This window comes from Micromonospora trifolii, from assembly GCF_022229005.1.
Classification (GTDB): domain Bacteria; phylum Actinomycetota; class Actinomycetes; order Mycobacteriales; family Micromonosporaceae; genus Micromonospora; species Micromonospora trifolii.
This window is the reverse complement of the sequence record NZ_JAKKFD010000053.1, coordinates 1-57,671: the sequence shown is the minus strand read 5'-3', so window position 1 is coordinate 57,671 and position 57,671 is coordinate 1. Positions and strand designations below refer to the sequence as shown.

47 protein-coding genes and 1 pseudogene (1 of these 48 running past the window's edge) are annotated in these 57,671 nt (G+C 71.2%); 29 read left to right on the top strand and 19 right to left on the bottom strand.

The window, feature by feature from the left end:
* From NIE79_RS28230 to NIE79_RS28195, 8 genes are all read left to right on the top strand, one after another.
* Nucleotides 1–639, top strand: the 3' portion of a protein-coding gene (locus tag NIE79_RS28230) for a class I SAM-dependent methyltransferase (protein ID WP_238681466.1). Its footprint begins 213 nt before the window's first position; 639 of the gene's 852 nt are visible here — the last part of the coding sequence; the start codon falls outside the window, past its left edge; the stop codon is at nucleotides 637–639.
* Nucleotides 639–1,946: a glycosyltransferase family 2 protein gene (locus NIE79_RS28225; protein WP_238681465.1), complete on the top strand. Its 1,308-nt coding sequence runs from the start codon at nucleotides 639–641 to the stop codon at nucleotides 1,944–1,946. The genes NIE79_RS28230 and NIE79_RS28225 overlap by 1 nt, the downstream gene beginning before the upstream one ends.
* Nucleotides 1,939–3,102, top strand: a complete 1,164-nt coding sequence (locus tag NIE79_RS34125; protein WP_238681464.1) for a glycosyltransferase — start codon at nucleotides 1,939–1,941, stop codon at nucleotides 3,100–3,102. The genes NIE79_RS28225 and NIE79_RS34125 overlap by 8 nt, the downstream gene beginning before the upstream one ends.
* Nucleotides 3,099–4,415, top strand: coding sequence for an O-antigen ligase family protein (locus NIE79_RS28215; protein WP_238681463.1), 1,317 nt, complete (start codon nucleotides 3,099–3,101; stop codon nucleotides 4,413–4,415). Before NIE79_RS34125 ends, NIE79_RS28215 begins: the two co-directional genes overlap by 4 nt.
* Nucleotides 4,412–5,359 carry a glycosyltransferase family 2 protein gene (locus NIE79_RS28210; RefSeq protein WP_238681462.1) on the top strand — a complete coding sequence of 316 codons (948 nt, stop codon included), beginning with the start codon at nucleotides 4,412–4,414 and terminating at the stop codon, nucleotides 5,357–5,359. Before NIE79_RS28215 ends, NIE79_RS28210 begins: the two co-directional genes overlap by 4 nt.
* The gene (locus NIE79_RS28205; RefSeq protein WP_238681461.1) at nucleotides 5,359–6,558 is read left to right on the top strand and encodes a glycosyltransferase family 4 protein; all 1,200 of its coding nucleotides are present in this window, start codon (nucleotides 5,359–5,361) and stop codon (nucleotides 6,556–6,558) included. The genes NIE79_RS28210 and NIE79_RS28205 overlap by 1 nt, the downstream gene beginning before the upstream one ends.
* A complete protein-coding gene (locus NIE79_RS28200; protein ID WP_238681460.1) occupies nucleotides 6,558–8,603 on the top strand; it encodes a hypothetical protein in 2,046 nt (681 codons plus the stop codon). The genes NIE79_RS28205 and NIE79_RS28200 overlap by 1 nt, the downstream gene beginning before the upstream one ends.
* A gap of 87 nt (nucleotides 8,604–8,690) precedes the next feature.
* Complete coding sequence (locus NIE79_RS28195; protein ID WP_238681459.1) at nucleotides 8,691–9,554, top strand: TylF/MycF/NovP-related O-methyltransferase; 864 nt, start codon at nucleotides 8,691–8,693, stop codon at nucleotides 9,552–9,554.
* Nucleotides 9,555–9,631: 77 nt separating this feature from the next.
* Here NIE79_RS28195 and NIE79_RS28190 read toward each other — a convergent pair whose 3' ends face one another.
* Nucleotides 9,632–10,678 (bottom strand): LCP family protein, encoded by a 1,047-nt coding sequence (locus tag NIE79_RS28190; protein ID WP_238681458.1) that lies wholly within the window; start codon nucleotides 10,676–10,678, stop codon nucleotides 9,632–9,634.
* Nucleotides 10,679–10,865: 187 nt separating this feature from the next.
* Between NIE79_RS28190 and NIE79_RS28185 the strand changes: the two genes are divergently transcribed.
* From NIE79_RS28185 to NIE79_RS28160, 6 genes are all read left to right on the top strand, one after another.
* The gene (locus NIE79_RS28185) at nucleotides 10,866–11,015 is read left to right on the top strand and encodes a peptidase (RefSeq protein ID WP_088989215.1); all 150 of its coding nucleotides are present in this window, start codon (nucleotides 10,866–10,868) and stop codon (nucleotides 11,013–11,015) included.
* The gene (locus NIE79_RS28180; RefSeq protein ID WP_238681457.1) at nucleotides 11,012–11,554 is read left to right on the top strand and encodes a hypothetical protein; all 543 of its coding nucleotides are present in this window, start codon (nucleotides 11,012–11,014) and stop codon (nucleotides 11,552–11,554) included. The genes NIE79_RS28185 and NIE79_RS28180 overlap by 4 nt, the downstream gene beginning before the upstream one ends.
* Nucleotides 11,544–13,100: a glycosyltransferase gene (locus NIE79_RS28175; RefSeq protein ID WP_238681456.1), complete on the top strand. Its 1,557-nt coding sequence runs from the start codon at nucleotides 11,544–11,546 to the stop codon at nucleotides 13,098–13,100. Before NIE79_RS28180 ends, NIE79_RS28175 begins: the two co-directional genes overlap by 11 nt.
* 6 nt (nucleotides 13,101–13,106) lie before the next feature.
* Nucleotides 13,107–13,970 carry a choice-of-anchor P family protein gene (locus NIE79_RS28170; protein WP_238681455.1) on the top strand — a complete coding sequence of 288 codons (864 nt, stop codon included), beginning with the start codon at nucleotides 13,107–13,109 and terminating at the stop codon, nucleotides 13,968–13,970.
* Between the two features lie 6 nt (nucleotides 13,971–13,976).
* On the top strand, nucleotides 13,977–15,137 hold the full coding sequence (wecB, locus tag NIE79_RS28165) for a non-hydrolyzing UDP-N-acetylglucosamine 2-epimerase (RefSeq protein WP_238681454.1): 1,161 nt from the start codon (nucleotides 13,977–13,979) through the stop codon (nucleotides 15,135–15,137).
* A 128-nt stretch (nucleotides 15,138–15,265) separates the two neighbouring features.
* Complete coding sequence (locus tag NIE79_RS28160) at nucleotides 15,266–16,738, top strand: acyltransferase family protein (protein ID WP_238681453.1); 1,473 nt, start codon at nucleotides 15,266–15,268, stop codon at nucleotides 16,736–16,738.
* Nucleotides 16,739–16,805: 67 nt separating this feature from the next.
* Here the strand turns inward: NIE79_RS28160 and NIE79_RS28155 are convergent, their stop codons facing one another.
* The 3 genes from NIE79_RS28155 to NIE79_RS28145 form a co-directional block, all read right to left on the bottom strand.
* Nucleotides 16,806–18,014, bottom strand: coding sequence for a YeiH family protein (locus tag NIE79_RS28155; RefSeq protein WP_238681452.1), 1,209 nt, complete (start codon nucleotides 18,012–18,014; stop codon nucleotides 16,806–16,808).
* On the bottom strand, nucleotides 18,014–18,160 hold the full coding sequence (locus NIE79_RS28150) for a hypothetical protein (protein ID WP_238681451.1): 147 nt from the start codon (nucleotides 18,158–18,160) through the stop codon (nucleotides 18,014–18,016). Before NIE79_RS28150 ends, NIE79_RS28155 begins: the two co-directional genes overlap by 1 nt.
* A 376-nt stretch (nucleotides 18,161–18,536) precedes the next feature.
* Nucleotides 18,537–20,411, bottom strand: a complete 1,875-nt coding sequence (locus tag NIE79_RS28145) for a pectate lyase-like domain-containing protein (protein ID WP_238681450.1) — start codon at nucleotides 20,409–20,411, stop codon at nucleotides 18,537–18,539.
* Nucleotides 20,412–20,738: 327 nt separating this feature from the next.
* Here NIE79_RS28145 and NIE79_RS33865 point away from each other — a divergent pair, with 327 nt between their 5' ends.
* Nucleotides 20,739–23,771 (top strand): AfsR/SARP family transcriptional regulator, encoded by a 3,033-nt coding sequence (locus tag NIE79_RS33865; protein WP_308193242.1) that lies wholly within the window; start codon nucleotides 20,739–20,741, stop codon nucleotides 23,769–23,771.
* A 7-nt stretch (nucleotides 23,772–23,778) separates the two neighbouring features.
* On the opposite strand, the gene NIE79_RS28135 is transcribed toward NIE79_RS33865, so the two are convergent.
* The 6 genes from NIE79_RS28135 to NIE79_RS28110 form a co-directional block, all read right to left on the bottom strand.
* The gene (locus tag NIE79_RS28135) at nucleotides 23,779–24,333 is read right to left on the bottom strand and encodes a dihydrofolate reductase family protein (RefSeq protein ID WP_238681449.1); all 555 of its coding nucleotides are present in this window, start codon (nucleotides 24,331–24,333) and stop codon (nucleotides 23,779–23,781) included.
* 73 nt (nucleotides 24,334–24,406) lie between these two features.
* Nucleotides 24,407–24,973 (bottom strand): hypothetical protein, encoded by a 567-nt coding sequence (locus NIE79_RS28130; protein WP_238681448.1) that lies wholly within the window; start codon nucleotides 24,971–24,973, stop codon nucleotides 24,407–24,409.
* A 17-nt stretch (nucleotides 24,974–24,990) separates the two neighbouring features.
* Nucleotides 24,991–26,838, bottom strand: a complete 1,848-nt coding sequence (locus NIE79_RS28125; protein WP_238681447.1) for a S9 family peptidase — start codon at nucleotides 26,836–26,838, stop codon at nucleotides 24,991–24,993.
* Entirely contained in the window at nucleotides 26,839–28,617 is a 1,779-nt protein-coding gene (locus NIE79_RS28120; RefSeq protein ID WP_238681446.1) for an N-acetylglutaminylglutamine amidotransferase, read from the bottom strand.
* 99 nt (nucleotides 28,618–28,716) lie between these two features.
* Nucleotides 28,717–31,386 (bottom strand): carboxylate--amine ligase/circularly permuted type 2 ATP-grasp protein, encoded by a 2,670-nt coding sequence (locus NIE79_RS28115; protein WP_238681445.1) that lies wholly within the window; start codon nucleotides 31,384–31,386, stop codon nucleotides 28,717–28,719.
* 113 nt (nucleotides 31,387–31,499) lie between these two features.
* Entirely contained in the window at nucleotides 31,500–32,066 is a 567-nt protein-coding gene (locus NIE79_RS28110; RefSeq protein ID WP_238681444.1) for a DJ-1/PfpI family protein, read from the bottom strand.
* 53 nt (nucleotides 32,067–32,119) lie between these two features.
* Between NIE79_RS28110 and NIE79_RS28105 the strand changes: the two genes are divergently transcribed.
* Entirely contained in the window at nucleotides 32,120–33,064 is a 945-nt protein-coding gene (locus NIE79_RS28105) for a GlxA family transcriptional regulator (RefSeq protein WP_238681443.1), read from the top strand.
* 122 nt (nucleotides 33,065–33,186) lie between these two features.
* On the opposite strand, the gene NIE79_RS28100 is transcribed toward NIE79_RS28105, so the two are convergent.
* Entirely contained in the window at nucleotides 33,187–34,539 is a 1,353-nt protein-coding gene (locus NIE79_RS28100) for a cellulase family glycosylhydrolase (RefSeq protein ID WP_238681442.1), read from the bottom strand.
* Between the two features lie 257 nt (nucleotides 34,540–34,796).
* Between NIE79_RS28100 and NIE79_RS28095 the strand changes: the two genes are divergently transcribed.
* From NIE79_RS28095 to NIE79_RS28080, 4 genes are all read left to right on the top strand, one after another.
* Complete coding sequence (locus NIE79_RS28095; RefSeq protein WP_238681441.1) at nucleotides 34,797–36,002, top strand: hypothetical protein; 1,206 nt, start codon at nucleotides 34,797–34,799, stop codon at nucleotides 36,000–36,002.
* Nucleotides 36,003–36,030: 28 nt separating this feature from the next.
* Complete coding sequence (locus tag NIE79_RS28090; protein WP_238681440.1) at nucleotides 36,031–37,767, top strand: phosphoribosyltransferase; 1,737 nt, start codon at nucleotides 36,031–36,033, stop codon at nucleotides 37,765–37,767.
* 70 nt (nucleotides 37,768–37,837) lie between these two features.
* Nucleotides 37,838–38,776 (top strand): NUDIX hydrolase, encoded by a 939-nt coding sequence (locus NIE79_RS34120; RefSeq protein ID WP_238681439.1) that lies wholly within the window; start codon nucleotides 37,838–37,840, stop codon nucleotides 38,774–38,776.
* Between the two features lie 24 nt (nucleotides 38,777–38,800).
* Nucleotides 38,801–41,086, top strand: coding sequence for a hypothetical protein (locus NIE79_RS28080; protein ID WP_238681438.1), 2,286 nt, complete (start codon nucleotides 38,801–38,803; stop codon nucleotides 41,084–41,086).
* 89 nt (nucleotides 41,087–41,175) lie between these two features.
* Here the strand turns inward: NIE79_RS28080 and NIE79_RS28075 are convergent, their stop codons facing one another.
* On the bottom strand, nucleotides 41,176–41,796 hold the full coding sequence (locus NIE79_RS28075; RefSeq protein WP_238681437.1) for a dihydrofolate reductase family protein: 621 nt from the start codon (nucleotides 41,794–41,796) through the stop codon (nucleotides 41,176–41,178).
* Between the two features lie 113 nt (nucleotides 41,797–41,909).
* Here NIE79_RS28075 and NIE79_RS28070 point away from each other — a divergent pair, with 113 nt between their 5' ends.
* Nucleotides 41,910–42,887: an aldo/keto reductase gene (locus tag NIE79_RS28070; protein ID WP_238681436.1), complete on the top strand. Its 978-nt coding sequence runs from the start codon at nucleotides 41,910–41,912 to the stop codon at nucleotides 42,885–42,887.
* Here the strand turns inward: NIE79_RS28070 and NIE79_RS28065 are convergent.
* On the bottom strand, nucleotides 42,881–43,645 hold the full coding sequence (locus NIE79_RS28065) for a YqjF family protein (protein WP_238681435.1): 765 nt from the start codon (nucleotides 43,643–43,645) through the stop codon (nucleotides 42,881–42,883). The two genes, NIE79_RS28070 and NIE79_RS28065, sit on opposite strands and share 7 nt — an antisense overlap.
* A gap of 37 nt (nucleotides 43,646–43,682) precedes the next feature.
* Complete coding sequence (locus tag NIE79_RS28060) at nucleotides 43,683–44,840, bottom strand: winged helix DNA-binding domain-containing protein (protein WP_238681434.1); 1,158 nt, start codon at nucleotides 44,838–44,840, stop codon at nucleotides 43,683–43,685.
* Between the two features lie 270 nt (nucleotides 44,841–45,110).
* On the opposite strand from NIE79_RS28060, the gene NIE79_RS28055 reads away from it, so the two are divergent.
* The 3 genes from NIE79_RS28055 (at nucleotide 45,111) to NIE79_RS28045 (ending at nucleotide 47,616) form a co-directional block, all read left to right on the top strand.
* Nucleotides 45,111–46,034, top strand: a complete 924-nt coding sequence (locus tag NIE79_RS28055; protein WP_238681433.1) for an RNA polymerase sigma factor — start codon at nucleotides 45,111–45,113, stop codon at nucleotides 46,032–46,034.
* Nucleotides 46,035–46,148: 114 nt separating this feature from the next.
* The gene (locus tag NIE79_RS28050) at nucleotides 46,149–47,033 is read left to right on the top strand and encodes an alpha/beta fold hydrolase (RefSeq protein ID WP_238681432.1); all 885 of its coding nucleotides are present in this window, start codon (nucleotides 46,149–46,151) and stop codon (nucleotides 47,031–47,033) included.
* 121 nt (nucleotides 47,034–47,154) lie between these two features.
* Nucleotides 47,155–47,616 (top strand): DUF5709 domain-containing protein, encoded by a 462-nt coding sequence (locus NIE79_RS28045; protein ID WP_238681431.1) that lies wholly within the window; start codon nucleotides 47,155–47,157, stop codon nucleotides 47,614–47,616.
* A gap of 54 nt (nucleotides 47,617–47,670) precedes the next feature.
* On the opposite strand, the gene NIE79_RS28040 is transcribed toward NIE79_RS28045, so the two are convergent.
* The 5 genes from NIE79_RS28040 to NIE79_RS28020 form a co-directional block, all read right to left on the bottom strand.
* A complete protein-coding gene (locus tag NIE79_RS28040; RefSeq protein WP_238681430.1) occupies nucleotides 47,671–49,251 on the bottom strand; it encodes a DHA2 family efflux MFS transporter permease subunit in 1,581 nt (526 codons plus the stop codon).
* A gap of 566 nt (nucleotides 49,252–49,817) precedes the next feature.
* Entirely contained in the window at nucleotides 49,818–51,065 is a 1,248-nt protein-coding gene (locus NIE79_RS28035) for an HNH endonuclease signature motif containing protein (RefSeq protein ID WP_238681429.1), read from the bottom strand.
* A 55-nt stretch (nucleotides 51,066–51,120) separates the two neighbouring features.
* Nucleotides 51,121–51,696: a DinB family protein gene (locus NIE79_RS28030; RefSeq protein WP_238681428.1), complete on the bottom strand. Its 576-nt coding sequence runs from the start codon at nucleotides 51,694–51,696 to the stop codon at nucleotides 51,121–51,123.
* 76 nt (nucleotides 51,697–51,772) lie between these two features.
* A complete protein-coding gene (locus NIE79_RS28025) occupies nucleotides 51,773–52,576 on the bottom strand; it encodes an IclR family transcriptional regulator domain-containing protein (protein WP_238681427.1) in 804 nt (267 codons plus the stop codon).
* A gap of 4 nt (nucleotides 52,577–52,580) precedes the next feature.
* Nucleotides 52,581–54,017 carry an amidohydrolase family protein gene (locus tag NIE79_RS28020; protein ID WP_238681426.1) on the bottom strand — a complete coding sequence of 479 codons (1,437 nt, stop codon included), beginning with the start codon at nucleotides 54,015–54,017 and terminating at the stop codon, nucleotides 52,581–52,583.
* A 198-nt stretch (nucleotides 54,018–54,215) separates the two neighbouring features.
* Here NIE79_RS28020 and NIE79_RS28015 point away from each other — a divergent pair, with 198 nt between their 5' ends.
* The 5 genes and pseudogenes from NIE79_RS28015 to NIE79_RS27995 form a co-directional block, all read left to right on the top strand.
* Nucleotides 54,216–55,352, top strand: coding sequence for a CaiB/BaiF CoA transferase family protein (locus NIE79_RS28015; protein ID WP_238681425.1), 1,137 nt, complete (start codon nucleotides 54,216–54,218; stop codon nucleotides 55,350–55,352).
* Nucleotides 55,337–56,107 (top strand): citryl-CoA lyase, encoded by a 771-nt coding sequence (locus NIE79_RS28010; RefSeq protein ID WP_112672888.1) that lies wholly within the window; start codon nucleotides 55,337–55,339, stop codon nucleotides 56,105–56,107. The genes NIE79_RS28015 and NIE79_RS28010 overlap by 16 nt, the downstream gene beginning before the upstream one ends.
* Before the next feature lie 30 nt (nucleotides 56,108–56,137).
* Nucleotides 56,138–57,001 carry a DODA-type extradiol aromatic ring-opening family dioxygenase gene (locus NIE79_RS28005; protein ID WP_238681424.1) on the top strand — a complete coding sequence of 288 codons (864 nt, stop codon included), beginning with the start codon at nucleotides 56,138–56,140 and terminating at the stop codon, nucleotides 56,999–57,001.
* On the top strand, nucleotides 56,998–57,360 hold the full coding sequence (locus NIE79_RS28000) for a hypothetical protein (RefSeq protein ID WP_238681423.1): 363 nt from the start codon (nucleotides 56,998–57,000) through the stop codon (nucleotides 57,358–57,360). The genes NIE79_RS28005 and NIE79_RS28000 overlap by 4 nt, the downstream gene beginning before the upstream one ends.
* Nucleotides 57,357–57,671, top strand: a pseudogene (locus NIE79_RS27995) (quinone oxidoreductase family protein); the annotation flags it as partial. The gene NIE79_RS28000 and the pseudogene NIE79_RS27995, both read left to right, overlap by 4 nt.

Here is a 57,671-nt window from a genome sequence, read left to right as displayed (position 1 = left end):
TTCGAGGCGAGCCGACGCCTGCGCTGGCTGCTGTCCGGCGTCCACCCCACAGTCCTGCTCGAAGCCGGCTGCGCCGGGGGCTACTTCCTCGAAGCCGCCCACCGCGCCGGGATCACCGCCAGCGGCATCGAGGTCAGCCACGCCGCCGCCAGCTTCGCCCGCGACCACCTCCACATGCCCGTACGCCAGGGCTACTTCGAAACCATCGCACCCACAGTCACCGCCGACGTCGTCTGCGCCTTCCACGTCCTCGAACACGTCGAAGACCCCCGCGCCTTCCTCCGCGCCGCCCACACCGCCCTCACCCCCGGCGGCTGGCTCGCCCTCGAAGTACCCAACATCGCCTCCGCCGCCGCCAACCGACTCGGCACCGACTGGCCCGCTATCGCTCCCGCGTACCACCGCTGGCACTTCACCCCGGACACGCTGAGCCGGATGCTTGTGGAGTCCGGGTTCCGGGTGATCTCCCACGACACGATCTTCTCCCGGTTCTACTGGCAACCGGCGGCGCGGCTGCGCAACGCCCGCGATCTGCTGGTCGCCGACGTCGCCGCCAGCCGCTCGCCCCGGGTGACGCACCCACAACTCGGCGACCTGCTGCGGATCTTCGCCCGCCGCGACGACCGGGCGGTGTCGTGATGGGCGCCCCGCTGCTGTCGGTGCTGCTGGTCAGCTGGAACACCCGCGAGCAGACCCGGCAGTGCCTGGAGTCGCTGGCGTCGACCGCCGACCCCGACCTGGACTACGAGGTGGTGGCCGTCGACAACGGCTCGTCCGACGGCTCGGCCGACCTGCTCGCCGACCAACCCCGGGTCCGGCTGATCCGCAACAACCACAACACCGGGTTCGCCGCCGCCGTGAACCAGGCGTACCGCCGGGCCAACGGGCAGCTGATCCTGCTGCTCAACAGCGACATCAGGTTCCACCCGGGCGCGCTGTCGCGAATGGTCGACCACCTGCGGGAGCGGCCGGACGTGGCCGGGGTCAGCCCGCTGTACCTCAACCCGGACGGCACCTTCCAGCAGCACTACGTCCAACAGCCCAGCTTCACCGCCACCATCGCGCTGGTGACCGCGCTGCGCCGACTGCCCGGGTTCCGCCAGGCGCTGCACCGGTTCCAGATGCGCGGCGAGGACTTCAGCCGTCCCCGGCAACTCGCCTCGGGCAGTTGCATGCTGCTGCGCCGCGCGGTGCTCGGACAGCAGACCATCTTCGACGAGACGTTCCCCGTCTACTGGAACGACGCGGTTCTCGCCCGGCAACTCGACCAGGCCGGACACCAGTTGTGGATGCTCCCGGACGCCGTGGTGACGCACAGCCGGGGCGCGTCCTGCCGCCTGCTCGGGCCGACCATCCGCTTCCGACACCTGCTGGGCAGCCTGGTCGGATATCTGCGGCTGACCCAGCCCCGGCACCGGTTGCCGGTGTTCCGGGCCGCGCTGCTCGCCGACCACCTGGTCAAGCGGCTCTTCGGTCGATCCGTACAGCTGGGCCTGGGCGACCTGCTCGCCGCGCTGCGCGGCGACGTCGGCCCGCTGCCCGACGGTGACACCCGCGACTGGGTGGTGGTGTTCAGCCGGACCCGATGGTCCGTCGACGGGCATTCGACGGTGCTGGGGCAGTTGGCGCCCGGGCAACGGTTGCTCTTCGTCGACCCGCCGGGACGACGGCCGCGCTGGCGGTGCGAGGTGACCCCGATCGGTTCGGCGGCCTGGCACGCCGTCGCACCGACAGCGCTGCCGCTGGGTGACTCGGTGCCGCTGGTCAACTGGATCAACCGGCGGATCGCGGCCGGCGCGCTGCGTGGCTGGCTGGACCGGCACGCCGGTGCCCGCCTGCTGCGACTCGACGACGAGCGCGCCCGCCCGGTGCTCGGCCGCCTCGGCGAGGACGAGTTGCTGCCCGCCGCAGCGCCACGGCCGATGGAGCGGTCGGGCCGTGGCTGAGCACACCACCACCGGGCAGCCGGTGGCCGCAGCGGTCGTGCCGCCCGCCGACGACCGCGACTGGGTGGTCATCTTCAGCGGCACGCCGTGGGCGAACGGCGCCCACCGGCAGCACGCGCTGGCCCGCGAGCTGACCGTCGATCACGCGGTGCTCTTCGTCGACCCGGCCGGGCACCTCCCGCGCTGGCGGGTGCAGGTCCGGCAGGTGACCGACGGCCTGTGGCAGTGCGCCGCGCCGGCGCTGCTGCCGTTCGGCCGGCACCTGCCCCCGGTCAACCGGGTCAACCGCTGGCTCGCCGCGCGCGTGCTGCGCCGCTGGTTCCGGCGGCGGGAGGCATCCGTACGACTGCTCTGGCTGGACGAGGACCTGGCAGCGCCGGTCGCCGCCCGGCTGGGCGCGTCCGCCGTCGTCTACGACGCCACCGACCTGGACTGGACGTTCACCCGCCCCTGGAACCGTCCGCACCTGCGCCGCGCGCTGCGCAGTGCCGTCGGCGCCGCCGACCTCGTCCTCGCCTCCTCCACCGCGCTACCCGACCGGATGCCCGCCTCCGACCCGGCACCTGTGGTGCTGGCCAACGGATGCGACCCGGACCGCTTCTCGCCGGACGGCCCGGTCGCGCCCTGGCTGCTCAGCCTGCGCCGGCCACTGATCGGCTACAGCGGGGCGGTCGACACACGGGCCTTCGACGCGGACCTGGTCGCCGCGGTGGCGCGCGCCCACCCGGAGTGGACGTTCGTGCTGATCGGCCCGTCCACCCGGGCCGGTCGTGCCCCGCTCGCCGGGCTGTCCAACGTGGTGCTGGTCGACGCCGTCGGCTTCGCGGACGTCCCGGGCATCCTGCGGGCCTGCGACGTCACCATCATTCCCTACCGGGTCGGCGGGCTGATCGACTACGTGCACCCGAAGAAGTGCTACGAGTACCTGGCGCTGGGCAAGCCCGTCGTCGCGACGCCGCTGCCGGCGCTGCGGGCACTGGGCGACACCATCGCCCTCGCCGCCGACCCGCCGAGCTTCGCCTCGGCCCTGGCCGACGCGCTGGACCGCGCCGGCGCGCCCGACGACGCCGCCCGACGCCGGGAGGTCGCCACCCGCAACAGCTGGTCGGCACGGGGCGTCCAGTTGCGTTCCCTGTTGGCGGGGTTGCCGCGATGAGAGTGCCGATCGTCGCGCCCAGTGTGGTGCTCGCCGGCGCCGCGCTGGGCGGAGTGGTGACAGTGGTCACCCTGCTGCCCGGGCCGGTCGGCCTGGCCGCGGCCATCGGCGTGCTGTGTTTCGGCGCGTTCCTGCTCTGGCCCTGGGCCGTGCTGCCGGTCGGCATCATCGGCGGCGCCGTGGTCGGCGCACTGCTCAGCGGCGGCGACGTGCGCGGCTACATCGCGGTGAAGGTCCTGCTGCTGGCCGCCGGCGGCGCCGCGCTGGCCGCCCGCCACTGGCTCGGAGCGGAGCGCGGCACCCGACGCACCGCCGCCGACATGGGGATGCTGGTCCTGGTCGGCTTGACAGTCGTGGCGGCCACCTACGGTCTGGCCGTCGGCAACCTCCCGGCGGAGGTGCTGGTCGCCGCGTACCAGGTGGCCACGATCCCGGTGTACTTCTTCGTCGCCACCCACACCCTCACCACGCCCCGTCGGATCCTGGCCGCCGGCGTCCTCTACGTGGTGCTGGCGGGGGTCTTCACCGCCATCTCGGTGTCGGCACCGGGGCGGCACGGCGGGCTCATCACCCTCATGGCCATCCCGGCGCTGATCTGGATCGCCGGCCGGGTGCGGGGTTGGCGTCGGGCCGGTGCCCTCCTGCTCGGTGGGTTCTTCGCCGTCGACGTGCTCCTCGCGTCGTACCGGGGGATCTGGCTCGCCGCGGCGCTGACCGGGCTGATCATGCTGGTTCGCGGCGGGCGAACGGTCCGGACCGGCCTGGCCGCGACCGCCGCGGCGGCGGTCGCGGTGGCCGCGATCCTCGCCCTGCAACCAGGGGTACGGGAGCGGGCCACGGAGATCACCAAGGGTTTCGGGCAGTCCGCCGGTTACCGGGGGGTGGAGTCCGAGGTGGGCCTGGGCGTCTTCGCCGACCAGCCGCTGGTCGGGGCCGGCCTCGGACAGACCACGCCGGACATCTACCTGTCCGGCTTCACCTTCACCGACGTCGGGCCGGTCTACCACGCCTTCTACGTCACAGTGCTTGCCAACCTCGGGCTGGTCGGGCTCCTGCTGGTCCTCTGGCCGATCGTGCGCAGCATCCGCGTCGGCCTGGGCAGTCGGGACGGGATCGCGCTGCCGTTCGCGGCGCTGTCCTGCGGTTTCCTGGCCGCGGCCCTCTTCGCGGCGCCGACCGACGGGCACTGGGAGCTGGGCCTGCTGCCGGCGTTGACCCTCCTCACGGCACACCACGAGGGGGCGCGACTGCGGCGACCCGCCCGGCCTTCACTGCTGCGCGGTGCCCTGACCCGAACGGGTGTGGCGGCATGAGCGCGGCCGACGCCACCGCCGTGGTGGTCACCCACAACTCGGCGGGACAGATCGTCGCCGCCCTGACCGCGCTGCGGCAGGCGCAGGTGCCGGTGCGATTGGTGGACAACGCCTCCACCGACGGCACCGTCGACCTCGTCCGACGCCGCTTCCCTGAGGTGACGGTCCTCGCCAGCGCCACCAACACCGGATTCGCCACCGCCGTGAACCGTGCCGCAGCCGGGGTCGACACCGACGTCGTGCTCCTGGTCAACCCGGACTGCGTGGTCACCCCCGGCACTGTGACGGAACTGGTCCGGGTGCTGCGCGACCGACCGTCGGTGGGCATCGCGGGGCCACGGCTCACCGACGCGCACGGCCGGGTCGCGATCAGCGCCCACCGTTTCGAATCCCTCGCCACGGTGCTGGCCAGCCGGTTCGGAGGGTCGCTGGTGCCGGTCTCGCTACGGCGGCTGCTCAGCGGCCGGCAGCGCCGGGCCGCGTACGACGCCTGTGTGCGCGGGGCGCAGCCGGTGGCGGTGGACTGGCTCTCCGGCGCCTGCCTGGCGGTGCGCCGCGAGCTGTTCGTGGCGATCGGCGGCCTCGACGAGGGCTACTTCCTGTACTACGAGGACGAGGAGCTGTGCCTCCAGGCGGCCCGGCACGGCGCCGAGGTGCTGTACGTGCCCTCGGTGACCGCCGTGCACACCGGCGGGGCGAGCAGCTCCGACCCGGCCTGGATCTGGCCCCACCTGTACCGCAGCATGCTGCGGTTCTTCGCCCGCCACCGCGCCGGCACCCTGCGCGCGGTACGCGGCGTGGTGCTGCTGCGCGCACTGATCGGTATCGGACTGGCCGGGGCGCGGATGCCACTGCAACCCCGAGCCGGGACGGCCCGGCTACGGGCCTGGACCCGCGTCGGCCGAATCGCTGTCACCCGACCTGAGACGAGAGGAGGAGCGTGATGCACGTCCTGACAACTGTCGTTGGCAAGCGCACCGAACACTGGACGGACCTGTTCGACGTGCTGTGCGAGCAGCCTGACGTCACCCTGACCGTGCTCGCCGCGGACGTGTCCCCGGCGACCCGACGCGAACTGGCCCGGCTGGCCCGCCGACACCACCGGCTGCGGTACTACGTCGTTCCGCACCTGCTCGGTGAGTCGTTGACCGGGCACATGGCCTCGGTGCTGTTCCGGCTGCCCGGCCAGCACGACGTGACCACCGCCCGCCCGGACATCCTGCACGTCATCGGCGAGGCCGCGTACCTCACCACCTGGCAGGCTCTGCGCCTGCGTCAACGCTGCTGGGCCGGGGTGCCCACCACGTTGTACGCCGCGCAGAACGTGGTCACCCGGTTTCCGGTGCCGTTCCCCCGGATCGAGCGACAGTCCTACCTGTCCGTGGACCACGCATTCCCGATCACGCCCGCGGCGCTGAACGTGCTGCGGATCAAGGGCTACCGGGGCCCGGCCACGATCGTGCCGCTGGGCGTGGACACCCGGATGTTCCGGCCACTGCCCACCGATCCGGCCGCCCGCCCGTTCACTGTCGGGTTCGTCGGGCGGTTCGAGCCGCACAAGGGGGTGGTCGACCTGCTGCGCGCCGCCGAGCTGATCGACTGCGACGTGTCGCTGGTCGGGGACGGCAGCCTCGGCGACGACATCGCGCGGGCCGCCGCGCGCCGACCGGGCCGGGTGCACCGGCACGGCTGGGCCGGGCACGCCGAGCTGCCCACGCTGCTGAACGACATGGACGTGTTGGCGATGCCGTCGGTCGAGGTGGTGCAGCGCAACACCCTGCCGTGGATCGGCATTCCGCTACGCGAGCAGTTCGGCCGGGTGCTGGTCGAGGCGATGGCGTGTGGCGTACCCGTCGTGGGCAGCGACGTCGGCGAGATCCCCTACGTGGTGGGCGACGCCGGTCTGGTCTTTCCGGCCGGCGACGTCTCCGCCCTCGCGGCCCGCCTCGCGCGGCTGCGCGACGACCCGGCGCTCGCCGGGCAGTTGGCCAACCGTGGGTTGGCCCGCGCCGGCGCCGAGTTCGGCTGGGACCGGATCGCCGAGACCCTCTGCACGACCTGGCGCGGACTGCGGTCCCCGGCCCGGTCCCTCCGCACATCGCCCGCCGAGGCCGGGCACCCAACCAGAGAGGCGATCGCCTGATGAGCGCGTCGATAGATGTCAAAGGTCTGCTCGGTGCCTCCTGGCGCCGGGTGGGCGTACCGCTGCTCGGCCTGTGCGCGGGCCTGGCCGCCGCCCAGGGAGTGACCCAGCTCCTCCCGGCGCGCTACGAGGCGGAGGCTTCGGTGCTGGTCAGCGCCGAGCAGACCGACGAGGACCGACCGGTGGACCTGGCCCTCGCGCAGAACCTCACGCCCACCATCGCCCGACTGGTCGGGTCGCGGGAGGTCGCGCTGGAAGCGGCGCGTTCGCTGCAACTGCCCGAGCGGGCGGTGCTCGGTCACGTCAGCGGCGAGTACGAACTCGGTCTCCAGATCATCACCGTGCACGCGAGCGCCGGCACCGGTACGCAGGCCGCCGCGATCGCGAACGCCGCCTCCCGCGCCGTCAGTCAGCAGCTGGGCCGGCTGGACATGGGCGGTTCCACAAGCATCAACGCCCGGGTTCTCGACACCGCCAGCCCGCCGGCCCGGCCGGCCTTCCCGAAGCCGCTGCTCAACGGCGTGCTCGGGGCCCTGGCCGGGCTGTTGGCCGGCTGGGGCGCGACCATCCTGCGCGACCGGTTCGACAGCCGGCTGCGCGACATCGGCCAGATCGAGGCGCGCCTGGGCCTACCTGTGGTCGGGGTGCTGCCGAAGCTGCCGCGTCGCTTCGCCCGCCATCACGCCGCCGCGCTGTACGCCCGTACCGACGTCGCCGACGCGGTACGCGCCACGATCTCGACGCTCAGTGTGCTCACCGCTCCCCTGCCCCGTCGACGGCTGCTGGTCACCAGCGCACACGACGACGACGGCAAGGCGTTGGTGACCGCCCTGCTCGGTCTCGGCATGGCCGACGAGCACTGCCGGGCCACGCTGGTGGACGGGGCGGTACGGGACCCGGTGCTGTCGGGCCACTTTCCGGAGGCGCCGCACACCTGGCAGCAGGTGCTGGCCCAGAAGTGCCCGCCGGTGCGCCTGATCGACTTCCCCACCCTGACAGTGCTGCCGGCCGAACCCCGCGAGGGCGCCGACACGGAGGCCCTGCACGAGCTGGGTGGGCTGCTCAACGCCCTGGGCGAGGACGAGGACTGCGTGATCGTCCACGCGCCGCCGATCCTGGCCGGACGGGAGATCTCGGCGTTCGCCCAGCACGCGGACGGCGTGCTGTTGGTCGTTCGCGCCGGCCGGACGAACCTGGACGACAGCACCCGGGCGGCGCGGCTCGTGCAACAGCTCGGGCTTCCGCTGGCCGGTGTCGTGGTGATCGGGGCGGTGTCCCGCACTGATCACCGGCCGAGCAGCGAGCAACCGGCCCTGGTGCCGGGCGCGGCCCAGGATGCCCTGGCGCTGCCGGCGACGAAGGCGGGCGCCCAGGGTGCGGTCATCCGTGAGCTGGTCAGCGCCCTGGTCGAGGACAAGTCCGGGCCACCCGGACGGCACCGCCGACAGACCTCGGGTGAGCCGGCCGGGGCCGGCAGGACCGTCGAGGGCAGGACGGTCGAGGGTACGACGGTCGACCACAAGCCCGTCGAACGCAAGCCGGCCGATCGTCAGCCGGTCGGAAGTGCGTCGGCCGGGAGTGCGACGGGCGACAGTCAGCCGGCCGAGAGCACGACGGCCCGGCGTACTCCGGTCGGCCCCCTGGCGGCCCCGGAGGCGCCGGTCGAGCCGACCCGGCTCGAGGATGCGGTCACCCAGCCGAACCCGGTGGTGACGGATGTCCCGGATCAGCCCGAGCCGGAGCCGGTGCCGACTCCCACTGCCCAGCCCGAGCCCGCGGCTCCGGCCTGGGGCGGCGGGCCCGCCGTGGTGGGTGTTCTCAGTCGGCCGTTGGCCCGGCCCGAGACGGCCTGGCGACCGCCAGCGGCGGAGGCAACGCTGCCGGAGCCGTCGCCGGACGCCCCGGTGGCCAACCTCGCGGACCGCTGGCCGGTCTTCGGGCAGGAGCTGATGGCCGCCGGGCGGCCGAGTGCGGAACGACCCTCCACCGGGCCCGTCGTCCTGCGGCGGGCGGTAGCCGTCGGCGACGCCGATCGCCAGGGTTGACGACGGCCGAAGCAACGGTCGGCGGCCCGCCCACGACAGGCGGCTCGCCCTGCTGGCTACAAACGACACTGACAAGGAGATAGGCCGATGAGTGAGATGTTGGTACCGACACAGACGTCCGAGCCGTCGCTGGACGACCCCCGCGCCCTCTACTGCGATCTGCTCAAGAAGGCGCTGACCCGGTACGTCTTCCGCGAGACGTGGATGCCCTACCACCCACGCCAGGGGTCCCTGCACGGCCGCATCCTCCAGCGCGGCCGGCACCTGCTGCAACGCAAGGGCCTGGAATTGGTGCTCCAGTTCCCCTTCGACGAGGAGGCGCGGGCCACCGGCCGGGACTGGCCGCCGGAGGCCGAGACCATGATCGGGCTGCGGCGGTTGGACAACCTGGAGCGGTGCGTCAAGGACGTGTTGGAGCGGGGCGTACCCGGTGACCTGATCGAGACCGGCGTGTGGCGGGGCGGGGCGGTCATCTTCATGCGCGGGATGCTGCGCGCCTACGGCGACCGGGACCGGACGGTGTGGGTCGCGGACTCGTTCCGCGGCCTGCCGAAGCCGGCTGCCCACCGGGTCGAGGACGTCGAGGACGCGCTCTGGCAGGTGCCCTTCCTGGCGGTGTCGTTGGAGCAGGTGAAGGCGAACTTCGAGCGGTACGGGCTGCTCGACGGCCAGGTCCGGTTCCTCAAGGGCTGGTTCTCGGACACCCTGCCGACAGCGCCGGTGGAGCAGATCTCGGTGATGCGTCTCGACGGAGACCTCTACGACTCGACGATGGTGGCGCTGCGCTCGCTCTACCCGAAGCTCTCCGTCGGAGGCTATGTGATCATCGACGACTACCACGCGGTACGCGGCTGCAAGCAGGCCGTCGATGACTTCCGCGCCGAGCACGGCATCGAGGACGAGCTGCACCAGGTGGACTGGACCTGCCGCTACTGGCGGCGGTCGCGCTAGGGCCGCGTTTCGGCACAGACGGCGGGTGGGAGGCCACAGGACCTCCCACCCGCCGTCTTCGTGCCCGTGATCGGTGCTCAGTTGGCCGGCGGGCTCTGCGGGTTGGCCGCTACCCACTGCGCCACCCGGTCCTCGCGCAGGGCGGCGAAGAGCGCCGGGGCCTGGGCCTCGTCCAGCCGGACGGCGGACCCGGCCGGGGTCTGCAGGTTCGGGTCGCTGAACGGCACTGTGACGAACTGGACCGTCTCCGGCTTCACCTTGCGCAGCACGAGGGCGAGGTCGGTCAGGTTCAGGTCGCGGTCGACGACAAGCGATTCGGCCGCTGTGGTGAGCACCCGGTCGAGTCGGGTCGGGCTGGTGAGCAGACTCGTCGCGGTGACCCGCTCGGCCAGGGCGCGTACCACGAGCTGCTGGTCGTAGATGCGGCCGAAGTCGCCGCCGGGCACGCCGTGCCGCTGCCGCATCAGGTCGTCGGCCGCTTTGCCGTCCAGGTCGTGGCAGCCGGCAGGCCAGGTGGCGCCGGTGTCCGAGGACTTGACGGTGTACGGCAGGCAGACGTTGATCCCCTCCACCGCGTCCACCAGCTTGCGGACGGCGGCGAAGTTGGCCACCAGCACGCCGTCGAGTGGTAGCCCGGTGAGCTTGGCGACCGTCTCGGCGGCCAGCGCGGCACCGCCGAACGCGAACGCGGCGTTGATCTTGTTGGGGCCACCGGCCCAGGCCTGCCCCGCCGCGGGCACGTCGACATAGCTGTCGCGGGGGATGGAGACGACTGTGGCCGCCTCCCGCGCGGCGTTGACGTGCACCAGCATGATGGTGTCCGACCGCTGCCCGGGGTAGAGGGCCTGGTCCGGCTCGCCGTCACGGGAGTCCGACCCGAGCAGCAGGAGGTTGAGCGGCCCGGACTCCCACCGGCGGTCGTCGTGGGTGCCCTCGCCGAGGATGTCCTCGCGCTGCACCCGGCTCTCGTACCGGTGCTTCAGCCCGAAGCCGACGGTGACGAGGCCCGCGCAGAGCACACCGAACATCAGAAGCAGGGCGAGGCCCGCCTTCTTCCAGCCGGCCATCGCCCGCCATCTCGACGGCGCCGGCGTGACCGTGCGGCCGGGGATACCGGTCACCATCTTTACCACCTCTGCACGAACTCTCGGGACGCTGAACCTGTTGCGGGGCAAGGGATACAGCCGATCGGGTCACCCGCCTGCCCACTCATGAAGCATTTAATCACTCTTTAGGGTCTCTATGCCGCTTTATCCTCTTTGCCCGATTCAGCGATGCCATTCTGGCCTTCGAGTTGACGAGGGAGTTGGCATGTACGGAGTACCCACCAAGGGGCCACACATCGGAGGTGGCCTCGCCGCCACCGGGGTTGCCGTCCAGTCCTGGTTGCTGGTCGGCGTCGGGCTGGTAGTGCTGGGTCTGGCACTGTGGCTCGTCGCCATGTTGGGCCGCGAACGATGACAGGTTCCCGACGCGGGTCGTGGCTGCGCGCCGGCGCAGGTGGCCTGATCGGAGTCGCCGCCGCCGTCGCCATGCTCTGGCGGTGGCACGACATCGCCAGCGCGGAGGCGTGGCTGAACGCTCATCTCGTCAACGCCGTCGGGTTGGCGGACACCAAGTCCATCGGCGCGGCCGTGATCTTCCCACTGGACGAGCGCTGGGTCGGCTTCATGGTGTCCAGCGGCTGCTCGGTCGCCATGTTGCTGATCCCGCCGATCGTGCTCGCGTCGACGTTGATCGGGTTCCGCCGCATCTCACTGACGCGTGGACTCAACGCCCTGGCAATGGCCGTCGTGCTGCTGGTCACCGTGAACCAGCTCCGGCTCGGCGCGGTGGTGGTCTCCATGCAGACCTGGGGCTTCAAGCTGGGCTACGAGCGCAGCCACGTGCTGATCGGCTCGGTGATCACGACCGCCGGTCTGATCGCCGTCACGATCCTCTTCGTGGTCCTGGTCAGCCGGACCAAGCGGATCTCCGGGACGGTCGCCGGTGTCCACTGAGACGCAGTCGCTCGCCCTGCTCAACACCGCGGCGTTCCTGCTGTGCGTCAGTTTCTGCGCGTACGTGCTGAGCATCCTGGTGTTCCACCTGAAGAGCGGGCGTAGTCGAGGCGGCAGCCCGGACGGCTTCGACTGGCACATCATCGTGCCGTGCCGCAACGAGGCGTCGGTCATCGGCGACACCGTGCGGCGTCTGCTCTGCGACTTCCCGCAGGCGACCGTCTGGTGCGTCGACGACGCGTCCGACGACGGCACGCTGGCCAAACTGGCCGCGTTCACCGACCAACCGCGGGTGCACGTGGTCGAGCGTCAACTGCCGGACGCGCGACAGGGCAAGGGCGCCGCGCTCAACGCCGCCTGGCGACGCATCGAGCAGTCGTTGCCCGCCAACGCGGACCGCACCCGGGTGATCGTCGGCGTCCTGGACGCCGACAGCCGACTCGACCCCCAGGGTCCCGTCGCCCTCTCCGGCCGTCAGTACTTCGGCTCGGCGCTGGTCGGCGCGGTCCAGGTGGAGGTGCGGATGCTCCAGTGCGCGCCGCGCCGCTACGCGCAGCCGACCGAGGTCGGTCGCTGGGGACGGCTGCTGATCCGGCTACAGGACATGGAGTTCCGCGCCCCGATCGCCGCCATGCAGTCGCTGCGGCGACGCACCGGCAGCGTGGCGATGGGCGGCAACGGGCAGTTCACCCGGCTGTCCCTGCTCAACGAGATCGCCGACCAGCACGGCACACCGTGGCACGGCGCCCTCCTGGAGGACTTCGAGCTGGGCCTGCACATCCTCCTGGCCGGCGGGCGCACCGAGTACTGCCCGGAGAGCTGGGTGGCCCAGGAGGCGTTGACCCGGATCCGTCCGCTGGTGCGGCAGCGCACCCGCTGGGCTCAAGGGTCGATGCAGTGTGGCCGCTACCTCGGCAAGGTGCTGCGCTCGCCGCGGATCCGCAACTCGGCCACCCTGGAGATCGCCCACTTCCTGGCCGCACCGTGGACCCAACTGCTCGGCACACCGATCTACGTCGCCTGCCTGGTGGTGATGTCCTACTACATCGACAACACCATGGGTGGGCTGCGCGGCTGGTGGAACAGCGGCGGCTGGGGCGTACCCCCGCTGGTGCTCGTCTTCGGCATCGGACCGTTCGCCCTGTGGGGCATCGTCTACCGGATCCGTTGTGAGCCACAGCTGTCGATTCCCAAGGCGCTGCTGCTCGGCATCTGCCACTGGCTGTACAGCTACGCCCAGTCGCTGGCGGTCTGGCTGGCCTTCGCCCGCATGGTGACGGCCCGCACGGACTGGCAGAAGACCGCCCGTGCCGCCGATCCGCAGCCCCAACCGGCCCCGGCTCGGGCCGTGGGTCGAGTGGCCGTCGGCCAGGCGGCCGTGGGTCGGGCCGCCGTGCCGGCCCAGCCGCGCCGGGCCCAACCGGCACGCCGGTCGGGCCGCAACGACGGGCCACGGTCGATCCGACCGCCCCGGTACCTCAGCCACCTCTCGCACCTCACCACCCCCACCACAGACCGCCCCGCAATCGCCCACACCAGAAAGTAGACATCTATGCCACGAGTTAGATCCGGTCTCGCCCGCACCGCCGCGGTGCTGGCCGGTGGTCTCGCCATGGTCGTCCTGGCGGCCTCTCCGGCGATGGCCGACACCTCCCAGTCCTCCGCCTCGGCGCTGCAGATCAGCCTGCTCGGTGGTGGCCTCGCCAGCTCCGGCACGGCGTCGGCCACCAACGACGGCACCACCGAGTCGATCTCCGGTAACCAGAATCCCCCGCTGGGCGTGCTCGGCGGGCAGACCGTCATCACCGCGGGCGTGCTGGGCCAGAGCGTCCGGGCGTTCAACGACGGCACCTCGGCGGCCTGCGCCGGCGTGCTCGGCACCGGTGGCTCAATCACCATCGGACCCGGCGGGTCGTGCCTCGTCACGCCGGGCGCCGGGGTGACGCTGACCCTCGGTACCAGCGGCCTCGCCACGATCTCACTCGTCGCCGACGCCATCTACTCGTCGTGCACCGCCACCAGCAGCCCCTCTGCGACGGGCACCGCGAGCCTGGTCAACGCCCGGATCGTCTCGACGATCCTGGGCATCGAGACGACCCTGCTCGCCCTGCCGGTCAACCCGGCGCCGAACACCGGCCTGAGCATCCCGGGGCTGATCGACCTGACCCTCAACGGCCAGTCCAGCTCCGGCGTGGGTCAGCTCACCGTCACGGCGCTGAACCTGACGGCGCTCGGTGGAGCGCTGGCCGGGGTCACCATCGGCACGTCCAGCTGCGGGGCCAACGCGGTCGCGCCCCCCATTCCGGTGATCCCGCTCGCCGGGGCACCGCTCGCGCTCGGTCTCGGCGCGCTCGTGGCCGGCACCACCGGCGGGATCTCGCTCCTCCGGCGTCGCCGCGCGGCTGCCAGGAGCTGACCCGACATGTGTGCGAGCAGTTCGACACCGCGAGAGGTCCTGATCCTCGCCGGCACCAGGCCGGAAGGAGTGAAGACCGCGCCTCTGATCCGCCGTCTCCTCGATGATCCGAGGTTCACGGTACGGGTGGCGGATACCGGTCAACAGCCGGGACGCGTCACCGAGGCACTCGCCCCGTTCGGTCTCCGTCCGGAGGTGAGCCTGCGCCCGCAACGGCGTAGCGGCTCGCTCGCCGAACTGGCGGCGGCACTGATCACGGGCATCGACGAGCTGCTCACACACCACCGTCCAGCGGCGGTCGTGGTGCAAGGGGACACCACGACCGCCCTGGCCGGCGGGACGGCCGCGTTCTGGCGGCACGTCCCGGTCGTCCACCTGGAGGCCGGTCTGCGGACCAACGACCTGGACCGGCCGTTCCCGGAGGAGGCCAACCGGGCCATGCTCGCCCGGATCGCCGCGCTGCACCTGGCGCCGACCCGGGCGGCCCGGGCGAACCTCATCGGTGAGGGCATTCGCTCCAGCTCGATCGTGGTGACCGGCAACACCGTCGTGGACGCCCTTCACGACCTCATCGAGCGCGGCATGGCCCAGGCGCCGGACTGGGTCGACACGACTCGCAAGTTGGTGGTGGCCACCGTGCACCGGCGAGAGAACTGGGGCCACGGGGTGGCTGCCACAGTGGACGGGCTCCGGCGTCTGGCGCGAGCGTGCCCGGACGCCCAGATCGTGATGGTCACGCACCCGAACCCGCAGCTCAGCGCGGAGGTCACCACGGGCCTCGCGGGCGTCGCCAACGCCCGGGTCACGCCACCGCTGCCCTATCCACAGATGGTCGGGCTGCTGCGGGCGGCCGACCTGGTCGTCACCGACTCGGGCGGGCTTCAGGAGGAGGCCGCCACCCTGGGGGTGCCGTTGCTGGTCACCAGGGACACCACGGAACGTCCGGAGGCCCTGACGCCGGGCCGCGGCGAACTGGTGGGCACCGACCCCGAACTGCTCCTGTCGGCCGGGCTCCGCCACCTCGCCAGCGGGCGGACCGCCGTCGTCGGCTCGCCGTTCGGCGACGGGCGGGCAAGTGACAGGTCTGTCGTTGCCCTGGCGGGGCTGCTGAACGTACCGGCCCGTCGGGTGGTGCAGCGTCGGCGCACCGCCGCCACCATCGGCTGACGTCGGCCAATCTGGACAATCATCCAAATTTCCGGACAAACCCCCTCTATCCACTGATAATTGGCACATCGATCGGCAACGCTCCGATCCGTCGGTCCAAACAGTTCAGTGATCAGAGGAGTCGTCAGGTGCAGGCGAAGTTGAACGGGCAGCGTTCCGCGACGCTGCAGGGCAGATACTCCGCCCAGCACAACGCCTTCGGCGTCCTTCGCCTGGCGATGGCGTGTGGCGTGATCATCGCGCACGCCGGTCCGCTCGGCTTCGGCCAGCACAACCTCGGCGCGGCCACCTTCGGCCGGCAGAGTGATCTCGGCACCCTCTGCCTGTACGGATTCTTCCTGATCTCGGGATTCCTCATCACCGACAGCGCGCTGCGCTCCACGCTGCGCCAGTACGTCCGCGCCCGTGTACTGCGGGTCTTCCCCGGGCTGTGGGCCTGCCTGCTGGTCACCGCCTTCGTCTTCGCGCCGCTGGCGGCGCTGTACGAGAACGGCAACCTTGACGGATTCTGGGGGCACCCGGAGGGGCCCTTCGACTACGTCACGACGAACTTCCTCGCCTCGATGGAGCAGTTCCCCATCTCCGGGTTGCTGGCCGACACCCCGTACGGCCAGATCGTCGGCGGGCCGAGCGCGATCGACGGTTCACTGTGGACCCTGCGGTACGACCTTGCCTTTTACGGGATCGTCGGCATCCTCGTGGTGACCTCGGTGCTGCACCGCGCACCTCGCGCGGTGCTCGTCCTCACCGCCGTCTGTTACGCCCTGGTCCTGCGGGACTTCTTCACGGCACCCACCTGGAGTTCCCGCCCGCCGCAACACGGCGCGATCGGGCCGTTCCCGCTGCTCGGCGCGTTCGCCGCCGACTGGACGCTGATGCTCGGCTTCCTGTTCCTGCTCGGCGCCGCCGCCCGCCTGTACGCGCACCGGATTCCGGTGACCAGAGAGCTGGCCGTGCTGGCCGGCGTCGCGTTGGTCGGCTCGTTGTGGCTGGGCGGGTTCTTCGCGGTGGGCCTGCCGGCGTTCGCCTACCTGGTGCTCTTCGCGGCCGTCGCGCTGCCGAAGCGACTGTCCGGGATCAGCCGCCGGCACGACTACACGTACGGCATCTACATCTACGGCTTCCCGGTGCAGCAGATGATCGCCCTGCTCGGCGGAGCCCGATTCGGGATGCTCGGCTACATCGTGCTGAGCCTGCTCGGTGCCCTCCTGTTCGCCGTCCTCTCCTGGCACCTGGTGGAGCGGCCCGCCCTGGGGTTCAAGACCGGCAGCGGACGCGCCCGGCACCGGCGCACGGGCCGCACCGCCAGCCCCCGCCCCGCGCTGATCCCCAACCTGGTGACCGTCGCGGGAGCCGAGGCGCGCACCGGCCGGCACAAGGCCGGTGGCCGGCACAGCCGGTCGGCCAAGGACATCCCCGCCACGGCGGCCTCACCCCGCCGCGCCAAGCGGCCCACCGAGACGGCGGCGTCGTTCCTGGCGGTGCCGGAACGGACCAGGAAGGACCTTCCGTTCGACCCGGTGAAGACGCCGACCTCGCGCAGCCGATCGGGTCGGTCACACCGCGCGCCGACCACCTCGACGACGACACCACCGCGCTGATCGCGATGGGGCCGGAGCCACACTGGCTCCGGCCCCATCATCGTCCGCAGGGGGCCGCCCGGCCGACTCAGGCCGAGAAGTTGCGGAACAGCAGGGACGCCAGGGCGAGCGCCAACGCCAGGTTGAACACTGTGGCACTGGCGAACACCGCCACCGGTCGCCAACCCGCCTCCCGCAGCGACGCGACCCGAACCTCCAGGCCGATGCTGACGAAGGCCAGGATCAGGAACCACACGCGCAGGTCGTTGACGATGGCGATGGTGGCCTTGCCGTCCGCTCCCGCCCCGTCGAGGTACCAGGTGGCGATGACCGAGGCCGCGATGAAGCCGAGGACGAACTTCGGAAACCGCGTCCACAGCTCACCGAGGCCCGGCCGGGCCGCGCCGGGCCGTCGTTCCACCCGCAGTGTGAAGTACGCGGTGAGCGCGACCGCCACCACACCCATCAGGGCATTCTGGGTGACCTTGACGATGCTGGCGATCTGGAGCGCCTCCTCACCGGCGAGCGCTCCCGCCGCGGTGACCGCCGCTGTGGTGTCGATATTGCCACCGATCCAGGCGCCGGCCACCGCGTCGGAGAGCCCGAACACGTCGGCCAACCACGGCAGGATGAAGATGGACGGCAGCGCGAAGACGATGACCAGACTCGCCGTGTAGGCCAACTGCTCGCGGCGTGCCCGCACCGCGCCGGCGGCGGCGATCGCCGCGCTGACCCCGCAGATCGACACGGCCGACGCGAGCAGCGCCCGCAGCTTGTCGTCGAGGCCGAACCTGCCGGCCAACCACCAGGTGAAGAGGAACACCCCGCTGATCAGCAGGATCGCCTGGGCGATCGCCGGGCCGGCGGCGCTGGCGATGACGGCCAGGTTGATCGACGCCCCGAGCAGCACCAGACCGGTCTTGATGAAGAACTCGGTCCGGAACGCGGCGGCGATCCGGTCCCGCCAGCCGAGCAGTGTGACGGCGACGTTGCCGAGCAGGCCGAGCAGGATCGCGTAGACCGGGTACTCGACCGCCGCTCCGATGTCCTCGACGGCGGTGCCCTCGGCCCAGGCCGGGACGTTCTGCTCCAGGTAGCGGGTGAGCGCGGCGAGACCGACCACGACCAGCAGGCCGAGCGCCGTCCAGGCCCAGAACGCACCGTCACGCGCCACGCTGGTCGGCTCGACGGGATCGACGGTGGGCGACGAGGTGTCGCGTTCGACGACGTCGGGGGCGGGCGGGTCGTCGGCGGAGGTGGCGGGCTCGTTGCCGGTGCGGGTCGCGTCGGCGGTCATCAGGGCACCAGCCCGGCGGGGATGGCACCGAGCAGGACCAGAGCGAGCAGAGCCAGGCCGAGGATGGTCGCCACCCAGTCCTCGTTGAACGCGAGCCGGGACGATTCGGCAGTCGGTGGGGTGGGCGGTGGCTGGTCGGATGTCATGGCGTACCTCCATGGTGGTGAACCGATCCGGCCGTGCCGGATCGGTTCACCAAGCGCGGTGACGAGCGTGCGGAGCCGCCGCGCCGGGTCACGCCTCGATGCGCGAGCCGGCGGTGCGGTCGGAAGAGGAGGGCAGTGCTGCGGTGCTCAGTCGGTGCCCGGTGCGCCCGGACAGAGCTCGCTGGCGGTCCGCATCAAGTCGACGACCCGACGCGAGGTGAGGAGCGGACCAACCGGCATTCACGCATTTTCCTACCGGCTCGATAGGAATTCAAGACCGTTGACACGGATTCTCGCTCTGCCGTCGCCGTCCCGCCACGCACGGTGGGGCCGGAGCCATCGCCGGCTCCGGCCCCGTCGGTACGCCCGATCCCCGCTACGGGGTCGGGTACTGGGTCAGGTAGACCGGAGCGCCGACCTTGGTCATGTCGGCCGCGTCCCCGACGCCGTTGACCACGTGGTCGATAGTGCCGGCGCTGAGGTTGACGGTCATGATGTGGTGCAGGCGCACCCCGGGCCGGTTCGGGACCTCGAAGCCGTTCTCGGTGTGGATCGACGGGTTGTTCTGGTTGAACACGTACACCCCGCCCCCGTAGAGGGTGTGGTGACGCACCCGGTCACCGACCTTGTACCCGGCCCAGCCCTCGACCGCGCCGTTCATCCAGTCGGCCTGCGTCGGCGGGTCGTACGGCAGCTCGTTCTGGTAGAGGATCGTGGTGCCGTGCTCGCCGTTCCAGACCGTGTTGTAGCGCTGGAAGTGCTCGACGAAGAGGCCGGTAGCGGTCACGTGGTCGCCGTTGATGACGGCCCCGTAGCGACCGGTGTTGGTACGCCAGCGGTCGGTGTCACCGTTGACGCCCTCGGTGAAGCCCTCGACGCCGTGATCGCCGCGCCACACCCAGGTGTGGTCGATGAGCACGTTGTCGCTGTTGACCTCCAGCGCGGTGTTCGTCCGTCCGATGTGCGGCCCGCCGACCCGGAAGTACACGTCGGAAAGCGTGGTCGGGTTGTGCGGGCTGCTCGCGTTGCGGCCGTGCTCACGCCCGACCCGCAGCAGGACCGGCGACTCGACGAGGCCGGCGTCGATCGTGACACCGGCGACGATCACTCCGGGAACACCGGCCACGTCCAGCGGGACAGCGCCGTTCACGGCGGTCAGCGTGGCGTGCCCGATCCCCAGCACCACGGTGTTCGCACGTCGGACCTCGATGCTGCGCGCGATGTCGTACGTGCCGGGGGTGAGCAGCAGGTGCTTGCCGCGTGCCAACTGGCTGTTGATGACGCGCACCGAGTCGGACGGCTTGGCGATGAAGAAGTCGTCGATGCCGATGGTCCGCCCCGGAGTGATGCCGTCGGCCCAGGAGACGCCCCGGCTGTCCCGCTGCGCGGCGGGCACCCGTACCTGGTAGCGACCCTTGCCGTCGACGAAGAGGTAGGGCTTCTCCCGGCTGAGTGGGGTGGTCTCCAGTGTGGTGTACGGCGGGTCGGGGAACGTGGCGTCGTCGGGCGCGCCCTCGACCCCTGCGAACACCTGGTTCCACACGGCGTTGGACCAACTGCCGACCTCGCTGTTGCGGGTCAGCCACTGTTGCTGCGAGCCGTTCGTCGTGGCCGGCAGCCGTGAGTCGGCGATGAACCCGCCGCTGGCGAACTGCGGCCCGGCGGTGCAGTAGTCCATCAGCGACAGACCGCCGCCGCCGATGTTCAGCCGGCGCATCGACACCGCCTGGGAGACCGCCCAGAAGTTCGCCGACGACCGGCAGTCGTCCTGGCCGGCCGCGTTGATGGTGAGCGAGAGGTTGGACAGGGTGCGCCAGAAGTTGACCAGCGCGAGGCAGTTGCCGGTGCCGCCGTCGGCCAGGCAGCGGTTGTAGACCTCCAGTTTGCCGTTGACGGTGACGTCGGTGGGCGAGGCGCCCAGGCCGGACACCTCGGTGTAGTAGCCGACCTTGGCCTGCAACGGCTGCGCGGCCGTGCCGTACGTGCCGGGCTTGAACAGGTAGGCGTGCCGCTCGGTGCCCATCTCGTTGTCGACCTGCCGGGCGTGCGCCGCGTCGAGGGTCTGCTGGATCTCGCCGACCGGCATGGACGGGTCGAAGATCGTCACGTTCGGGCCGAAGTCGGGTGCGCCGTGCGTCGGGCGGCCGGCGCTGGCCGCCGTGCTGGTCATCGTGGTGGCGGTGGTCAACACCAGTGCGAGCAGGAGGGTGCGACCGGATCGCCGGCGTACACCTCGGGGCGGGACTGTCATGTGGTTCGTCCTCTCCGCTGGCCGGGCATCTTTCCGGCGCAGCTGGGGGCGGTGAGAGCGCTCTCTGACCCTTGCCGGCGGAGGTTGGGCCGGACCGGAAGGGGTTGACATGTTTCTACCCGTTAATGCGGCCGCACGCCACGACCAGGGGTGGCGAACCTTAGCGCCGGGCCGCGACGCGAGCGCCGCTCCCCGCGATCTTGTGCTTTCTGCGGCCGTTAGGCGGCTTTCGCGCCTTATGACGCTGCACAAAGCGCAAGATCGTGGAGTTGGCCGACGCGCTTACTGTCCACTTCGAGTCGGCGCCGCGCGGCTAGGATGATCGCCGTGCAGTTCGGGGTGCTCGGGCCGCTCGCCGTGACCACGGACGCCGGCGAGCCGGTGGTGGTGCCCGGCACGAAGGTACGGGCGTTGCTGGCCGACCTGTTGGCCAACCGCAATCAGGTGGTCTCGGCGGACCGTCTCATCGACGACCTGTGGGGTGACGACGCCCCCGCCAACCCGGCCGGCGCCCTCCAGGTGCGGGTGTCGCAGCTGCGTAAGGCGCTCAACGATGCCGAGCCCGGCGCCCGTGAGCTTGTCGAGTCCCGCCCGCCCGGCTACCTGCTGCGGGTCGACGCGCTCGACGTCGACCACTTCGACGAGTTGGCTCGCCGCGCCGACGTCGAGCGGCTGACCGAGGCGCTCGCGTTGTGGCGCGGCGAACCGTACGCCGACGTGGCCGACGCCGAGTTCGTGCGTGCCGAGGCGACCCGCCTCGCCGAACAGCGCCTCGTCGTGCAGGAGCGACTGGCGCAGGCCCGGCTGGCCCGGGGTGAGCATGACCTGGTGGCCGCGGACCTGGCCGAGCTGGTCGCCAGGCATCCGCTGCGCGAGGGCCTACGGGCGGTGCAGCTGCGCGCGTTGTACGCGGCTGGCCGCCAGTCCGAGGCGCTGGAGAGCTACGCCGAGCTGCGGGCCCGGCTCGCCGAGGAGCTGGGCCTCGACCCCGGCCCGGAGCTGGTCGCCCTGCACCGCGGGATCCTCGAACAGGACGCCGGCCTGAACGCCCCGCCGACGGCGGCGGTCATCCGGAACAATCTGCCGGCCCCGCTCGACGAGTTGATCGGGCGGGCCGAGGCGCTGGCCGAGCTGCGGGCACTGCTGCCCCGGCAGCGGCTGGTCACGCTGGTCGGGCCCGGTGGCGTGGGCAAGACCCGACTGGCCACCGAGACGGCCCGCGCCGTGTCCTGTCCGGACGGCGTTCTCCTCATCGAGCTGGCCCCACTCCCGGCGGGTGACGCACGCGTCGCCGAACAGGTGCTCGGCGCGCTGGGCGCCCACGAGACCGCCGGAACGACAGTGTCCCTCGCCGACCGGGTGGTCACGGCCCTGCGACACCGGCAACTGCTGCTCGTGCTGGACAACTGCGAACACGTCATCGAACCGGTCGCCGAGCTGGTCGCCCGGCTGCTGCGCGACGTGCCCGGGGTGAGCGTGCTGGCCACCAGCAGAGAGCCACTCGGGCTGACCGGTGAGCTGCTCTGGGAGGTACCCCCGCTGCCGGTGCCCGACGACGGTGACCTGGACGCGGTCCGGCGCTCGGCGGCGGCCCGGTTGTTCGTCGCCCGCGCCGCCGCGCAGCAGCGCGGTTTCCGCCTCGACGGGCAGACCGCGACGGCGGTGGCCCAGCTCTGCCGCCGCCTCGACGGTCTGCCGCTCGCGTTGGAGCTGGCCGCGACCCGGGTCCGCGCGCTGGGCGTACGCGGGGTGGTGGACCGCCTCGACGACCGGTTCCGGCTGCTCACCACCGCGCAGCGGGACGTGCCGCCCCGGCAGCGGACGCTCACCGCGGTGATCGGCTGGAGCTGGGACCTCCTGGACGAGTCCGACCGGGTGGTGCTCGCCCAACTGGCGGTGTTCCCGGACGGCTGCACCCCGGAGGCCGCCGAACAGGTCTGCCGAACCGACCTGGACGCCCTCGCCCGGCTGGTGGACCGGTCGCTGGTGGTGCTCGATGAGTCCGGCTCGGCCCCCCGCTACCGGCTGCTCGAATCGGTGGCCGCGTTCTGCCTGGAACGCCTCACCGACGCCGACGAGGTACGCGGGCGGCACGCCACCTACTACACCGAGCTGGCCGAGCGCGCCGATCCCGGGCTGCGCGGGGCCGACCAGCAACGCTGGCTGGCGCTGCTCGACACCGAGCTGGCGAACCTGCGGTCGGCGCTGGCGCACGGTGGCGGGCTGCGTCTGGCGGTCGCGCTGAGCTGGTACTGGTTCCTGCGCGGCCGGCTCACCGAGGCACGGCGGGCGCTGACCGTGCCCGGCGACCCGTTGCAGGAGGCCCGAGCGGCACCCTGGCGGGTCGGCTTCGCCCTGTCGCAGGGCGAGGTGATCGCACCGGACGACGTGCGCGCCGCCGTGGCCGTCGACCCGGACAGCCACGCCGCGTGGTTCGCGGCCAACGCGGCGATCGAACACGGCGACCTGGCCCTAGTGTCGGAGCTGCTGCCCACCGCCGCCGCCGACCCGTGGACCGAGGCCGCGGTGCTCACCTCCCTGGCCCACATCGCACACGCCAACGGTGACCAGAGCACCCTGGAGCGCACCGCGACCCGCAGCGCCGCGCTCTTCGCCGACCTCGGCGACCGGTGGGGTCGACTCCGGGCGACCGAGTGGGTGGGCGGGCTTGCCGACATGCGCGGCGAGCACGAGCGTGCCGCCGCGCTGCACCGGGAGGGGTTGCGCTGGGCGGAGGAGCTGGCGCTGTGGCCGCAGGTCTGCGCGGAGCTGTCCTGGCTGGCCTGGCTCGCCGTGCAGACCCGCGACTACGCCCAGGGTCGGGAGCTGGCCGAACGTGCCTACGACCTGGCGGTGGAGCAGGGCTCGCCGGGTGCGTTGATCTTCGCGGAGATGAGCCTCGGGCTGGCCGCCCGCCGCGACGGCAAGCTCGACCTGGCCGTCACCCACCTCAGCCACCTCGCCGACCTGGGTCGGGGGGAGAGCCAACCCGCGCTCTACCTGCCGATGGTGCTGGTGGAGCTGGGCTACGCGGTCGAGCAGGGCGGCGACCCGGACGCCGCCCTGGCCCTGCACCTCGAGGCGTTCGAGGTCGCCACGGCAATGGCGACGATGCGGGACGCGATCAACCCACTGGAGGGGATGGCGGCGGCGGTGCGCTCCCCCGAGGTCGCCGCCCGGCTGCTGGGCGCCGCGGCCGCCGCCCGGCTCGCCACGCAGTCCCCCGCCGCACCGGCCGAACGCGACGACACCGACCGGGTGACCGCACGACTGCGGGCCGAACTCGGGCCGGAACGCTTCGACGCGCTGCTCGCCGAGGGCGCGCAGCTGAGCCCGGGCGAGGCCCGGGCCCAGCTCTGACCGGTGCTCAGGGGGTCACCTTCGGCTGGTACGAGGCGACGATCACGCCGCTCTTGTGCACCCGGGTGTCGACCAGGTCGAACGACGCCTTGACGTCGGCCAGCGGCACGGTGAGGCTGGGGCCGCCCTCCAACACCGGGTGGATCCAGAACCGGACCTCGTCGACCAGGCCCGCCCGGATCAGCTGGGCGGTGACCGAGCCGAAGCCGTACTGGATGATGTTCTTGCCCGGCTGGGCCTTGAGCGCGGTGACCGCCTCGACCAGATCGCCCTGGAGCACCTCCGTGTTGTTCCAGGTGGGGTTGGTCAGGGTGGTCGAGGCGACGTACTTCTTGACGTTGTTGAAGTACGCCGCGCCCGTGGTCGGGTCGCTCTCATCCATGTTCGGCCACACGGAGGAAAAGCCGTCGTAGGTGGCCCGGCCCATCAGCATCGCGTCGGCCGCCTCGGTCTGCGCACCGGCCAAGCTGGCGGCCTCCCCGTCGAAGTACGGCATGGTCCACATCGGGTTGTCGATGACGCCGTCGAGGGTGATGTAGGTCGAGTTGATGAGCTTGCGCATCGGGATCTCCTGGGTGTTTGTCGTGCTCTCCGGTGACACCCAGAACTCTGCCGGAGGCCGCTTACGATTCGCTTCAGGTGTCCTTACCCGCGTCGTCGGCCGGGCCCGACGCCCTGTCGGTCGACGGGATCGGCAGCGCCTGCGGGGTGACGGTGCCGCCGCCGGCCGAATGGGCCGGGGCGGGGCGGTCGCCGCCGCGGCTGTGCAGACGCCCGCGCCCGGCCGGACCGGCCCGCCGGGTCACCTCGACGGTCACCATCCGCACCGGCGGTGGCGGCGCGGTGAAACGCCCGACGCCCCAGCGCACCCAGATCGGGATCCGGCCGGCGTCCGCCTCCGCGCGCAACTTCTGCACCGTACGGGCCCGGTCGGTGTGGTCGACCTCCACCACGACGGGCGGACCGTCGGGACGGGCACACGCCACGTCGAGCACCGAGTGCCGCTGCTCCAGCGGCGGTGGCAACGGCAACACGCTGGGCGCGCGCCGGTAGACCCGCCAGCCCTGGGCCTCGGCCCAGCGCACCACCGAGTCGATCACCCGCGCGGTGACCTCGTCGGTGTCCAGGTCGACGAAAGTCACATCGGCCAGCCAGCGACCCAGGTCCGCGGCCAACCGCTCGTCCTGCGCCGCGACCTCCACCGGCGCAGGATATCGCCTCAGCCGACGACGGTCGCTGTCGCGGCGAGGTGCCGGGTCAGCCAACCGGTGGTGGCCGTACGGGCCGCCTCGGCGTTGGTCCGCGCCAGGAAGTCGTGCCCCTCCCCGGCGAGCACCAGGTGCCCGTGCGGCACACCCCGGTCGGCGAGGGCCTGGGCTACCTGCGCCGACTCGCCCGCCGGGACGTTGGTGTCGTTGGCGCCGTGGATCAGCAGCACCGGCACGTCCAGCCGGTCGATGTGGGTCAGCGGGGAGAGGTCGCGCAGCAGGTTGGCGTCCCGCTGCGGGTCGCCGTACTTGCTGACGGCGGCCGCGGCGATCCACGGCTCGGTGCCGGCGAAGAAGGTCCGGAAGTCGGAGATGCCGCACTCGGCGACCCCGGCGGCGAACAGACCGGGGAAGTTCACCAGCACCGCGAGGACCAGGTAACCGCCGTAGGAGCGGCCCAGAACGCCGAGCTGGCCGGGCCGGGCCACGCCGGCGTCGACGAGGTGGTCGGCACAGGCAGCCACGTCGGCGATCGCGCCGTAGCGGCCGGCGAGGTTGTCGGCGGCGACGAACGAGCGGCCGAACCCGGACGACCCGCGGACGTTGGGCGCGAAGACGGCGATGCCCTGCGCCACGAGGGCCTGGAACAGCGGGTTGTAGCCGGGACGCTCCTGCGCCTCCGGACCACCGTGCAGGCTGATCGCCGTCGGCCAGGGGCCCGGCCCGGCCGGGCGGTACAGCCAGCCGGACAGCGGCAGCCCGTCGCGGGCCCGCAGGTCGACCAGTTGCGGTGCGACACCGGCATCGTCGGTGCGCGGGACGCCGGTGTCCGGCCGCAGCGGGCGCGGCGTCCCGGTCGACGGGTCGACCAGCCACACCTCCCGGGGCTGCACCGGCCCCTGCGCGGTGAGGCAGAGCAGGCCGCCGTCGGTGGCGAAGACGGCGTCGCCGAGCACCTCGCCGGGGGCGGTGACGGCCCGCTGCACACCGCTGGCGAAGTCGAGCAGGCTCAGCTCGCTGCGCCCGCCGTAGGTGTTCCATAGCAACGCGCCGCGCTGCCCGTCCGCGCTGGGCGTGACGTGTTCCAACTCGGCGTCCGGTCGTCCGGCGAGCCGGGTCGGCGGCTGCTCCGGTCGGGTCAGGTCGACCCGCACCAGCGCGGCGAGTTCGGAGTACGCGTCGGTGCGGGCCAGCACGCTCGTGCCGTCCGGGCCGAACCAACCCTGGTCGGTGCTGCCCCGCCCGGTGTCCGGGAACAGCCGCCGCCGAACGCCGGTGGCCACGTCGAGCAGCTCCAGCCAGCGGGCGTTGCGCGGGCCGCGACGCAGCAGCGCCACACCGGCGTCCGGGGTCACGTCCAGGAGGGTGAGCAGGTCGCCCTGGGCGAGCACCCTCCGGTGCCCGGTGGCCGCGTCGACCAGGAGCGCCTGCCCGTCTTCGTCGGTCTCGGTGACCGCCAGGACCGCGCCGTCGGGCAACCAGCCGGCCAACGCCGCGCTGCGGCGGCCGAACCCGGCGATCTGGTGGCGTCGCGTGCCGTCCGGGCGCAGCACCCACAGCTCGGTGCGGGGCGCGCCACCGGGTGCGACGACACAGGCCAGCCACTGGCCGTCCGGGGACCAGCTCAGCGCGAGGACCGGCTCGTCACCGACGGGCAGCGCGACGGGCGTTCCCGCGTCGACCTCGCAGACCCAGACGCCGGGCGTGCCGGCCCGGTCGGAGAGGAACGCCACCCGGCGGCCGTCGGGGGACGGCGCGGGGGCGAAGTCCTCGCTGGTGGGCACCGGCGGCGACGCCGGCCGGTGGCTCGCGGGTCGGGGCCGCCGGGTGGTGCGCGGCGGCTCAATCCGTACGCCCATCTAAACCCCGATCCGCTGCAACCAGAGCTCCAGCAGCCCGAGCTGCCAGAGCGCGTTGGAGCCCAGCGTGGTCCGCCGGGCGTTGGGCGCGTCCAGCAACTCCTCCAGGTAGTCCTTGCGGAACAGACCCCGCTCGCGCGCCGGTCGGGCGGTCAGCGCATCCCGCACGTCGTCGAGCAGAGGGCCGGAGAGGTGCCGGATGGCGGGGACCGGGAAGTAGCCCTTCGGCCGGTCGATCACCTCGTCCGGGACGATGCCCCGACTCGCCGCCTTCAGCACCCCCTTGCCGCCCTGCGCCAGCTTCATGGACGGTGGGCAGGCGGCGGCCAGCTCGACCACCTCGTGGTCGAGGAACGGCACGCGGGCCTCCAGCCCCCAGGCCATCGTCATGTTGTCGACCCGCTTGACCGGGTCGTCGACGAGCATCACCAGGCTGTCCAGGCGCAGCGCCGCGTCCAGCGCGGTGTCCGCGCCGGCCGCGGCGAAGTGCGCGGCGACGAACTCCAGGCTGGCGTCGTGGTCGAGCATCCACTCGGGCGCCAGGTGCCCGCCGAGCGCGTCGTGACGACGATCGAAGAACACCCGGGCGTACGCCTCGACGGCGTCCGCGCGGGCCACGTTGGCCATCGGCGGGTACCAGTCGTAGCCGGCCAGGATTTCGTCGGCGCCCTGCCCGGACTGCACCACTGTGATCCGCTGCGAGACCTCCTCGGAGAGCAGGTGGAACGCGACGCAGTCGTGGCTGACCATCGGCTCGCTCATGGCGGCGATGGCCTGGTGCACGGCCGGGACGAACCGCTTCGCGCCGATGCGGATCTGCTGGTGGTCGGTGTCGAAGTGACGGGCCATCAGGTCGGAGTAGTGGAACTCGTCGCCGCTCTCCCCCGCCGCCGCCTCGAAACCGATGCTGAAGGTGGCCAGGCCGGTCTGGCCCTGCTCGGCCAGCAGGGCGACGATCAGGCTGGAGTCGAGACCGCCGGAGAGCAGCACGCCGACCGGCACGTCGGCGACCATCCGCCGTCGTACGGCGGTGCGCAACGCCGCCATGAGCCGTTCCTGCCACTCGTCGGCGGACATGGCGGGGGCGGCGGCCCTGGTGAACTCCGGCCGCCAGTAGGTGGTGTCGGTGCTCCGGCCGTCCGCGGTGATCACCCGCACGGTGGCCGGTGGCAGCTTGCGGACCCCGGCGAGGATCGTGCGCGGCGGCGGCACCACGGAGTGGAAGCTCATGTAGTGGTGCAGCGCCACCGGGTCGAGGTCGGTGTCCACGTCACCGGCGGCGAGCAACGCCGGCAGGGTCGAGGCGAAGCGCACCCGGCCCGGCCCCTCGGCCAGGTAGAGCGGTTTGATGCCGAGCCGGTCCCGGGCCAGCACCAGGGTGTGCGTGGCCAGCTCGATCAGGGCGAACGCGAACATCCCGTAGAACCGCTCGACGCAGGCCGTCCCCCACCGGTGGTACGCCTTGAGGATCACCTCGGTGTCCGAGGTGGACCGGAAGGAGTAACCGGCGGCTGTCAGTTCGTCGCGCAGCTCCCGGTAGTTGTAGATGCAGCCGTTGAAGACCATGGCCAGACCCAGCTCGGGGTCGACCATCGGCTGGGCGCCCGCGTCGGACAGGTCGATGATGCGCAGCCGGCGGTGCACCAGGGCCACCGGCCCCTGCTGCCACCGACCCTCGCCGTCCGGGCCCCGGGAGGCCAGGGCGGGGAGCATCCGCTCGACGGCGGCCAGGTCCGGCGGCGCCCCGTCGAGGCGGAACTCGCCTCCGATACCGCACATGGCACACACCTCTCATCGGCTGGATCCGCTGGGGGCCGCTGACCGGTCCAGGCTTGGTGGACCGGGTTGCGTCCCGATGACGGGTGGGTCAAGCGTCGGTTACGCCGACGGTTCGTCGGCTCCACCGAGCAGCCAGGTGTCCTTCGACCCGCCTCCGCGCGACGAGTTGACGATCATGCTGCCGGCCGGCGCCACCCGGGTCAGCGCCACCGGCGCGACCTCGGCGGTGTCACCGAGGAACACGAACGCCCGCAGGTCGACGTGGCGGGGAGCCAGCGCCGTGCCGTCGAAGACCGGGTGGGTGGTCAGCGCGATCATCTCCTGGGCGATCCACCGGTGCGGGGCCGCGAGGATCTGCTCCCGGACGGCGTCCAACTCCTCCGCCTCGGCGCGGGGGCCGATCACCACCCGGTCACCGCCGTACCCGTCGACCGGCTTGAGCACCAGCTCGTCGAGCCGGCCCAGCACCTCGGCCCGCTGCTCGGGCAGCCCACACAGGTACGTCGGCACGTCCCCGAGCAGCGGTTTCTCGCCCAGGTAGTACTCGATCAGCCGGGGCACGTACGCGTACAGCGCCTTGTCGTCACCGACACCGTTGCCCAGCGCGTTGGCCAGCGTGAGCCGCCCGGCGTGCACTGCGGCGAGCAGTGGCCACCCCAGCGGCACCCCGTCCGCGCCCGGCGCGTGCAGCAGCGCCTCCTCGTCCATCCGCAGGTAGATCACGTCGACCTCACGGCGGCAGCCCTCGCGGACCAGCCGGACCCGGCCCTCCTCAACCAGCAGGTCGCTGGTCTCGGTCAGCGGAACCCCCATCTCGTCGGCGAGCAGCCGGTGCTCGAACCACGCCGGATCACCCGGGCCGCTGCTGAGCACCACCACTGCGGGGTCGTCGGCCGCGGCGGGCGCGGCGGCGACCAGCGCCCGGTACAGCATCGCCGGCGTCTCGTCGGCGGGCAGCAGATCCTCCGGCACCGGCAGCTCCGGCAGCACCGCCTGGGTCAGCCGACGGTTCTGCACCGCGTAGCCGATCCCGGAGGGCACCCGCAGGTTGTCCTCCAGCACGTACCAACCGCCGTCCGGGTCCCGGACGAGGTCGGTGCCGGACACCTGGGCGCGGGTGCCCCGCCGGCCCATCAGCGCCCCGGTCGGGCGCAGCCCGGGCGAGGACTCCACCACCCACGCCGGCACCACGCCGTCGGCCACCACGGCCCGGTCGGCGTAGACGTCGCGCAGGAACGCGTCGAGGGCGCGGGCGCGCTGCACCAGGCCGGTACGCAGGGTCCGCCAGTCGGCGGCGGGCACCACCCGGGGCACCAGGTCGACAGGGAAGAGCCGGGTGCTCGCCTCACCGGCCACGCTGAACGTCACACCCCGGGCCCGCTGCTCCTCGTCCCGGTCGTGTTCGCGCTGACGCAGGGCGCCGGCACCGAGCTGCCGCAGTGCCGCGAGCATCGGGGCGTACGCCGGTTGCGGTCCGGCCGTTCCGAAGACCTCGTCGCCGGCGTCGGCGTACGTGGGCAGCTCCGGCGGTGAGGGCGCACCCGGCAGCGGACCGCGGACCCGGCCCCGGGTCTCGTCGAGCAGCAGGTCGACCACGTCGGCCAACCGGCCCCGTCGCTCGTACGCCCGCCGCTGGCGGGACGCGGAACTGCCGCGTTCCAGCGCGTACCGGGTCAGCTCGCTGACCTGCTCCCAGTCCCCGGTCGTCTCCAACTGTGGGCGCAGGTCGGTCACCAGACGGCGGACCGCCTGGGCGGCCGGCACCGGTCGGGCCGACCGGGGCAGGTCGAGCAGGTCGCCTTCCAACCCGGAGCGGGCCGCCCGCCACAGGGCGGCGCGCAACACCGGTGGTCGTACGGCAGTGCGCTCCACCCCGGCGCGCAGGGCCGCTACCTCCCGCCGGACGAGCGCCCGGAACAGGCCGGTGAGCAGGACGATGGTCTCCACGTCGGCGTTGGCGTCGGTGATCCGCAGCTCCACTGTGGGTACGTGCGCCGACGGCCGGACGTCGAAATAGATCATGGCGGGGTCGGTGATGGTCTCGGAAGAGATCAGCTCGGCGACCAGCGCCTCGTGGTCCGCGGCGCTGGTCACCTCGCCCGGGTCGCCGGCGGTGGGCCAGCGCTGCCAGACCAGCGATCGGACGCTGGCGTAGCCGCTGTCCTGGCCCATCCAGTACGGCGAGCTGGTGGAGAGGGCGAGCAGCACCGGCAGCCACGGCTGGACCCGACGGGTGACCGCCACCGCCAGGTCCCGGTCGGAGACGCCGACGTGCACCTGCGCACCGCAGATCAACTGCTCCCGGGCGAGGAGCTGGTACTCGTCGAGCATCCGCCGGTAGCGGGAGGTGGGGGTGACGCTGGGGTCGCCGTCGGCGCGCAGCGGCACCGTACCGGCCGCCACGATGCCCAGACCGGCCCGGTCGGCGACCCGGACGGCCGCCTGACGCAGCCGGGTCAGCTCGGCGCGGATCTCGTCCAGGGTGCGGCAGACCGCGGTGTTGGTCTCCACCACGCTGCGGTGCAGCTCGGCGGTGAACGAGGCCGCCGGCAGCCGGTCGAGCAACTCTCCGGCACGGGGCACCAACTCCCGGGTGTGCAGGTCGACGACGTGGAACTCCTCCTCCACCCCGATCGTGGCCAGGTCCGCCGGGTCGCCGCCGTCCAGCGACAGGACCGGGTTCGTACGGGGGGTGGGCAGTGTCCGGCCGTTGCCGGACCGGCCCACCGGCTCGTCGTACGTCGGCGCGTTCGTGGTGTTGTCGGCCATGGTCACCCCGGTTCGCGTGTCGGTGGTCTCGACTGTCCGACGAGCGTTCCCAGGGTTGGTACCGGGGGTGTTTCCGGCGCGTTAAGGTGACGCGCCCGTTCTGTCCGGGCTGCTCAGCGGCGCGCAGCCCGGTACTCGATGGACGTGGCGACCCGGTCGGCGGTGGCGGCGCCGAGCTCCCGTTCCGTGAGCCACAGCCCCAGATCGAGGCCGGCCGACAGCGCGCCAGCGGTGACCCGGTCACCGTCGTCGACCACCCGCTCGTCGAGGACCGTGACGTCGTGGGCGCGCAACTCGTCGTACGCGTTGCGGTTGGTGGTCGCCCGCCGACCGGTCAGCAGGCCGGCGGCGGCGAGGAGCAGCGCACCGGTGCACACCGACGCCATCCACCGCGCCGACGGCGCCAGTGCGGCCAGCTTCGCCGGCAGCACCCCGCGCTGCGCCTGCGCCCAGGCACCCTCGGGGGCCCGGTTCAGCCAACCGCCACCCGGGACGATCACGCCGTCGGCCTGACTCAGCACCCCGGGCACCTGGAGTTGGACACCACGCATGCTGGTGACCAGCCCCGATCGTTCGACGGCGACCAGCGCCACGTCGAAGCCGGCCATCGACAACACCTCGAATGGCCCGAAGACGTCCAGTTCGTCAAAGCCGTCGAACACCACGATCTCGATCCGCATACGGCCCAGGATCTCCTGCCCACTGGGCGGCGGCGAGTGGCATCCTTGCCACCATGCGTAAGAAACCCGCCACGCATCGGGTCCTCGTCCTCGCCCTGCCGAGGGTTGTCGCCTTCGATCTGACCATCGCGACTCAGGTCTTCGGCCACGAGGACCACGGCCGGTACGCGATGACGGTGTGCGCACTGGACGGTGGTTCGGTCTCCACCACCACCGCGGGCCTGGAGCTGACCGTCGCCGCGACGCTCGACGCGCTCGACGACGCCGACACGGTGATCGTGCCCGGATTCCGCCGTGGCCCGGCACCGCCGCGTGCTCTCGAGGCGCTGCGGCAGGCACACGGTCGTGGCGCCCGCATCGCGTCGATCTGCACCGGCGCCTTCGCGCTTGCCCAGGCCGGTCTGCTCGACGGCCGCCGCGCGACGACCCACTGGGCGCACGCCGACGCGCTCGCTCACGAGCATCCACTGGTGTTGGTGGACGCGAGTGCGCTGTACGTCGACGAAGGTCAGATGATCACCAGCGCCGGACTCGCCGCCGGTCTGGACATGTGCCTCTACCTCGTCGGCCGCGACCACGGGCAGGCTGCCGCCATCCAACGGGCCCGCCACATGGTCACACCGCTGCACCGAGCCGGCGGTCAGGCCCAGTTCATCCCGGTCGGCGTTCCGGCTGAGGGCGACGAGTTGGCCGGGGTCATCACCTGGGCGAGCAGCAACCTGCACCGCCCGATCACCGTCGCGGACCTTGCCCGGCAGGGTGTGATGTCCAGCCGTACGCTGCACCGCGCCTTCCAGGGTCGGTTCCGGATGAGCCCACGTGCCTGGCTGATCCAGCAACGGCTGCGCGCCGCCTGCACCCTGCTGGAGAACGGCGGGATCACCATCGACGAGGTCGCGCGGCGTACCGGCCTGGGCACGGCGACCAACCTCCGCGCGCATTTCCAGCGGGCCTTCGCCACCACCCCTACCGCGTACCGGCGGGCTTTCACACAGTGACCCTCCGAGGGTGGCCGTGGCGGGTCGTGGCGGGGTCGGCGATGTCGGGGTGCCCCGCCGGCCTGGACACCCCGACATCAGCAGTCTCGATTCGAGCAATCCCGGTCAAGGAACGGCCGGAATCACCTCATGTTGGCCACCACGAACGGCGCGTGGCCGTGCAGGTAGTTGGTCCACCCGCCGGTCACCGGCGCTCCCGGGCTGAGCAGGTTGGTGGTGTCGGTGCCGACGTCGAGCTTCCAGGCCGTCCAGGAGATGCCGTTCGCCTTCATCCAGTCGATCCAGGACTGTGCCTCCGGCAGGCAGGCCCGGCCGTCGAGGCCGCCATCGGCGTTACTGGCGCCCCACTCCGTGACGAACAGCGCCAGACCCGCGCGGATCGCCGCGTCACCCTTGGCGCGCAGCGACGCCCCGTGCGTGCAGGAGTAGAAGTGCAGGGTGTACATCAGGTTGGTGCCGGTGACCGGGCTGGCCGCCGCGACGTCCACGTCCTGTGACCAGGTCGGGGTGCCGAGCACGACGATGTTGTCCGGGTCGGCGGCGCGGATCGCGGACACCACCGCCTGGTGGTACGGCTTGATGACGTTGGTCCAGCTGACCTGGAGCGGCTCGTTGTAGGGCTCCCAGATGACGTTGGGCAGGTGGCCGTACCGGCGGGCCAGGTCACCGAAGAACGCCACCGCCTGGGACTGGTTGTTCTGCGCCTCGTGCGCGTGCCAGTCGACGATCACGTAGACCCCGGCGGTGACCGCGTTGTTGATGATGGTCTCCACCTGGGCGCGCGCCCTGGTCGGATCACTGAGGTACGCCCCCGCCGGCTCCACGCCCATGGCCGCGCGGATCACCTGGAGGTTCCAGTTGTCGCGCATCCAGGTCAACGCGGAGAGGTTCTCGGCGTACGGGGCGGTCTCCCAGTTGAGCCACATGCTGCTGATGCCGCGCAACTGCACCCGCGCGCCGGACCTGTCGCACATCGTGGTGCCGCAGACCCGCAGTTGCCCGTGCCGCTCGACCGGCGTGCCGGTGGTGGGCGGCGGCGTGGTCGGGGGCGGGGTGGTGGGCGGCGGCGTGGTCGGGGGCGGGCCGCCGGCACAGGACGCGCCGTTCACTGTGCAGTTGAGCGGGGTGCCGGTGCCGTTGACGAGGAAGCCGAACGAGGTGGAGGCGCCGGCGGCGAGGGTGCCGTTCCAGGACACGTTGGCGAAGGTGTAGTGGCTGCCCGAGGTCGTCTGCTGCGCGTTCCACGACTGGCTGACGGTCGAGGGGGACGGCAGGTCGAACTCGACCCGCCAACTGGTGATCGGTGCGGAGGTGTCGTTGGTGACGGTGACCTGCCCCTGGTAGCCGTTGCCCCAGTTGTTCGTCACGGAGAACACGGCGGTGGCCGCGCTGGCCGGTGTGGCGGCGACCAGTGCCACCCCACCTGCGAGCAGGCCGGCGACGGCCAGGGTCGTGACAAGTCTCAGTGTGCGCATGCGGAACCCGCTTCGGATCGACGGTGGTGGTCTGAGGCGGGGCGGCGCCTGCGCGCAGGATATCGATCAACGATGATGTATCGCAAGGTCGCGGCGACTTCCGGGATATTCACGACCGATCTCCACGGCCGAGGATCAGCGGCAGAGTCAACTGATTGACACAGCCCGAGCGAGGCTTGAAAGGCCATCGACAGGCACGTACTGTGGCGGACGTCACGGCCCGTCAGCACCCTGCCAATCCATTCTGCGGAGCTTCAGTGCAACCCTCGGAGACCAGAACTGCTGCCGACCGTCTGGACATTCGCGAGGTCCCGCTCGGCGAATCAGTTGATCTAGATCGCCTGATTCAGGCCGTCTCCATTTACGGTGGCGGCCCCGACGACGACCGTCTCACGCTCGTCGACTTTCGACGAAGTAGCACTTTCGACGTCATCGCTCTGCTCTTTCTACTCGGCATGGTAAAGGCTCGACTGAAGGACGATCGGCTCACCCGCTTCCGGCTGCCGCAGAGCCGGGCGGCGCTGAGCGCCTTGCGCGGCGCCGGATTCCTGGACGCGGCGAGCCACGTGACCCGAGCACCACTCCCCCTGCTGCTCGCCCGCGAGGATGTCCAACGGCTGGCGAAGCCGCCGGAGACGTTGAATTGGGGCACCGGCACCGCGACCGAGCAGATCCTGCAGGATCTGCAGCACAAACGGGTGCTCGGCCTGTCGCTGCACCCACTCGGCAACGAGACCGACAAGAACCGGATGGTCGAGAACGAACTGGAACGGTGGACCGATCCTCTGGCCCTCGCGCTCTTCAGCCAACACCTCAAAGAGGCGGCCGAATGGGATGTCGCTCGGGTCGTCGTGCACGAGATCTTGGCGAACGTCCAGGAACATCCGCAAGCGTCGGTGGCGGTAGTCGCAGCCCAGATGTCATTACCGACCGGCAGACGCGAGAGCGCTGACGGCGGCCTTACGGTCGCGGTCTGGGACGACGGCAAGTCGATCGTCGAGACGCTTCGGGAGTGCATGGTCAGTCGGGGAGACGTACGGGTGTCGCCGCCGCCGGACCGCTTCACCGTTCGAGTCGTCCGCTCGTCGAGCATCCCCGGGCCACCGGGCCACCCCCCGCTGCTGCCCTCGGACTGGTCGCCCTCCCTTGACGGCGACGATGCCGAACTGCTCCTGGCCAGCCTCTTTCCCGGGATCTCCCGCAAGGATCCACGCGGCAGAGCCCCCGACACGGACAGAAGTGACATCTTCCTGGGCTGCGGGCTGTACTTCCTCTACCGTCACGTCATCGATGTCTTCCGCGGATCGCTCGACCTCTACTCCGGCTCGACCCGACTGACGATAAGCGCGGAGAGCGATCCGGAGAGCGGCGCCCAGTACCTGGTGACCGTGCATGGCGGTCCCCGCGTTCCCCGCATTTCCGGCAACCTCGTCGTAGCCCGGCTGCCGACTCATGCCGGCTGACATCCGGGTTGTGCCGAAGGTCCTCAGGATGGGCAGTCCTACCGCCGAGGACGTCTCGCGAGATCGGCTGGAGTTCTACGACCATTTCGTACGCGCGATCCGTAGTGACCCTCCGGGCCGCGTCACAGTGGAGCAGGCTCAAACGATCTACCTCAGCAGCCAGCAGATCGACACCTCCCCCTGGCTGGTACGCGAGCGGCTGAAGGCTGACCTCGACGGGGAATGGAGCACCGACGAGGTCATCCTCCTGCTGGTGGATCTCACGATGAATCTGCCCGCCCTGATCCGGGAGACGGTGTTCGCCTACGTGGGCGAGGCGATCGGTGAGTTGGTGTCGGAAAACCAGCGCTACCAGGCGATCGTGCTGATGCCCGTTCTTCATACTCCGTTGCAGGCGTCCTTTCGCAACCGTGCGAACCAGGCCGGTTTCGTCGGCCACATCATGATCCAGTACAGCGACGGCAGGCGTTTCCTCGTTCTCGCCGACCAGCCCGACGTGCATCTCGAGACCAATTCCGACTGGGCCGAGCAGCTCGAACGACTGAACCAGCCGATCGCTCAGCGCATGGGCGGAAAGATCCTGCGGATGTTGGGTCACTACAAGTTCGGCAGCGCCGACGACTACTGCACCCGCTACTTCTTCGACGCCTCCTATGCCGTACCGGAGATTGGGCAGATCGTTCGGAATGTGGTGGCCGAGGTCCAACGGCAGCATTCGGGCGCGCTCGCCATCCTCTCCCATCAGACGAAGTCACCGTGGTTGCACCGGGTAGCAGTCGACGTGGCACAACGACTCGGGATCCAACCCGTCGCGCTGCCGCCGTTGGAACAACTCAGGGACGCCCCCATCACGCAGGGCACTGCGATACTCCTGCTCGACATCCTGAACACCGGTGCCAGTGCGCGGTCGTTGATCGAACGGCTACGGAAGTTGGGCGTGGACGTCTTTGGCACGGTTGTCGCGGTCTTCGTCGAACAGGGGCGGCTCGGTCCCGACGGCGACGTGACTGATTTGGTGGCCGCCGGGCGGTCCTACACCGTGCGCGGCATCGCCGATCCGGTGCGGCGCGAGCGCACCGCCCGACAGGACTGCGACCAGTGCACCGCCGGCCTCCCCCACCTCGACCCCCTCGGGGACGACCGGCAGCTGATCCGGACGTACGACATGTGGGAGATGCTGCTCGACGCTGAGTGGGTCGAGGAGAGCTACGGCCCACCCGCCCGGTCCAGGTTCCGCCGTTCTCCGGACTTCGAGCAGATCTTCCAGGAGTACGGCGACTGGATCGCCTACAAACTGGACCAGGCACTACGGAGCATGACCCTCGCCGGCGCGGTACGTGACGAGGTCGTCTACGTCTGTCCAGACGAGCCGGCGATGCGACAACTGGTGCGGCGGCTCAGGGCCCGCCGCAGCGGACGGCCTGGCGCCGTACACATTCCTCGCGCCGTGCTCCGCGATGCCGAGCGGAACGACTTCTCCCGGATAGACATGGACGCCGGCCTCGGCTGGACCCGGCAACTACGGCTGCTACGCGAGGGCAGCGGATACGACGTCGCCATCATCGATGAGATGAATGCCTCCGGCGCCACTGCGCGCTCCATGATCAAGGTTCTCGACCACGCCGGCGTCGTACCGGTGGCTTATCTTCCCCTGTTGAACCGCGTTCCGGGCTTCCAGCTCACCAGGCGAGGCGGGGTGGCCGTCCCCATCTGTCCACTGTACGAGATTCCTTCGCCTCGACCGGGAGCGCCGGTCGACTCCTAACCTCGTCCGGGGAGGAACGATCAATCTTCCACGCGAACTACGGAAACAGCTGGCGCAGATCATCGAGAGCGTGCCCGGTGCCGACGACGGGGCGGTCGACCTGGAGCGGCTCTGCCAGACCACGGGAGTCTCCGCCGCTGCCACACCGGCTGTCGCCGATCTCCTCGTCCTGGTGTTCGACATCTTCGACGTGGTACGCCTCACCGTCGAACCGACAACCGGGCAGCGCCTGATCAAGGCGAACGCTCCGGCCGCGGGTCTGTTCCTGAGCAGCCTCGCCGAGCACGTCCGTGCGGGCCAGCCGATCCTGGGCAACTGGGACCGCGCCGGGACCAGTGAACCGCCGTACCACATTCAGCAGGTGCTGGCCGGTCCGCAGTTCCTCTACCTGATGGAACAGCAGCGAATGGAGGTGGACCGGTCAGCACGTCCGCTGCGCCACACCGAGGTGAGTCAGATCGTCATCAAGGTCGGCTTCCCTCTGTTGGGGCGCCGTTACCTGATGCTGTACGACGGGGCCGCCCGGCAGTACCAGCTCCCCGGCGGTCACCGGCGAGCCGGCGACCAGGATCCGCGCGCGGTGGCGGTGCGGGAGTTGGAGGAGGAACTACCAGGCTTCGTCTTCGACCCGCGGCGCGACACGTTGTCAGAGCTGGGAGCTGTCGAGGTGGAGCAGCTGTCCCGGACGTTCGGCGTGGTAACCAGATACCGCATCACCTTCTTCCAGCTGCTGTCGACCCGCCGGGTCGTGCCAGTCGGCCCGGACAGCCGCTGGGTCGCCGAGGCGGCCCTCCTGGGAGATGCCGCGACCGTCAAGGGCCGAACCCTGAACATCGCCGGCCTCCGCCGCCTGGTCGACGGCCGTCCTGGTGGCCTGACTGGTCTGGCGGAGGGTATAGGGGTTCACCGGGGACCGGCACTCGCGGAGATCGTTCGGGAGAAGCCCTGGGAAATCCTGGGCCTCATCGTGGGTGTGCTGGGTCTTGTTCTCACGCTGGTCCTGGCTTGACCGGCACACAGACAGGGGGATGTCATGGAAGGGAGCATCGGACCAGATTCGGACTGGGCCCTGATCAGCGACGAGCAGCGGGAAATGTTGCGCCGCTGGGCCACTGTGAAGTCGGCGACCATCACCCGGGAGGAGTGGCTGGGTGACGGCACCAGCGGGGTGCCGGTGGCAGTGGCGACAATACGCATGCCGCACCTGACCCGTCACAAGGTCATTCTCCGGTTCTACGAACGCGACTCCAGAGAGATAAAGCGTGCGTTACTGGCCCAGGACCAGTCGCCGTTCTGCAAGAAGCACATTCCGCAGGTGGAGACCGTGACAGTCGCCCGCGAAGGGCCCATCGCCTATTTCGACGTCGCAGGTCAGGACTCCGCCGTATGGCGTCCGCTGGTGGAGGCCATGGATCGACCGGATCTGCCGGCACACCTACAGGGGATGATCACCTCCATCCTGCGAGACTGGAACACCCCGCCGCCGCCGGGGAGCGATGTGTGGGAGGGCACGGCTGAGGGCTACTTGGCCCGGATGATTCACGGCTGGTCGCACCCGCGTTCCGATCCGGGGGCGCGACTGCTCCGTTGGGCGAGCGAGAATGGCATCGCGGCCACTCAGGAACGGCTGCCCTGGTCCCGAAAAGCACTGCTCAACCCCCTTGCCGTCCTGGGGGCCGACCCGAACAGTTCGCGGCGGTTGCACTTCCTCGCGGGGCGGGCACACGGAGACCTGAACGTGCGCAACATCTTCTTGAAGATCGACTCCGAACTGGACGGCACCGACTACCAATTGATCGATCTCGGCGGCTTCGACTCGCACAGCCCTCTGGCCCGGGATCCGATGCACCTCCTGCTGTCGATCACGGCCGAGTGGATACGCGACTACCTCATCATCAACGACAACACTGGTCCCGCGTTGATCAATGCCCTCCTCGACCCCACCGGAACCCGACTCCCGCAGAGCAACGACTTCAAAGGGCATCGGGAGATCAGCAACGCGATCCACCAAGCCGGACGAGAGGTGGCCTCCGCCCATGGCTTCGGCGGCGAGTGGACCGCGCAGACGATGCTGTCGCTGGCCGGCTGCGCGCTGCTGTTCGCCGATCGGGACCTGCGAATGAGGGACGAGCAGGTGGCCCGCACCTGGTTCTTCACCCTGGCGGCGTCCGCTCTGGACAGGTATTTCGAACTGGCCCCAGCCGCGCGTCCCGATACTGCCCGCCTCGCTCAGGAGCAAGGCCCTCAGGCAGTCCCGGAACCCGTCGGCCCGGCGGAGTCTCAGGCCGCCACTGAGTCGTGTTCGACAATCGCCCATCTGCTCAACAAGCGGACCCGGAGCGCGAGCGGGCTCCATCCCGAGCAACTCGCCCTGCTCCTCGCCGACTACGGCTCGCGGGCGCCACTGCTGACCGAGGACCGACGAGTGAAACTGGCGGCCGCTGCGATGGGTGCGTTCTCGCCGCCGTCGGTCACGTCGGCGCCGCGGGTTCCACGACCACGCCGTACGGACGTCGTGAGGTCCCACCCCGACGGTCAGGAGGTGGACGTCGCCGTGCTGACAACCGACGCGGCGGAATTTCGGGCCGTGCTCGCCGCCTTCGGTGCAACCGCCGTGGACTCGAACGCCGACCGGGAGGGATCGCGGCGGGTCGCAGTCGAGGCACCCCGTCTCGGTCGCCCCCTCTCGGTACAGATCGTGCGCGTGCCCGAGCGACTTCGGCACGGTGGTCCGTCCACCGCATTCGGCCCGATCGAGGAACTCGTTCCGCACGCGTGCGTCCTGGTCGGATCGGCACGCGGTCACCGGAGGCGCCGACTGGGTGACGTCGTCGTGCCGGCCTGGGTCGGCCGTTACACGCACACCCAGGCCGGCATCATCACGCCCGCCGCTCCGGTCCGGATCCCCGAGCACATTCGGACCCTGCTCGCCTACTACGAGGGCGCACCTACCCTGTTCGAAGACCTCGCTGCGCGGTTCCTGCGCAGCGTGCCAGGCGATGCACCACCTCGGATCGTGCCGCGCGTCGTACTCGGCGACGCCGTCGCCGTCGCGAGCGGCGACCCGGAGTTGCTCGACTCGGTCACGCCAGACGACCTCCACGGCGAGGACCCACGCCTGGAAGCCGTGGACACGGAGTCCTACGAGTTCGGCACTCGCAACGCGGGCCGGCTCTGGGCGGTCCTACGCGGAATCGTCGTCGACAGCACCGACGACGCCCAGAAATTCCTCGCCGCCGGCGTGGCTGCGGCCTGCCTGAGGGACTTTCTCGAGCACGACTATCTGCCGACCGCGGCATATCGCTCGGCAGTATCGTAACCGGCCAGGGGGCAGCACGTCCCGCTCCGTCGCGGTCCACTGCGCCGCGGCGCCGTCGTGGTCGTGCCACCCGAACTCACGGACATGGATCACGGTGCCGGGTGTAGGACGCTGCCGTACGAGGGCTCGCCCGCCACGTCGTACGTGGCATAGACGACGCCGGCCTCCGTGGTGCGCGAGCCGGTCAACCGCAGCCCCGCCGGGGCGGCCCCCTCGGCGAAGAGTCGCTTTCCCTGGCCGAGGACGACCGGGAAGATCAGCAGGCGGTACTCGTCGACCAGCCCCGCCGTCTGCAGCGTCCGCAGCAGGTCGCTGCTGCCCTGCACGAGCAGCTCGCCGTCGGTGCGCCGCTTGAGCACGGCGACGGTCTCGGCGGCCTCACCGACCAGGACCTCGGTGTTGCGCCAGTCGGCGGTCATCGGGCTGCGCGTCGCCACGTACTTCGGCATGCTGTTGATCTTCGCGCCGCCGTCCTCGTCGGCGACGTTGGGCCAGTGCGCGGAGAGGGTGTCATAGGACTTGCGACCCAGCAGCATCGCGTCCGCCCGCTCGAACACGTCGCCCATGATCTCGCCGAACCCCTCGTCCACGTGCGGCGGCAGCCACCCGCCGTGCGGGAATCCGTTCGAGTCGTCCTCGCCGGGGCCGCCGGGGCCCTGCATCACACCGTCCAGGGACAGGAACGTCCCCACCACCAGTCTGCTTGCCACCTCGCGGCTCCTTCCCAGTCGCAGGACAGAGACAGAGTCAACACAACCGACCCGACCCTACTGAACCGCCACCGCGAGTGCGGTCCGTCCGCGCCGGTCGTAGCGTGGGGCGCATGCGAACCACCACGCTGGGCAGCACCGGGCCCGAGGTCGGCGTCATCGGCCTCGGCTGCATGGGCATGAGCCACGGCTACGACATCACCGGCCCTCGCGACGACGACACGTCGGTCTCCGTCATCCGACAGGCACTGGACCTGGGCGCGACGCTGATCGACACGTCGGACGTGTACGGGCCGTACACCAACGAGGAGCTGGTCGGGCGGGCGCTGGCCGACGGTCACCGGGAGCGGGCCGTGCTGGCCACGAAGGTCGGCCTGGTGGCCACCTCGCTCACCGGTGGCCCCGGCAACTCACCGAAGATCGGTAACAACGGCCGCCCGGAGCACATCCGCGCGGCGATCGACGAGAGCCTGCGTCGGCTCGGCACCGACCACGTCGACCTCTACCAGCTGCACCGGGTCGACCCGGAGGTGCCCATCGAGGAGTCCTGGGGCGCGATGGCCGAGGTCGTCGCGGCGGGCAAGGCCCGGCAGATCGGGCTGTCCGAGGTGACTGTCGCGCAGATCGTGCGGGCCCAGGCGGTGCACCCGGTGGCGTCGGTGCAGTCCGAGCTGTCGCTGTGGACGCGCGACCCGTTGACCGAGGTGTTGCCGTACTGCGCCGAACAGGGCATCGCCTTCCTGCCGTTCTCCCCGCTCGGTCGCGGTTTCCTCGCCGGGCGGTTCACCTCGTTCGACGACCTGCCCGCCGACGACTTCCGGCGCGGCCTGCCGCGCTTCCAGCAGGACGCGCTGCGCGCCAACCTCGCCATCGTGGCCCGGGTCCGGGAGATCGCCGACCGGGCCGGCTTCAGCCCCGCGCAGGTCGCCCTCGCGTGGGTGGTCGCCCAGGGTGACCAGGTCATCCCGATCCCCGGCACCAAGACGCCTAAGTACCTGGTGGACAACTGCGCGGCCGCTGACGTGCGGCTCAGCGCGGAGGACCTGGCCGACCTGGACGCGCTGCCCGCACCCGAGGGTGGCCGCTACTGAGACTCCGGCGGCCCGGCACCACGCGGCCGGGCCGCCACCGGCGGGCCGAACCTGACGCCGACACCTGGCGAGTAGAGGGCGCTGACCGGCGGCCCGACCGGTGTCGGCAGCCCGGCGGCGACGATCAACTCGTCATCCAGGTGCAGCACCTCGGCCCGGTGCAGCGGCCAGCTCGGATGCCAGTTCGGCAGGTGCAGCGTGCGCCCGTACGCCCGGGTGTGCAGCCCCCAGCGGGCGGTGACGAAGTGTTCGAGCGCTGTCGGCTCGACGATCCGCTCCCCCACCCGCACCGCCATCCGGCTCGTCGCGCCCGCCGGCCCCGGCCAGCGCCGCCGGCAGCGGTAGCTTCGGCGGTCGCCGTCGCGATCCAACCGCATTGACGACCAGAGGTACGGCAGGCGCAGCGTCGCCCGCGCCACCAGCACCGGCAGCAGGCGGGACGCGTCGAGCGACCGGAACACGACAGCTCGGCGGCCGGCGTCGTCGACCGAGTAGAGCCGGACGTTCGTTTCCCAGAAGGTGCCGAAGTACGGCACCCCCGGGCCACGGCCGAAGCCCAGCCCGACCATCCGGAAACCGATCAGGCCCACGTAGCTGACCCCCTGCACCGTGTCCGGGCGAGTGCCGGCGGGCAGCAACGGCGCGACGACTTCCGGAGCGACCTCCCAGTGCAGGAAGGTCAGGTCCTCCCAGCGCTGACGCAGGAGCGCCCAGGGGAACGCCTGCCGGGGCGCGTGGTCGACCGGTTCGGGGTGCACGCTCCCATCGTGGCCCAGGCGGTGGGCCGGCGTGCCCTCAGGCGTGCGGACCGACACTGACGGTGCCGACGGTCAGCGACGCCTTGCCCTCCAGGATCTCGCCGACCCGCTCGACCTCCTCCCCCAAGGCCCGCTGCTGGACGGCATCGAGCGGCCGCAGCGGCTCGACTGTGACGCGGATCGAGCGGCCAGAGCGGCGTTGATGCCACACGCCGGCGACCACCCCGTTGACCAGCAGCACCGGATAGTTGCCGGCCTGGCCACCGGCGAGCGCCCGCTCGGCGGCGGCACCGGGGAAGAGCCGTTCGCGGGGGTGGCAGCCGACCGCGTACGCATCGAAGTACGGCAGCAGCCGCAACCCGGACGGCTGGTCGTCGGGAAAATCGGTGTCGTCGGCGGACACCCAGGCCGGGGTGCCCTCCACCGTCACCTCGGTGAGGTCCAGCGAGTCGAACAGCAACGTCGCCCACCCCGGCGCCACCGCCAGCCACCGGGCGAACTGTGCCGGGGTGGCCGGACCGTACGCGTACAGGTAGCTGCGGGCCAGGGCGGCCAGGGCGGGGGGACCGGGCATCGGCGCGAAGTCGGGCAGCCACCGGGTCGGGCTGGTGTACGTGCTGACCCGACCACGATTCGGGCCGAAGCAGACCACTCCGGCCCGGGTGGCGGCGGTCATCGCGGCGATCCACCGCGGCCACTTGTCCTGGAACGCCTCCATCACCAGGTCGCCCGCCCACGGGCCGGTACGGGCGACGATCTCCTCGGTCAGCTCGGCGGTGGTCAGGTCGGCGTCGGCGACCGCGTCGGCGATGGCCGCGAGGACCTGCTCGGTCTGCCGGGGCGTCAGCAGGACCACACTCCGCTCCCACGACGGGGCCGGCAACGCGGACAGTGCGCCGACCCACATCGGCAGGTCCGCGGCGGCGAGCAGGTGCACCGTCCCCCGCGGCCCACGGGTCTTGACCAGGGTGCGGTCCGTCCACAGTGCCCGGCGAACCACAGCGCGGGTCGTGCCCGGCACCCGCAGCCCGATGGACAGCTCGGCGGCCGACGCGATCTGGGCGTGCGCGCCGCAGATCGCCGACACCACGTCGGCGACGCGTGTGGCGTCCGGTGCCGCGTTCGCCGCCGGCGTGCGGAGCCGGTGCCGCTGTAGTCGTCGGGCGGACACCTGCGCCCAGCTCAGCTCCGTCATCGCGGGCCCCCGAGGAACGCGCGGACGCCGACCACGCACCACCAGAGGGCTTCGACACGGCAGGTCCTCATGCCGCCCACGCTACGACCGACGTGTGTCACTTTCCGACGACCGCCGTCGGCCTCGGGGCGGTGAGCCGTGACTCTCCCGCAGCATCGGCTCAGAACCAAGACGTTCACGCGTCGTAGGCTGGTAGCGGCGGTGGACACCGAGTAAACCGCCTAAAACCCCACAGAGGGGACGCCCCGGGACTTGCGGGAGGACGTACGCGTGACGCAGAGTGACGGGGAGCTGGTCGTGCTCGCGCAGGCGGGAGACGCGGCTGCGCTGGGGGCGCTGCTGGCCCGGCACGAGGCCGGGATGCGGGCCGTCGCGCTGAGCGTCCTCGGTTACGGGCCGGACGCCGAGGACGCGGTGCAGGACACGATGGTCGTCGCCCTGCGCCGCATCGGCGAGGTCCGCGACCCGAACGCCGTCGGTGCCTGGCTGCGGGCCATCGTCCGCAACAACAGCCGGATGGCGTTGCGCGGGCCCCGAGCCGTCCCGGTCGCCGAACCCGAGTGGTTCACCCGCCCCGCCGACACACCCACCCCGGAGGAGGCACTGGACCGGGCCACGATGCGCGACTGGGTGTGGCACTCCATCGGGCAACTGTCCGAACCTGACCGGCTCGTCACCCTGCTGCGGTACTTCAGCGACGCGTCCTCGTACGAGCAGATCGCGGCCGTGTGTGGCGTGCCGGTCGGCACCGTCCGCAGCCGCCTCAGCCACGCCCGCCGGGCGCTCGCCGGTGGCCTGCGGACGGCGGCGGACGCGGCGCACACGGACGTCGCCGCCGCGAACGACTCGCGGTGGCGGGAGGGCCGCGACATGATCACCACGGCGATGGGCGGCGACTTCGAGCGGGTGGTCCGCGAGAGCTGGTGGCCGGACGCGGAGTTGATCGTGCCTGGCGGCCCGCGCGGTGGCCGGGACCTGGCGATCAGTGGAATGAACCGCGACCTGGCCGCCGGGGTACGCCAGCGGCTGCGCAACGTGGCGGCCAGCGGTGACGTGCTGATCTGGGAGACCGACCTGATCAGCCCACCCGACGACCCGGAGCACTGCCCACCCGCGGCGCTGTGGTTGCAGGTGCTGCGCGAGGGCCGGGTACGCCAACTCACCCTCTTCCACCCCGTCCCGGCGCTGGACTGAAAAAGACTTCCCCGACCGAGCGAACTTTTGCCTCGACCCGCGCATCTGGTCCGTGTCATGCACCAGTTGCCGTGTCGGCGGACGCCGCGCGGGTCTCGGATCGGGAGATAGTTCATGGGTTCCACCAGCCACGACGTCAGCGCCCTCGCACCCGGTGCCCACACGTTCACAGTGGATGGCGTTCGGCAGGTCTACCACGTCGCCGGCACCGGCCCGGTCTGCGTGGCGCACTCCGGCGGCCCGGGCATCGAGTGGGCGTACCTGCGGACGCCCAGCCTTGAGACGCACTTCACAATGGTCTACGTCGAGCCGGTGGGCACTGGCGCGTCGGGGCAGCTCGACAACGCCGACGATTACCGTCTCGACACGTATGTCCGGTTCCTGCACGCCGTCGTCGAGCACCTCGGCGAACCCCGGGTGTACCTCCTCGGGCACTCGCACGGCGGTTTCGTCGTCCAGCGGTACGCGCTCGCCCACCCGGACCGGATCGCCGGCCTCGCCCTGTACGACACCTCGCCCGTCACCGGCGCCGAGTTCTGGGGCGAGGCCATGGCCGGCCTCGCCGCCTACCCGCAGCGGCACCCGGACCGGCCGGAGGCGGCGGCGGTCCCGGCTGCCTTCGCGCAGATCGGCGGCGCGACGGACGACGAGTCGTTGGGGGCCGCTCTGCGCGCCGCGCTGCCTGTGTACTTCGCGGACTTCTGGGGCCGACAGGACGAGTTCGCCCCGTTCCAGGCGGCCGTCCGGATCTGGGCGACGCCGGCCGGAGCGCAGGACCCCACGCCCTTCGACGTGCGGGGACACCTCGCTGAGATCACAGTGCCCGTTGTGGTGATCGTCGGGGCGTACGACTTCATCTGTGGCCCCCGCTGGGCGGAGCAGTTGCACGCGGGGCTTCCGGACTCACGGCTGGTGACGCTGGAGCGAAGCGGACACTTCGCGCACATCGAGCAGCCGGTGGAGTTCACCGACGCCGTGGCGGAGCTGCTGAAGCGTTGACCAACAGCGGCGCCGCCCGCCCCGAGGTCCGTTCGTCACAGCGGGCAGGCCTCGGGGTGCGGGCGCGTTGCACGGTCATAGGCTGAGCGCTTTGCTGCACCGTGACGAAGAGGAGACCGCCGTGAGCCAGACCGAACGGATGGATTCCGTCGACGAGTGGAACGTGGCCGAGGACGACGGCGTCCTGGACGCCTCCGACACCCTCGACGACGACCGGGTCGGCGACCCCCTCGACACCGGCATCATCGCCGAGGACCACTGGACGGCGGCAAACCGGTTCGGCACCACGCCGGCCGAGGAGCGGGCTGGCGAGTCCCTGGCGCAACACCTCGCCCAGGAGGTGCCGGATGTCGACCCGTACGCCGAGGGTGGCGACGACGAGGACGAGCTGACCCGCCGGGGGTACGAGCCGGAGGCACGCGCTGGCCGCCTCGTCGCCTACGACGAGGGCGTCCGAGAGGACGACGAGGCCGAGTCGGTGGCGTGGGACGCCGGCATCGACGCGGGTGCCGCCAGCGCGGAGGAAGCGGCGATCCACCTGGTCGAGGACCCGGACGGGCCCGGCGACGGTCCGTTGCGCTGACACCGTACCCGCCGCGCTCGGCACCTCACCGGGTGCCGAGCGCGGCGGTGTCGGTCAGTGGATGACGACGGGCGTCCGGATCTGCTCGCCCTGCGGGTCGTCGAGCTGCGCCGGCTGACGTCGGCGTGGCAGGAACGCCGCCGGGATGATCGTGAGCACGACCAGCGCGAACGCGACCCAGAACGTGCTGGCGAACGACTTGGCGGCGAAGTCGAGCCCGCGCTCGATGAGCGACGGGTCCACCGGCATCTGCTGAAGCAGCTCCGGCCGCTGCTGAGAGGCGATGGCCAGCCCGGCCTCGGTGACCGGCTTGCCGCTCTCGTCCACCAGGCCGGGGATCGGCCGGGAGCCGTTCAGCTCGTTGGTGAGGATCACCGACATCACGGCAGCGCCGACCGACCCGCCGATCTGCTGGAGGATGTTGACCAGCGTCGAGCCGCGGGCCACGTCGTTGGCCGACAACGTCCGCAGCGCCGACGTCATGATCGGCATCATCGTGCCGCCCATGCCCAGGCCCATCACGAACAGCGACCCACCGAGCAGCCAGTACGAGGTCTGCGGGTCGACCTGGGTGAAGCCGAAGAACCCGACGACGATGAGCCCCAGCGCGAACGGGACGGTGCGCCCGATCGGCACCCGGTCGGCCAGGGTGCCCGCGATCGGCATGGTGATCATCGCGCCGATGCCCTGCGGGGCCATCAGCAGACCGGCGGCCAGCGTCGACTCACCGCGCACCTGGAGGAAGTAGCTCGGGAACAGCAGCCCGGCGCCCATGAACGCGATGATGAACACGAACATCGTCACCGACGCGATGGTCAGGCTGCGGTTGCGGAACAGCCGCAGGTCGAGCAGAGGGTGCCGGGGCTTGAACGAGTAGAGCACGAACGCCACGACCAGCGCGCCGCCGACCAGCATCGGGGCCCAGACCTTGGTCTCGGCGAAGGTGCCCGTCTCCGGCAGGGACGAGACGCCGTAGAGGAAGAGGGCGAGGCCCGGCGAGAGCATGAGCATGCCGACGAAGTCGAACGACTCGGACGGCTCGGGCGCGTCCTTCGGCAGCGCGACCTGCGCGTAGATCAGGGCGACAACGCCGATCGGCAGGTTGATCAGGAAGATCCAGTGCCAGCTCGCGGTGTCGATCAGCCAGCCGCCGAGGATCGGGCCGCCGATCGGCCCCAGCAGCATCGGGATGCCGAGGACGGCCATCAACCGGCCGATCCGGTGCGGCCCGGCCGCCCGGGTCATGATGGTCATGCCCAGCGGCATGAGCATGCCGCCACCGAGGCCCTGAAGGACCCGGTAACCGATCAGTTCGCCGATCGTGTCGGCCATGGCGCAGAGCCCTGACCCGATCGTGAACAGAGCCAGCGCCACCATGTAGAGCCGTTTGGTGCCGAACCGGTCCGCCGCCCACCCGCTGAGCGGGATCACTGTGGCGAGAGCCAGGGTGTAGGCGGTCATGGTCCAGGCGACGCGGGCGTAGGACGCATCGAACTCGCTCTGGAATTTGGGCAGCGCCACGCTGACCACCGTCACGTCGAGGATCGACATGATCGCGCCAATGACCACGACGCCGGCCACCTTGAGCACCGCGCCGTCGAGTTTGTCCGAGGTCGCGAGGGATTGCTGTGTCACTAACTCTCCTGAAGTCGATTGAGCCGGCCGATGGTGGGCGGTGGCGGCGATGCCGCGCCAACCGGGCGCGGGGCGCGAGGTGCCAGGACGACGACGCGCGCAGGAAGACTAACCGCCACCTGTGACGATTCGCCGCCGGATTTCGTGACCGCCCGACCGCGTATCCGATCGGCCGTACGACTGTGGCCGGACGTCGGGGTGGCAATCAACCGGCAGAACCGCGAGCTAGGTGTGTTGCCCAGTGAGGTTGGGGACGCGGCGGTGCGACGGCCGAGCGATCACCGTCGTGAGGGTTGGCGCGTCCACCCACGGCACAGCGGGCGAGGCCGAACCGAGAACCTGCGCTGCTCCCCGGGCACGAGCAAGGGAATCGGGTACGAGATCGCGGCGGAACTGCATGCCGGGCCCTGGTCGCGCGCCTCCCTCCGCCCCGGCAGCTGAGCGGGAGTGGGCCAAGCCTGGTTGCACCCCACCCTCCGCGTCGGTGGCCGTGCGGGAGTGGGGCGTGCTGAGCTGGCCACTCGATCGGCCCGCTGACCGGGGTGATCGTTGTGTGCTGGTGGTGCTCACGTCCGTCGGTGGTAGTGGTTGCGGCGGGGAACCTGTTCGGGGTCGAGCCAGGCCGGTGGCACGAACTCGGGGTGGCCGTCGCCTGCCAGTCGCACGGCCCAGTCGCTGTGGTGCAGGTGCCGGTGGTGGCCGCAGAGCAGGACCGCGTTGGTGAGGCTGGTGTCGCCGCCGTCGGCCCAGTGGTGGATGTGGTGGGCGTCGCACCAGCGTGGTGGTCGGTCGCAGCCCGGGAAGGCGCAGCCCCCGTCTCGCAGCACCAGAGCTCGCCGGAGGGGGCCGGTGATGAGACGACGTTGTCGGCCGAGGTCGAGTGGTTGGCCGGCTCCGCTGAGGACTGCGGGAAGGATGGCGGCGTCGCAGGCGAGGCGGCGCACGGCCTCGGCGGTGAGGTGTAGACCGGTGTCGAGGGCGCCGGCGCCGAGTTGCCGGGTCATCCCGTCGTAGCTGGTGGTGACGACGATCTGGGCGGAATCGCCGCCGTGCTCGGGCAACTCGCCGCTGCGCAGGGCGAGGCGGCACACGTCGCCGAGAGCGTCGTGCCGGCGTTGCCCGGGCGAGCGCTGGTCGTCAGGGCCCGAGGGCGCGATGAGTGGGTCGATGGCGGCACGGAGCAGCCCGGCGGTCTCGGTGTCGAGGACGCCGGTGAGTCGCAGACGGCCGTCGGTGAGGGCGGAGACGGTGAGGTGGCGGTCGCGGGTGGCGCGGCGGACTTCGGCATCCAGTGCGGCTTTGGCGGCGGCGTCGGCGATGTCGGGTGCGACGTGGTCGAGGATGCGGGTGCTGAGTTTGCGTAGGAGAGTGGGATCGAATTGCCCGGCCCACTCGACGAGCACTCCGAGGGCCTTGTCGGCGGCCTCGGGACCGGCGACGGTCTGCACGCTGTCGACCGTGTCGGCGATGACAGGGGCCTGGTCCACGGCGATGTGACCAGCGGCCAGCGCGCGGCGCACCCCAGGATTCCCGGTTTCCAGAACGCTAGCGAGGTCGACGAGGCGGCGGGCGGCCGGAATGGTGAGGCGTAACCGTTCGCGGAGCCAGACCGCTGTGGAGGAGGCACCCTGCGCGGTGGCGGTGCCTCGGCCGTCGAGCTCACGGATCAGAGCCAGTTTCACCGCCGCGAGACGTTGCTCGATGCGGTACGCGGTGTCGAGCGCGGCGATCAGCTCGCCCTCGGGCTGCGCCCACGTGGCCGTATCGGCGCAGGTCGCGATGGCGCGCTCTGCCTGCGTCAAATCATCGACCACGACCCGAACCTAGAACAGCTGTACGACAGTTTTGGCTGCCGAGACCGGCGGAGAACTAGTAGCTGCGCTTGCTGGCGTCGAGGGCAGCCTGCTCCACCCGCTGGTGGTGGTCCAGCCACCATGACTCGTCCACGGGAGGCAGGTTGTCGTTTGTGGGCAGCAGCCCGGCCGTGCCGTCGATGAGTTCACGCACGATGTCGGCGTGGCCGGCGTGGCGTTGGGTTTCCGCGATGACGTGGATCAGGACGTGGTGCAACGTGACCGTCGCGTCGCCCCACCACGGCACCTTGCCCACCTCATGCAGGGCAAGGGCATCGATTGTGGTGTCGGCGTGGGCGATCGCGCGACGGTACAGCGCGACGATCTCCTCGCGGGTCTCATCCGCGCTCGCCCACATGTCGGCGTTGGTCTCCGCCCCGTCGCCCACGTACGGCAACTCCTGCTCGAACGGTCGGCCGAACGCGACGCCGAAGTAGAGGATCTCCATGGCCGCCGAGTGCTTCACCAGACCGAGCAGGTTGGTCGCGGTCGGGGTCAACGGACGCCGAATGTCATATTCGCCGAGCCCGTCGAGCTTCCACAGAAGCGACTCGCGGCCGCCCTTCAGGTAACTGTGCAGGTCTGCCTTCATCGCGGCACTATGGCATCCGATCGGGTGTCGGCGTCGCCCCGGACGATCCGCCGGCCCCGGCGAAACCGATGCTCGTCTAGGCCGTGACCACCGGCACGGCGGCGGTGAGCGCCCAGTCGTGCCCGATGTCGGCGGCCGCGCGCAGCAACCGCGGAAGGTGCTCTTCCCGCAGGGTCTCCAGCGAGGTCTCGGCGGCGTGCACTGTCACGTTGATGGCGGCGACGACCCGTCCGTCGCCGTCGCGTACGCCGGTGGCGACGGACCGTATTCCCGGCGCCAGGTCCTGGTCGGCGAGCGCCCAACCCTTCGCCCGGACCTCGCGCAGCACGGCGTCGAGGTCGCCCGGCGAGGGCTGCCAGCGCGGCGTGATGCCGGAGCGGCTGGGCTCGGCGAGGACGGTCTCCAGCGTGTCCGGTGGGAGGGCGGCGAGCAGCACCTTGCCCATCGACGTCGCGGGCGCCGGGAAGCGGGTGCCGATGGTCACGCCCAGGGTGACGATCTTGGGGACGGCCACCCGGGCGACGTAGACGATGTCGCTGCCGTCGAGCTGGGCCATCGAGGTCGACTCGTTGGTCTGGGCGACGAGTTTCTCCATGTGCGGCCGGGCCACGTCCCACATGTTCAGCGCGTTGACGTACGCCATCCCCAGCTCCAGGACGCGCGGGGTGAGGGTGTGGCCGCGGCCCACCGCGCGGACGTAGCCCAGCGATTCGAGCGTGATGAGGATGCGCCGGACGGTGGGGCGGGCCAGGCCGGTGGCGGCGGCGAGTTCGCTGAGCGTCATCGAGGGGCAGGCGGGACGGAAGGAGCGCAGGACGTCGAGGCCACGGGCGAGAGCCTCGATGAAGTCGGGCCCGGCGCCCCTTCCGTTGTCACTCATGTCCTTAATGCTTCCATTGCGCCGACCCGGCGTCCCACTCGGTGTACTGGTACGGGTTCTCCAGGATCGCGGTCTCGGGGACGTCCGGGTTCATTCCCCGCTGCCACGCCTCCTCCCCCATCGTCTCGCGCAGGTGATCGATGGTCGACGCCACAGCGGCCCGCGCGGCGGCGAGGTCGACGCCGACGAGGCGACCGTCCCGCTTCACGACCCGACCACCCACCAGCACTGTGTGCACGTCGGCACGCTGGGCCTGGAAGACGACGTGACCGTGCGGGTTCAGGATCGGGAACATCGCCGGCGAGGCGTCGTTCTTGATCAGGACGACGTCGGCCTGACGGCCGGGGGTGAGCGCGCCGATAGTGGCGTCCATGCCGAGCGCGCGGGCGCCGCCCCGGGTGGCCCACTCGACGACCTGCTCGGCACGCAGGTGGCAGTGGGTGATGGTCTCCTGCTTGGCGTGCGCCTCCAGGTGCTCCCGGGAGCGGTCCGCGCCGAGCGTGCTCCGCATCGCGGAGAAGAGGTCGCCGCTCCACCACACGCTGGTGTCCATCGACAGTGACACCGGGATGTCGTGGTGGCGCAGCTGCCAGGTGGGTGGGTAGCCCTGGCCGGCGCTCTGCTCACTCTCGGTGGAGACGGAGACCGAGCCGCCGGTCGCGGCGATCCGGTTGTACGAGTCCTGGGTGAGCGTCGCCGCGTGCACGTACACGGTCGAGGGGTTCATGAACCCGTTCTCGTGCATCAGCCGGATGCCGTCGTCGTTGGTGGCGCCCCACACGCCCGCGTGGGTGGTCACGGCGACGCCCAGCTCCCGGGCCACCTCGAACGCGGCCCGTTCGGGGAAGGCGGGGTCGCCGGTGACGTCGAACGCCAGCTGGAAGCCGGCCAGCTTGCCACCGTCGACGCGACGGCGGTGGAAGTCGCGGAACTCCGGCGAGGTGGCCCACTCCCACGGCCCCTGCTGGATGTTGCCGTAGGCGAGCACGAACCGTCCGTCGACCGCCTCCAGGGCGTCCACGGCGGCGTCGGCGTGCTCGGGTGTCTGCAACCCGTGCGACCAGTCGACAGTGGTGGTGACGCCGGCGTCGATCGCCTCGATCGCGCCGAGCAGGTTGCCGGCGTAGACGTCCTCGGGCCGGAACAGCCTGCCGGACTCGAGGTAGTACCAGACGAAGTACTGGGTCAGGGTCCAGTCGGCGCCGTACCCGCGCATCGCGGTCTGCCACAGGTGCCGGTGGGTGTCGACCATGCCGGGCATGAGGATGCCGTCGGTGGCGTCGATCTCCAGGGCGTCGTCGGGTGCGGTGAGGCCGACGCCGACCTGCGCGATCCGGCCGCCGATGACCAGCACGTCGGCGCCGGGCAGCACCGTGTGCGCGTCGTCCATGGTGAGAACCAGGCCGTTACGGAAGACCACCGGCCGGTCGGTTGCGCTCATTCGCCACCCATTCCTTTCGGAGTACGAGGGGAATCCGGACTGTTGTCCGCTGTGCGGCCAGCCCGAGTGGCGCAAGTGTGGTCCCGGTCACGAAGCGTGTCAAGAGTGCGGCCTCGCTTCACGAATGCACCGTTGACACACCCCGTGCGGTATCGCAAGCTGTCCCGGCGGACAGGTGTCCGCAGAACGGGCGGAAAAATGGTGCAGCACTCGACAGGCCCACTGGCCGGCCTGCTCGTCGCGGACTTCTCCCGGATCCTCGCCGGGCCGTACGCGACGATGCTCCTGGCCGACCTGGGCGCCCAGGTGATCAAAGTGGAGAGTCCTGGTGGCGACGACACCCGCACCTGGATGCCGCCCACCCGCGACGGGGTCTCGACGTACTACCTCGGCATCAACCGCAACAAGCGGTCGATCGCCCTGGATCTCAAGAAACCCGACGACCTGGCCGCCGCCCAGGAGTTGGCCCGCCGCGCCGACGTGCTGATCGAGAACTTCCGGCCCGGTGGCCTCGCCCGGTTCGGCCTCGACTACGACACCGTCACCGCGAACAACGACAAGATCGTGTACGCGAGCATCAGCGGCTTCGGCACCGGCGCAGGTAGGGACTTTCCCGGCTACGACCTCATGGTGCAGGCCATCTCGGGCCTGATGAGCCTCACCGGCGACCCGGACGGCTCGCCGTACCGCGCCGGGATCTCCGTCTTCGACGTGATGGCCGGGCTACACGCCAGCATCGGCATCCTCGCCGCGCTGCACCACCGTGGCGAGACCGGACGAGGCCAGCACGTCGAGGTCAACCTGCTCAGCTCGGCGCTGTCCGGGTTGGTCAACCACTCCAGCGGCTACGTCGCCGGCGGCACCGTCCCGTTCCGGATGGGCAACGCGCACCCCAGTCTCTTCCCGTACGAACCACTGCCCACCGCCGACGGCGAGCTGATCGTCATCGCCGGCAACGACGGGCAGTTCCGCAAGCTCTGCCAGGTGCTCGACCTGCCCGAACTACCCGACGACCCGCGCTTCGGGCGCAACCAGGACCGCACCGCCAACCGCGAGGAGCTGCGACCGCTGCTGGTGCAACGGCTCGCCCAGCGCACCAAGGACGAGTGGTTCCGCGACCTGCTCGCCGCGGGCGTCCCCTGTGCGCCGATCAACACCATCGACGGCGGTGTGGCGCTCGCCGAGGAACTGGGGCTCGACCCGGTCGTCACCGTCGGCGACGTGCCCGGTGTCCGCAACCCCATCACCTTCTCCGACACCCCGGCCCGCTACGAGCTGCCGCCGCCGGGGCTCGACGAACACGGCGAGGAGATCCGCGCGTGGCTGAAGAACTGAGCTTCCCCACCGGGATCGGCACCTCCGACCCGACCACCATCTCCCTGCTCGGGCAGGACCTGGCCGCCGACCTGATGGGCACCGTGGGCTTCGGCGAGCTGGCGTACTGGCTGGTCGCCGGCCGCCGTCCCACCCCCGGCGAGGTACGGGTCTTCGAGGCGGTGCTGGTGGCCCTCGCCGACCACGGCTTCACCCCGACGGCGATCGCCGCGCGGCTGACGTACCTGTCCGCGCCCGAGTCGTTGCAGGGCGCGCTGGCCGCCGGCCTGCTCGGTGGCGGCTCCCGCTTCCTCGGTGTCACCGAGGACTGTGGACGCTTCCTCGCCGACACGCTCGCACAGGCCGGCGAGGTTACCGACTACGACGCGGTGGCGCTCGACGCGGTCACCCGGGCCAAGCAGGAACGTCGACTGGTCCCCGGGCTCGGGCACCCCGTGCACAAGGAGCAGGACCCGCGCACCCCCGTGCTGATCCGGATCGCCACCGAGGAGGGTCTGCACGGCCCACACCTGCGGCTGTTCGAGGCGATCGGACGCGTCCACCCGCAGGTGCTCGGCCGCACCCTGCCACTCAACGGCGCCGGAGTCTGCGGGGCGGCCCTCGCCGACCTCGGGCTGCCGGTCGAGATGCTGCGCGGTTTCGCCCTGCTGGCACGCGCGGCGGGGCTGCTCGGGCACCTCGCCGAGGAACGACGACGACCGCTCGGCATGGACATCTACCGCACCGTCGACCGCAACGCCGTCTACGAACCCTGATCTCCTCCTCCACCCCCGAAAGGAGCGGGAATGGCCTCCATCGTCGCTGTCATCGCCTCCACCCACCACCCCTTCTACTACCGGGCCAGCACCGCCGCCGGCGAGGATCGACCGCCGTTCGCCGACGAGTGGACCCGCAAGATCCTGGCGTTCCGGGAGACGCTGACCCGGGCCCGGCCCGACGTCCTGGTGATGGTGGGCTCCGACCACTTCCACCAGCTCTGGCTGGACAACATGCCGCAGTTCCTGGTCGGCAAGGCGCCCTTCTACGACGCCAACTGGTACAACGAGGAGCGCGAGTTCGGGCTGCCCCGGATGCTGCTCAAGGGCCAGGAGGACCTGTCCGGGCACATCCTGCGGGCCGGGCTCGACGCCGGCTTCGACCTCGCGTTCAGCAACGAGCTGCGCATCGACCACAGCATCACCTGCCCGATCATCACGCTGCGGCCCGAGGCCGACCTGCCGATCGTGCCGATCTACACGAACATCTTCGCGCCGCCGCTGCCGCAGCCGAAGCGCTTCGTCCAACTCGGGCAGAGCATTCGGGACATCGTCGAGTCGTGGCCGTCGCACCTGCGGGTGGCCGTCATCGGCACCGGCCACCTCTCGCTGGAGCTGGGCGGCCCCCGGCAGTTCGGCCCGCACGGCCCGGACCCGGAGTTCGACCAGCGGGCCGTCGAGTGGATCGCCAACGGCGACCTGGACGAGTGCCTGCGCGAGGTCACCCTGGACAGCCTGCACTCACCGGGCAACGCCACCCACGGCTTCATGGACTTCATGCTGATGATGGGCGTGGCCGGTGCGGGCGTGAAGGCCGACTACGTCGACACGCTCGACCTGTTCCACACCATGGAGGCGTACTTCACCTGGTACCCGAACGGAGCGCCGACGTGAGCAAGTATCTGCTGAACAAGTTCCTCTTCATGGTCGACCGGGACGCGGAGCTGGTCGAGCGCTACCGCAGCGAGCCGCGCGAGCTGGTCGCCTGGTGGGAGGCCGAGTGCGCCAACACGGTGCTGAACTGCCACACCGGCGAGGCGAGCACCTGGCTGCGCTTCGACGACGCGGAGCGCGAGGCGTTGGCCACCCATGACCACGTGAAGCTCTTCGAGCTGGGCGCGCACCCGTTCCTCACACTGACCCTCTTCATCGCCCTCTTCGAGCGGGACAACACCGAGCCGTTGGAATACCAGAAGTCCTACGGCGCGCGGCTGGCCCACTTCTCGATGCCCTACCCGGACATCGCGACGTGATCCGCGCGGCAGTGCTCACCACCTGCGGCGCCGCACCGACGATCGCCGAGCGGCCGGCGCCCGTGCCGGCCGACGACGCGGTGGCGGTCACCGTCGAGGCCGTGCCGATCACCCCGCTGGACGTGCTCTGCGCCAGCGGCACCAGCTACTTCGGACCGCCGAGCACCCCGTACGTGCCGGGTGTGCAGGGGGTCGGTCGGCTCGGCGACGGCACCGCGGTCTGGTTCGGCACGTCGGCCGGGATGCGCCCCGGTGTCGACGGCAGCATGGCGACAGCGGTCACCGTGCCGACAGTCGACGTGGTGGCGCTG

Coding starts and splice junctions, on each gene's coding strand:
- NIE79_RS28225 (WP_238681465.1), top strand. CDS start 639: ATGGGCGCCCCGCTGCTGTCGGTGCTGCTGGTCAGCTGGAACACCCGC.
- NIE79_RS28215 (WP_238681463.1), top strand. CDS start 3,099: ATGAGAGTGCCGATCGTCGCGCCCAGTGTGGTGCTCGCCGGCGCCGCG.
- NIE79_RS28210 (WP_238681462.1), top strand. CDS start 4,412: ATGAGCGCGGCCGACGCCACCGCCGTGGTGGTCACCCACAACTCGGCG.
- NIE79_RS28205 (WP_238681461.1), top strand. CDS start 5,359: ATGCACGTCCTGACAACTGTCGTTGGCAAGCGCACCGAACACTGGACG.
- NIE79_RS28200 (WP_238681460.1), top strand. CDS start 6,558: ATGAGCGCGTCGATAGATGTCAAAGGTCTGCTCGGTGCCTCCTGGCGC.
- NIE79_RS28195 (WP_238681459.1), top strand. CDS start 8,691: ATGAGTGAGATGTTGGTACCGACACAGACGTCCGAGCCGTCGCTGGAC.
- NIE79_RS28190 (WP_238681458.1), bottom strand. CDS start 10,678: ATGGTGACCGGTATCCCCGGCCGCACGGTCACGCCGGCGCCGTCGAGA.
- NIE79_RS28185 (WP_088989215.1), top strand. CDS start 10,866: ATGTACGGAGTACCCACCAAGGGGCCACACATCGGAGGTGGCCTCGCC.
- NIE79_RS28180 (WP_238681457.1), top strand. CDS start 11,012: ATGACAGGTTCCCGACGCGGGTCGTGGCTGCGCGCCGGCGCAGGTGGC.
- NIE79_RS28170 (WP_238681455.1), top strand. CDS start 13,107: ATGCCACGAGTTAGATCCGGTCTCGCCCGCACCGCCGCGGTGCTGGCC.
- wecB (WP_238681454.1), top strand. CDS start 13,977: ATGTGTGCGAGCAGTTCGACACCGCGAGAGGTCCTGATCCTCGCCGGC.
- NIE79_RS28155 (WP_238681452.1), bottom strand. CDS start 18,014: ATGACCGCCGACGCGACCCGCACCGGCAACGAGCCCGCCACCTCCGCC.
- NIE79_RS28150 (WP_238681451.1), bottom strand. CDS start 18,160: ATGACATCCGACCAGCCACCGCCCACCCCACCGACTGCCGAATCGTCC.
- NIE79_RS28145 (WP_238681450.1), bottom strand. CDS start 20,411: ATGACAGTCCCGCCCCGAGGTGTACGCCGGCGATCCGGTCGCACCCTC.
- NIE79_RS28135 (WP_238681449.1), bottom strand. CDS start 24,333: ATGCGCAAGCTCATCAACTCGACCTACATCACCCTCGACGGCGTCATC.
- NIE79_RS28125 (WP_238681447.1), bottom strand. CDS start 26,838: ATGGGCGTACGGATTGAGCCGCCGCGCACCACCCGGCGGCCCCGACCC.
- NIE79_RS28120 (WP_238681446.1), bottom strand. CDS start 28,617: ATGTGCGGTATCGGAGGCGAGTTCCGCCTCGACGGGGCGCCGCCGGAC.
- NIE79_RS28115 (WP_238681445.1), bottom strand. CDS start 31,386: ATGGCCGACAACACCACGAACGCGCCGACGTACGACGAGCCGGTGGGC.
- NIE79_RS28110 (WP_238681444.1), bottom strand. CDS start 32,066: ATGCGGATCGAGATCGTGGTGTTCGACGGCTTTGACGAACTGGACGTC.
- NIE79_RS28105 (WP_238681443.1), top strand. CDS start 32,120: ATGCGTAAGAAACCCGCCACGCATCGGGTCCTCGTCCTCGCCCTGCCG.
- NIE79_RS28100 (WP_238681442.1), bottom strand. CDS start 34,539: ATGCGCACACTGAGACTTGTCACGACCCTGGCCGTCGCCGGCCTGCTC.
- NIE79_RS28090 (WP_238681440.1), top strand. CDS start 36,031: ATGGGCAGTCCTACCGCCGAGGACGTCTCGCGAGATCGGCTGGAGTTC.
- NIE79_RS28080 (WP_238681438.1), top strand. CDS start 38,801: ATGGAAGGGAGCATCGGACCAGATTCGGACTGGGCCCTGATCAGCGAC.
- NIE79_RS28070 (WP_238681436.1), top strand. CDS start 41,910: ATGCGAACCACCACGCTGGGCAGCACCGGGCCCGAGGTCGGCGTCATC.
- NIE79_RS28060 (WP_238681434.1), bottom strand. CDS start 44,840: ATGACGGAGCTGAGCTGGGCGCAGGTGTCCGCCCGACGACTACAGCGG.
- NIE79_RS28050 (WP_238681432.1), top strand. CDS start 46,149: ATGGGTTCCACCAGCCACGACGTCAGCGCCCTCGCACCCGGTGCCCAC.
- NIE79_RS28030 (WP_238681428.1), bottom strand. CDS start 51,696: ATGAAGGCAGACCTGCACAGTTACCTGAAGGGCGGCCGCGAGTCGCTT.
- NIE79_RS28025 (WP_238681427.1), bottom strand. CDS start 52,576: ATGAGTGACAACGGAAGGGGCGCCGGGCCCGACTTCATCGAGGCTCTC.
- NIE79_RS28020 (WP_238681426.1), bottom strand. CDS start 54,017: ATGAGCGCAACCGACCGGCCGGTGGTCTTCCGTAACGGCCTGGTTCTC.
- NIE79_RS28015 (WP_238681425.1), top strand. CDS start 54,216: ATGGTGCAGCACTCGACAGGCCCACTGGCCGGCCTGCTCGTCGCGGAC.
- NIE79_RS28005 (WP_238681424.1), top strand. CDS start 56,138: ATGGCCTCCATCGTCGCTGTCATCGCCTCCACCCACCACCCCTTCTAC.